Annotated in this window: 59 protein-coding genes, 1 tRNA gene and 2 pseudogenes (1 of these 62 only partly in view); 37 read left to right on the top strand and 25 right to left on the bottom strand. The window is 61.2% G+C overall.

Annotated features, from left to right (window positions below; genetic code table 11):
* From H8A92_RS09610 to grpE, 4 genes are all read left to right on the top strand, one after another.
* Positions 1–951, top strand: the 3' portion of a protein-coding gene (locus H8A92_RS09610; RefSeq protein WP_229195579.1) for a mechanosensitive ion channel family protein. The gene continues 285 nt to the left of window position 1, outside the view; the window shows 951 of its 1,236 coding nt (coding positions 286–1,236); the start codon falls outside the window, past its left edge; it ends in the stop codon at positions 949–951.
* A gap of 186 nt (positions 952–1,137) precedes the next feature.
* On the top strand, positions 1,138–1,737 hold the full coding sequence (locus H8A92_RS09605; RefSeq protein ID WP_229195578.1) for a Maf family protein: 600 nt from the start codon (positions 1,138–1,140) through the stop codon (positions 1,735–1,737).
* 372 nt (positions 1,738–2,109) lie between these two features.
* A complete protein-coding gene (locus H8A92_RS09600) occupies positions 2,110–2,637 on the top strand; it encodes an HdeD family acid-resistance protein (protein ID WP_229195577.1) in 528 nt (175 codons plus the stop codon).
* A gap of 83 nt (positions 2,638–2,720) precedes the next feature.
* Positions 2,721–3,371, top strand: a complete 651-nt coding sequence (gene grpE / locus H8A92_RS09595; protein WP_229195576.1) for a nucleotide exchange factor GrpE — start codon at positions 2,721–2,723, stop codon at positions 3,369–3,371.
* 69 nt (positions 3,372–3,440) lie between these two features.
* On the opposite strand, the gene H8A92_RS09590 is transcribed toward grpE, so the two are convergent.
* Positions 3,441–3,707 (bottom strand): Hsp20/alpha crystallin family protein, encoded by a 267-nt coding sequence (locus tag H8A92_RS09590; protein ID WP_229195575.1) that lies wholly within the window; start codon positions 3,705–3,707, stop codon positions 3,441–3,443.
* A gap of 552 nt (positions 3,708–4,259) precedes the next feature.
* On the opposite strand from H8A92_RS09590, the gene H8A92_RS09585 reads away from it, so the two are divergent.
* From H8A92_RS09585 to H8A92_RS09525, 13 genes are all read left to right on the top strand, one after another.
* Positions 4,260–5,189 carry a DUF5996 family protein gene (locus tag H8A92_RS09585; protein WP_274613310.1) on the top strand — a complete coding sequence of 310 codons (930 nt, stop codon included), beginning with the start codon at positions 4,260–4,262 and terminating at the stop codon, positions 5,187–5,189.
* A gap of 189 nt (positions 5,190–5,378) precedes the next feature.
* On the top strand, positions 5,379–7,382 hold the full coding sequence (gene dnaK, locus H8A92_RS09580; protein WP_274613309.1) for a molecular chaperone DnaK: 2,004 nt from the start codon (positions 5,379–5,381) through the stop codon (positions 7,380–7,382).
* A gap of 173 nt (positions 7,383–7,555) precedes the next feature.
* On the top strand, positions 7,556–8,044 hold the full coding sequence (locus H8A92_RS09575) for a DUF992 domain-containing protein (protein ID WP_163151992.1): 489 nt from the start codon (positions 7,556–7,558) through the stop codon (positions 8,042–8,044).
* Between the two features lie 84 nt (positions 8,045–8,128).
* The gene (locus tag H8A92_RS09570) at positions 8,129–9,355 is read left to right on the top strand and encodes a YXWGXW repeat-containing protein (RefSeq protein WP_229195573.1); all 1,227 of its coding nucleotides are present in this window, start codon (positions 8,129–8,131) and stop codon (positions 9,353–9,355) included.
* Between the two features lie 79 nt (positions 9,356–9,434).
* Positions 9,435–9,617 carry a hypothetical protein gene (locus tag H8A92_RS09565; protein WP_229195610.1) on the top strand — a complete coding sequence of 61 codons (183 nt, stop codon included), beginning with the start codon at positions 9,435–9,437 and terminating at the stop codon, positions 9,615–9,617.
* Positions 9,618–9,702: 85 nt separating this feature from the next.
* Positions 9,703–10,608 (top strand): DnaJ C-terminal domain-containing protein, encoded by a 906-nt coding sequence (locus H8A92_RS09560; protein ID WP_229195572.1) that lies wholly within the window; start codon positions 9,703–9,705, stop codon positions 10,606–10,608.
* Between the two features lie 5 nt (positions 10,609–10,613).
* On the top strand, positions 10,614–10,895 hold the full coding sequence (locus H8A92_RS09555) for a chaperone modulator CbpM (protein WP_229195609.1): 282 nt from the start codon (positions 10,614–10,616) through the stop codon (positions 10,893–10,895).
* A gap of 55 nt (positions 10,896–10,950) precedes the next feature.
* Positions 10,951–11,232 (top strand): hypothetical protein, encoded by a 282-nt coding sequence (locus tag H8A92_RS09550; protein ID WP_229195571.1) that lies wholly within the window; start codon positions 10,951–10,953, stop codon positions 11,230–11,232.
* A gap of 302 nt (positions 11,233–11,534) precedes the next feature.
* Positions 11,535–12,911: a sigma-54-dependent transcriptional regulator gene (locus H8A92_RS09545; RefSeq protein ID WP_229195570.1), complete on the top strand. Its 1,377-nt coding sequence runs from the start codon at positions 11,535–11,537 to the stop codon at positions 12,909–12,911.
* Positions 12,890–14,917, top strand: a complete 2,028-nt coding sequence (locus tag H8A92_RS09540) for a sensor histidine kinase (protein ID WP_229195569.1) — start codon at positions 12,890–12,892, stop codon at positions 14,915–14,917. The genes H8A92_RS09545 and H8A92_RS09540 overlap by 22 nt, the downstream gene beginning before the upstream one ends.
* 195 nt (positions 14,918–15,112) lie before the next feature.
* Complete coding sequence (locus H8A92_RS09535) at positions 15,113–15,310, top strand: hypothetical protein (RefSeq protein ID WP_163152004.1); 198 nt, start codon at positions 15,113–15,115, stop codon at positions 15,308–15,310.
* Positions 15,311–15,421: 111 nt separating this feature from the next.
* Complete coding sequence (locus H8A92_RS09530; protein ID WP_229195568.1) at positions 15,422–15,778, top strand: hypothetical protein; 357 nt, start codon at positions 15,422–15,424, stop codon at positions 15,776–15,778.
* Between the two features lie 59 nt (positions 15,779–15,837).
* A complete protein-coding gene (locus tag H8A92_RS09525; protein WP_229195567.1) occupies positions 15,838–16,029 on the top strand; it encodes a hypothetical protein in 192 nt (63 codons plus the stop codon).
* A gap of 106 nt (positions 16,030–16,135) precedes the next feature.
* On the opposite strand, the gene H8A92_RS09520 is transcribed toward H8A92_RS09525, so the two are convergent.
* A complete protein-coding gene (locus H8A92_RS09520) occupies positions 16,136–16,426 on the bottom strand; it encodes a hypothetical protein (protein ID WP_229195566.1) in 291 nt (96 codons plus the stop codon).
* On the opposite strand from H8A92_RS09520, the gene H8A92_RS09515 reads away from it, so the two are divergent.
* The 8 genes from H8A92_RS09515 to H8A92_RS09480 all read left to right on the top strand — a co-directional run bounded on the left by H8A92_RS09515 (position 16,425) and on the right by H8A92_RS09480 (position 23,361).
* On the top strand, positions 16,425–17,021 hold the full coding sequence (locus tag H8A92_RS09515) for a superoxide dismutase (protein WP_229195565.1): 597 nt from the start codon (positions 16,425–16,427) through the stop codon (positions 17,019–17,021). The two genes, H8A92_RS09520 and H8A92_RS09515, sit on opposite strands and share 2 nt — an antisense overlap.
* Before the next feature lie 3 nt (positions 17,022–17,024).
* Positions 17,025–17,450 (top strand): thioesterase family protein, encoded by a 426-nt coding sequence (locus tag H8A92_RS09510; protein WP_229195564.1) that lies wholly within the window; start codon positions 17,025–17,027, stop codon positions 17,448–17,450.
* Positions 17,451–17,558: 108 nt separating this feature from the next.
* The gene (gene clpB / locus H8A92_RS09505; protein WP_229195563.1) at positions 17,559–20,165 is read left to right on the top strand and encodes an ATP-dependent chaperone ClpB; all 2,607 of its coding nucleotides are present in this window, start codon (positions 17,559–17,561) and stop codon (positions 20,163–20,165) included.
* A gap of 42 nt (positions 20,166–20,207) precedes the next feature.
* Positions 20,208–20,465 (top strand): DUF2171 domain-containing protein, encoded by a 258-nt coding sequence (locus H8A92_RS09500; RefSeq protein ID WP_229195562.1) that lies wholly within the window; start codon positions 20,208–20,210, stop codon positions 20,463–20,465.
* Positions 20,466–20,557: 92 nt separating this feature from the next.
* Positions 20,558–20,812 carry a DUF2171 domain-containing protein gene (locus H8A92_RS09495; RefSeq protein ID WP_229195561.1) on the top strand — a complete coding sequence of 85 codons (255 nt, stop codon included), beginning with the start codon at positions 20,558–20,560 and terminating at the stop codon, positions 20,810–20,812.
* A 185-nt stretch (positions 20,813–20,997) separates the two neighbouring features.
* Entirely contained in the window at positions 20,998–21,267 is a 270-nt protein-coding gene (locus H8A92_RS09490) for a hypothetical protein (RefSeq protein WP_229195560.1), read from the top strand.
* 203 nt (positions 21,268–21,470) lie between these two features.
* A complete protein-coding gene (locus H8A92_RS09485) occupies positions 21,471–22,550 on the top strand; it encodes a Dyp-type peroxidase (protein WP_229195559.1) in 1,080 nt (359 codons plus the stop codon).
* Entirely contained in the window at positions 22,543–23,361 is an 819-nt protein-coding gene (locus H8A92_RS09480; protein WP_229195558.1) for a family 1 encapsulin nanocompartment shell protein, read from the top strand. Before H8A92_RS09485 ends, H8A92_RS09480 begins: the two co-directional genes overlap by 8 nt.
* Positions 23,362–23,842: 481 nt before the next feature.
* Here the strand turns inward: H8A92_RS09480 and H8A92_RS09475 are convergent, their stop codons facing one another.
* The 6 genes from H8A92_RS09475 to H8A92_RS09450 all read right to left on the bottom strand — a co-directional run bounded on the left by H8A92_RS09475 (position 23,843) and on the right by H8A92_RS09450 (position 28,480).
* A complete protein-coding gene (locus H8A92_RS09475; protein ID WP_229195557.1) occupies positions 23,843–24,034 on the bottom strand; it encodes a hypothetical protein in 192 nt (63 codons plus the stop codon).
* Positions 24,035–24,623: 589 nt separating this feature from the next.
* Positions 24,624–25,832 (bottom strand): MFS transporter, encoded by a 1,209-nt coding sequence (locus H8A92_RS09470; RefSeq protein WP_229195556.1) that lies wholly within the window; start codon positions 25,830–25,832, stop codon positions 24,624–24,626.
* Positions 25,833–25,943: 111 nt separating this feature from the next.
* Positions 25,944–26,426 (bottom strand): cupin domain-containing protein, encoded by a 483-nt coding sequence (locus tag H8A92_RS09465; RefSeq protein WP_229195555.1) that lies wholly within the window; start codon positions 26,424–26,426, stop codon positions 25,944–25,946.
* A gap of 111 nt (positions 26,427–26,537) precedes the next feature.
* Positions 26,538–27,533: a dihydrolipoyl dehydrogenase family protein gene (locus tag H8A92_RS40965; protein WP_338026523.1), complete on the bottom strand. Its 996-nt coding sequence runs from the start codon at positions 27,531–27,533 to the stop codon at positions 26,538–26,540.
* The gene (locus tag H8A92_RS40765) at positions 27,491–27,898 is read right to left on the bottom strand and encodes an FAD-dependent oxidoreductase (protein WP_274613306.1); all 408 of its coding nucleotides are present in this window, start codon (positions 27,896–27,898) and stop codon (positions 27,491–27,493) included. Before H8A92_RS40765 ends, H8A92_RS40965 begins: the two co-directional genes overlap by 43 nt.
* 87 nt (positions 27,899–27,985) lie before the next feature.
* Positions 27,986–28,480: a DUF302 domain-containing protein gene (locus H8A92_RS09450; protein ID WP_229195554.1), complete on the bottom strand. Its 495-nt coding sequence runs from the start codon at positions 28,478–28,480 to the stop codon at positions 27,986–27,988.
* 242 nt (positions 28,481–28,722) lie between these two features.
* Here H8A92_RS09450 and H8A92_RS09445 point away from each other — a divergent pair.
* Positions 28,723–29,438: pseudogene (locus H8A92_RS09445) on the top strand (peroxiredoxin-like family protein).
* Positions 29,439–29,677: 239 nt separating this feature from the next.
* Here H8A92_RS09445 and H8A92_RS09440 read toward each other — a convergent pair.
* The 9 genes from H8A92_RS09440 to H8A92_RS09400 all read right to left on the bottom strand — a co-directional run bounded on the left by H8A92_RS09440 (position 29,678) and on the right by H8A92_RS09400 (position 40,545).
* A complete protein-coding gene (locus H8A92_RS09440; protein WP_229195553.1) occupies positions 29,678–32,770 on the bottom strand; it encodes an efflux RND transporter permease subunit in 3,093 nt (1,030 codons plus the stop codon).
* Positions 32,767–33,843, bottom strand: a complete 1,077-nt coding sequence (locus H8A92_RS09435; protein ID WP_229195552.1) for an efflux RND transporter periplasmic adaptor subunit — start codon at positions 33,841–33,843, stop codon at positions 32,767–32,769. The genes H8A92_RS09440 and H8A92_RS09435 overlap by 4 nt, the downstream gene beginning before the upstream one ends.
* Positions 33,840–34,889, bottom strand: a complete 1,050-nt coding sequence (locus H8A92_RS09430) for an efflux RND transporter periplasmic adaptor subunit (RefSeq protein WP_229195551.1) — start codon at positions 34,887–34,889, stop codon at positions 33,840–33,842. The genes H8A92_RS09435 and H8A92_RS09430 overlap by 4 nt, the downstream gene beginning before the upstream one ends.
* A 544-nt stretch (positions 34,890–35,433) precedes the next feature.
* Positions 35,434–35,601, bottom strand: a complete 168-nt coding sequence (locus tag H8A92_RS09425; RefSeq protein ID WP_229195550.1) for a hypothetical protein — start codon at positions 35,599–35,601, stop codon at positions 35,434–35,436.
* 222 nt (positions 35,602–35,823) lie between these two features.
* On the bottom strand, positions 35,824–36,201 hold the full coding sequence (locus H8A92_RS09420; RefSeq protein ID WP_229195549.1) for a response regulator transcription factor: 378 nt from the start codon (positions 36,199–36,201) through the stop codon (positions 35,824–35,826).
* A gap of 116 nt (positions 36,202–36,317) precedes the next feature.
* Positions 36,318–36,956 carry a response regulator transcription factor gene (locus H8A92_RS09415; RefSeq protein WP_229195548.1) on the bottom strand — a complete coding sequence of 213 codons (639 nt, stop codon included), beginning with the start codon at positions 36,954–36,956 and terminating at the stop codon, positions 36,318–36,320.
* Positions 36,953–38,290 carry a sensor histidine kinase gene (locus tag H8A92_RS40960; RefSeq protein ID WP_229195547.1) on the bottom strand — a complete coding sequence of 446 codons (1,338 nt, stop codon included), beginning with the start codon at positions 38,288–38,290 and terminating at the stop codon, positions 36,953–36,955. The genes H8A92_RS09415 and H8A92_RS40960 overlap by 4 nt, the downstream gene beginning before the upstream one ends.
* Positions 38,291–38,662: 372 nt before the next feature.
* Entirely contained in the window at positions 38,663–39,049 is a 387-nt protein-coding gene (locus tag H8A92_RS09405; protein ID WP_229195546.1) for a hypothetical protein, read from the bottom strand.
* 608 nt (positions 39,050–39,657) lie between these two features.
* Complete coding sequence (locus H8A92_RS09400) at positions 39,658–40,545, bottom strand: LysR family transcriptional regulator (RefSeq protein WP_229195607.1); 888 nt, start codon at positions 40,543–40,545, stop codon at positions 39,658–39,660.
* A 183-nt stretch (positions 40,546–40,728) separates the two neighbouring features.
* On the opposite strand from H8A92_RS09400, the gene H8A92_RS09395 reads away from it, so the two are divergent.
* From H8A92_RS09395 to H8A92_RS09380, 4 genes are all read left to right on the top strand, one after another.
* The gene (locus H8A92_RS09395) at positions 40,729–41,553 is read left to right on the top strand and encodes a 3-hydroxybutyrate dehydrogenase (RefSeq protein WP_229195545.1); all 825 of its coding nucleotides are present in this window, start codon (positions 40,729–40,731) and stop codon (positions 41,551–41,553) included.
* 79 nt (positions 41,554–41,632) lie between these two features.
* Positions 41,633–42,778, top strand: a complete 1,146-nt coding sequence (locus H8A92_RS09390) for a DUF3734 domain-containing protein (RefSeq protein ID WP_229195606.1) — start codon at positions 41,633–41,635, stop codon at positions 42,776–42,778.
* A 97-nt stretch (positions 42,779–42,875) separates the two neighbouring features.
* Positions 42,876–43,109: a DUF2798 domain-containing protein gene (locus H8A92_RS09385; RefSeq protein WP_338026522.1), complete on the top strand. Its 234-nt coding sequence runs from the start codon at positions 42,876–42,878 to the stop codon at positions 43,107–43,109.
* A gap of 290 nt (positions 43,110–43,399) precedes the next feature.
* Positions 43,400–45,070 carry an adenylate/guanylate cyclase domain-containing protein gene (locus H8A92_RS09380; protein ID WP_338026520.1) on the top strand — a complete coding sequence of 557 codons (1,671 nt, stop codon included), beginning with the start codon at positions 43,400–43,402 and terminating at the stop codon, positions 45,068–45,070.
* A gap of 219 nt (positions 45,071–45,289) precedes the next feature.
* Here the strand turns inward: H8A92_RS09380 and H8A92_RS09370 are convergent, their stop codons facing one another.
* From H8A92_RS09370 to H8A92_RS09355, 4 genes are read right to left on the bottom strand one after another with little or no spacing between them, the layout of a single operon-like run.
* A complete protein-coding gene (locus H8A92_RS09370; RefSeq protein WP_229195542.1) occupies positions 45,290–45,802 on the bottom strand; it encodes a DoxX family protein in 513 nt (170 codons plus the stop codon).
* On the bottom strand, positions 45,799–46,584 hold the full coding sequence (locus H8A92_RS09365) for an HvfC/BufC N-terminal domain-containing protein (RefSeq protein WP_229195541.1): 786 nt from the start codon (positions 46,582–46,584) through the stop codon (positions 45,799–45,801). Before H8A92_RS09365 ends, H8A92_RS09370 begins: the two co-directional genes overlap by 4 nt.
* Positions 46,574–47,482, bottom strand: coding sequence for an MNIO family bufferin maturase (gene bufB / locus H8A92_RS09360; RefSeq protein WP_229195540.1), 909 nt, complete (start codon positions 47,480–47,482; stop codon positions 46,574–46,576). The genes H8A92_RS09365 and bufB overlap by 11 nt, the downstream gene beginning before the upstream one ends.
* Positions 47,483–47,521: 39 nt before the next feature.
* Positions 47,522–47,827 (bottom strand): BufA1 family periplasmic bufferin-type metallophore, encoded by a 306-nt coding sequence (locus tag H8A92_RS09355; RefSeq protein ID WP_188100808.1) that lies wholly within the window; start codon positions 47,825–47,827, stop codon positions 47,522–47,524.
* A 298-nt stretch (positions 47,828–48,125) separates the two neighbouring features.
* On the opposite strand from H8A92_RS09355, the gene H8A92_RS09350 reads away from it, so the two are divergent.
* Positions 48,126–50,219, top strand: coding sequence for an adenylate/guanylate cyclase domain-containing protein (locus H8A92_RS09350; protein ID WP_229195539.1), 2,094 nt, complete (start codon positions 48,126–48,128; stop codon positions 50,217–50,219).
* A 559-nt stretch (positions 50,220–50,778) separates the two neighbouring features.
* Complete coding sequence (locus H8A92_RS09345; protein ID WP_229195538.1) at positions 50,779–51,189, top strand: MFS transporter; 411 nt, start codon at positions 50,779–50,781, stop codon at positions 51,187–51,189.
* A 369-nt stretch (positions 51,190–51,558) separates the two neighbouring features.
* On the opposite strand, the gene H8A92_RS09340 is transcribed toward H8A92_RS09345, so the two are convergent.
* A tRNA-Leu gene (locus H8A92_RS09340) sits at positions 51,559–51,643 on the bottom strand.
* Positions 51,644–51,801: 158 nt separating this feature from the next.
* On the opposite strand from H8A92_RS09340, the gene H8A92_RS09335 reads away from it, so the two are divergent.
* A complete protein-coding gene (locus H8A92_RS09335) occupies positions 51,802–52,374 on the top strand; it encodes a disulfide bond formation protein B (RefSeq protein ID WP_229195537.1) in 573 nt (190 codons plus the stop codon).
* Positions 52,375–52,424: 50 nt separating this feature from the next.
* Here the strand turns inward: H8A92_RS09335 and H8A92_RS40760 are convergent, their stop codons facing one another.
* Entirely contained in the window at positions 52,425–52,553 is a 129-nt protein-coding gene (locus tag H8A92_RS40760) for a hypothetical protein (RefSeq protein WP_274613304.1), read from the bottom strand.
* A gap of 415 nt (positions 52,554–52,968) precedes the next feature.
* Here H8A92_RS40760 and H8A92_RS09330 point away from each other — a divergent pair, with 415 nt between their 5' ends.
* From H8A92_RS09330 to H8A92_RS09320, 3 genes are all read left to right on the top strand, one after another.
* Entirely contained in the window at positions 52,969–53,265 is a 297-nt protein-coding gene (locus tag H8A92_RS09330; RefSeq protein WP_229185250.1) for a hypothetical protein, read from the top strand.
* 37 nt (positions 53,266–53,302) lie between these two features.
* Complete coding sequence (locus tag H8A92_RS09325) at positions 53,303–53,587, top strand: DUF1488 family protein (RefSeq protein WP_229195536.1); 285 nt, start codon at positions 53,303–53,305, stop codon at positions 53,585–53,587.
* A gap of 98 nt (positions 53,588–53,685) precedes the next feature.
* Positions 53,686–54,075: a hypothetical protein gene (locus tag H8A92_RS09320; RefSeq protein WP_229195535.1), complete on the top strand. Its 390-nt coding sequence runs from the start codon at positions 53,686–53,688 to the stop codon at positions 54,073–54,075.
* 12 nt (positions 54,076–54,087) lie between these two features.
* Here the strand turns inward: H8A92_RS09320 and H8A92_RS09315 are convergent, their stop codons facing one another.
* Positions 54,088–55,173 (bottom strand): AbrB family transcriptional regulator, encoded by a 1,086-nt coding sequence (locus H8A92_RS09315; RefSeq protein ID WP_420831303.1) that lies wholly within the window; start codon positions 55,171–55,173, stop codon positions 54,088–54,090.
* A 133-nt stretch (positions 55,174–55,306) separates the two neighbouring features.
* Positions 55,307–55,576: a PsiF family protein gene (locus tag H8A92_RS09310; RefSeq protein WP_420831304.1), complete on the bottom strand. Its 270-nt coding sequence runs from the start codon at positions 55,574–55,576 to the stop codon at positions 55,307–55,309.
* 209 nt (positions 55,577–55,785) lie between these two features.
* Here H8A92_RS09310 and H8A92_RS09305 point away from each other — a divergent pair.
* Positions 55,786–56,013: pseudogene (locus H8A92_RS09305) on the top strand (hypothetical protein); the annotation flags it as partial.

Genomic DNA, 56,013 nt, shown 5'->3' with positions numbered 1-56,013 from the left:
ATTCTCACCAATCAGAGGCTCAAGGACGGGCTCCTCCAGGTCGATCAATCGTTGATCGCGTTCACGATCTTCTGGGCATTGTTCGAGGTGATCGGGCCGCTATGCGCGGTTCTGGATGGCCGAACGCCGATCTTCAGCAAGGCCATGATCGGCTGGACGGTCAGGGTCGGACGCGCCATCATCGTGGCGCTGGGCGCGACCGCTATCTTGGAGGTCTGGGGCATTCACGTCGGACCGGTGCTGGCGAGCTTCGGGCTCGTCGGTGTTGCGGTGGCGCTGGGCGCCCAGAATCTGTTCAAGAACCTGATCTCCGGGATCTTCATCATTGGAGAGCAGCGCTTCAGAAACGGTGACTGGATCCTCGCCGAGGGAATTGTCGAAGGCACGGTCGAAACCATTGGTCTGCGAACGACAAAAGTCCGTCGGTTCGATCAAGCGCCTGTATTTGTCCCGAACTCGTATCTGGCGGACAATGCCGTCACCAACTTCTCGCAGATGACGTTCCGCCGCATTTCCTGGATCATCGGGCTCGACTACAGCACGACCACCAGTCAACTCCGCGACATCCGCAACGCGATCGAGGCGTACATCCTCGGTAGTTCGGATTTCGTTCATCCCCCTGAAGCCGTCGCGTTCGTACGCGTCGACAAGTTCAATGACTCGTCGATCGATCTCATGGTCTACTGTTTTACCCGCACGACGGTCTGGGGGGACTGGCTGAAGATCAAGGAGGAGTTGGCGTATGCCATCAAGGCGATCGTGAAAAAGGCCGGCTCTGATTTCGCCTTCCCAAGCCAGTCGCTCTACGTGGAGACCCTCCCAACGGGGATCGAGCTTTTCCCTCACGACAAATCGTCGACCCCGGACAAGACAGCCGCTCCGGCCGACGCGGGCGCAGACCGTGAGCCGGGTCTTTCTCAGGTCGCGCCGGGTCCAGTCGATGCGGGCTAAGATGTCAAAACGAAAGGACGGTGTGGCGGTCTATTGAACGAACCGCTGATGCACGTTGTCCAACGCCGCAGTCACGTATCGGATTGCCGGCTTGAACGGCGGCACGCTTGTGGTGCGATTCGAAATCGCGACGCGCTGCCGCGGGCTTCAAGCTGTTATCGAACTCGAACGGAGGAGGACTGCGACATGACCGCGAATATCATTCTTGCCTCGGAATCCCCGCTCGCCGAGCTTCTGCTGAAGAATGCGGGGATAATTGCTGAGCTTCAGGCCATTGATCTTGATGATGAGGCGCTCGAAGCGCCTCTTGTCGAAACTGGCAGCTCCCCAGAGGACATTGCCCTCGTTGTCGCGGAAGCCAAGGCGACTGCAATCAGCGAACGAAACCCGGGAGCCGTCGTTCTCGGCTGTAAGCAGATCCTGTCGCTCGACGATGACATTCTGCGCGCCCCTGCCGACATGGATGAAGGCCGCAGGCGCTTGCTGCTGCTGTCCAATCGCACCCATCAGGTGAATAGCGCTGCCGCAGTCGCCCGTGATGGAAATGCGCTCTGGCGCCATGTCGGCGTCGCTCGCTTGACGATGTGCAGGCTCGATCCACCGTACATCAGCCGTTACCTGGCGCGGGTAGGGCCGTCAGCCCTGCAAAGCGCTGGTGTCTATCGAATTGACGGTGAGGGTGTGCAGCTGTTCACCGAGATCGACGGCGACTACTTCACGATCGTGGGTCTCCCGTTGCTGGCTGTGCTCGCGGAGTTGCGCCGTTTGCAGGTGATCGCTTGCTAATGGCTCCCTGAGCGTCTTGCCCTTCTGCGTTTGTCCACGCCGACCGCGGCAATCCGGACTCAGGTCATCGAAAGCGCTCTTGCCCGGTCTGTTGATCCTCGACCCCGGTCATTTTGTCCGAAGGATCCCGGACAAAATGACCGCCCCACCAAGTCGATCTCCATAACGCATTGAAATCGCGATGTTTGCGACCTGGCACGGCGATTGCGTTGCTGTGCTTGCGAGAATGGCGTCGTTCGCATCGCGGGGGATCGATCTGCGCGCAACGGCATCGGGACCCGCGATCTACCAAGAGCAACTCGATCTTTGGACAAATCATCCATGGCGCAGACAACTGGAATGTCGCAACCGAGGCGAGCGTTCACGGGACTGATGACCGAAGCGCAAGGGAAGTGGGGTTGGTTCGTCGCCCTGGGTGTGCTTTTTGTTGTGCTGGGCTTCGGCGCTCTCAGCAATCTCCTCTTGGCGACCATCGCAACGATCTTCTACATCGGTGTGTTGATGATCGTCGCGGGCGCTTTCCAGATCGTCCATGCGTTCAGGGTTAAGAGCTGGCGCGGCTTCTTTCTTTGGGGCCTGGGCGGTTTTTTCTATGCCGCGGCCGGTGCGACAATCGTTCTGGATCCGGCAATCGCTTCGCTGGTTCTGACTCTCATATTGGCCGTTTTCACGATCGCGTCCGGCCTCATGCGCCTGCTGCTCAGCTTTAGAGCAAGGGGAGATCGTGGCTGGGGCTGGCTGTTTGCCTCCGGATTGCTCACCGCGATCGCAGGATTGGCGTTCCTCCTGGGGTGGCCACTCAACAGTCTCTGGCTGCTTGGTCTGCTGTTGTCGGTCGACCTGGTCTTCCAGGGCTGCACGCTGATTGGCCTGGGGCTGCAGCTTCGCGATGCGAGGTAGATGGCGGGCTCGGGCGCGCGAAGAACGGCGCTCTTTCGACCGGCCCTCAAACGACATATCAACGGCGAGATAAGAGAGCTGCCATGACCAATAACGGCCCGCCAAAGAATCCTTATCACAACAGACAGATTCACCCACGCCCCTCTCAGGGAGGGACTCATCAGGCGGGGGAAGATGTCGAGAAGGCGACGACTGAGGATTCCGCAAGGGAAGCCGCTTCTGGATCGCCAGATGCTGCGAGCGCCGCAGCGGGCGCAGCAGAAGGCGCACATGATGCTATTGCGCGGCTCGTGGCGGAAAATGTCGATCTCAAAGACCGCCTGCTTCGGGCGCTCGCGGACGCCGAGAATGTACGCCGGCGCGCTGAGCGCGAGTTGAACGACATGCGGCAATACGCCGTAACCAGGTTCGCGGGCGATATGGTCAACGTCGCAGACAATCTGGAACGTGCGATGTCGAGCCTTCCTATGGAGCTGCGCGGCAATGCTGGTCCCTTCAAGACGTTTGTCGAGGGTGTGGAGTTGACCGAAAAGGAGCTGCTGCGATCGTTGGAAGCGCACGGCGTCAAGAAGCTTGATCCGACCGGAAGCCGATTTGATCCTCACTTTCACGAAGCCATGTTCCAGGTGCAAGATCCGTCAGTGCCGAGCGGCACGGTCACGACCGTCGTGCAGCCTGGTTACGCGATCGGATCACGTTCGTTGCGGCCTGCGAAAGTCGGCGTGGCGGGCTGAAATGCCTGCTCGCTTCCAAGACGGCTGCTCGATAGCTCCGATGATTTTTCCGTCGCTGGCTTGGATCGGCTATCTGTGCTTGGGAAACGTCACAGTTACTACGCCATCCTCGAAGTACGCGTTTATCTCATGAGCATCGACCGAACGAGGCAGCAGCATCGAGCTCAAGACTCTGATTGTCCGCTCGGCACCGCGGCCATCGTTGACCTGCCGCTCAGCGATAATGGTGAGGACGCCATTCTCAACGGACACATCGATGTCGTTTGCCGTTAGACCATGCAGCTCTGCAACGATTTGCAGTTCGTCATCTGTCTCGTTCACGTCGACATTGAGCATCGTGAACCATCCCGGTCGTACATGCGACGGTAGAGACCGTCGACCTGATCGACTGGCAGCAATACGCGTGCCATCCGCGTGGCAAGTCGTCTCAACAGCTTAAGGTGTTGGTCAGTTCGTCCGCGGACACTTTGTCAAAATCGATTGGACAAGTTGTCTGACTCAGCTCTGGTGGCGGTCGCCATCTGTAGCTCTGGACGCTGCCGAAAATGACGCTAGCATTGATCACGCAGGCTGGGAGGCGTCGAGTGTCGAGCAAGATCGAATAGAACGCGTCCGAGATCGCTGACATCCGACTTCTTGTGCAGCGATTGCGTCGCGTTGAGTCGTGGCGACGGAAGCGCCTTGAACATGCTATACAGGAGTTCGATGGAGAGAAAACGGTCCTTGATCGATCGAAGGTGATCAGGATTGCGCAGCTCTACACCGCAGTGTCAGTTCGTCGAAAAGCTGTCGAAGCAGGGGTCGTGAAGCCTTGGTGTGGCTTGCGATAGATGAATGACGGCTTGAGGCGTGAATTCTTCCTACGCAACAACTGTGCGAGGACATGCCATGAGTGTCGGAAAATCAGCTTCCACTCTTGCGTCTGGCGATCTGTGGCCGGCTCTGTCCTGCGAGGCTTTCGAGCAGACGCGGTATCTTCTCCACATGGTGTTGCAGGCGGTTGGCAAGCTCAAGCTGGCCGGGCCGTTCCAGGCGCAATGGGCCGAGGTTCCGCTGTGGCTCGGCGCGAGAGGCCTGACCACTGGCCCGATCCCTTGCGCCGGCGGCGTCTACGAGGTCCGCGCCGACTTTATCTCGCACGAGCTGCAATGGTTCACGAGTTCGGGCGGATCGGGACAATTGCCGCTCGGTTCGACGCCGGTCGCAACGCTGGTCGACACGTTCCTCGACCGGCTTCGCTACGCCGGGATAGATGCGTCCATCACGCTGATGCCGCAGGAGGTGTCCAATCCGATCCCGTTCGACCAGGATAAGCAACAGCGCCCATACGACCGCGACATGGTCAACGCCTGGTGGCGCATTCTCCTCAGCACGCAACGTGTCATGCAGATCTTTCAGGGGCGGTTCACGGGCAAGACGCAACCCATCGGCCTGATGTGGGGGACGTTCGACATTCGCGTGCCGTTCTATAAGGGCAAGCCCGCATCACCGGCGCCGAACGCTGATTTTATCCGGCGCAATGCGATGAATGCGGAGTTGATGGAGATGGGATGGTGGTCGGGTGATCGCTCCTATCCCAGACCCGCATTCTACTCCTTCACCTACCCGCAGCCGCAAGGCATCGAAAACGCGAAGATCGGTCCAGGCGCCGCGCGATGGGACGCCGGCCTGGGCGAGTTTCTCCTCGACTACGACGACCTGCGCCAGTCGGATAATCCTGACGGCGATCTACTTGCCTTCCTGGAATCCACTTACGTCGCTGGCGCGAGCGCGGCGGGTTGGGATTCCGCGCTGCTGGGCAGCGGACGTCCGGAGTAATCTCCAGGCGCGTCGCTCTAACCTGGCCCGATCCGCGATGGACAGTCCAGCAACAATGGACAGGCCTTCCGCGGTCATCGGCAATGGCCGGACAGCCTGACGCATCATGCGCGCTTAGGCCAATAGACAGTTTGTCCGGCGCGCGTCGGACAAAATGTCCGACCCGTTCCGATTACGCAGCTCAAGTCGTTGAAATCATGCGGGTCGCGATGTGGCACACGTGTTGCTCAACGGGAGTGGAGCAGGGCGCAAGCCGCACATAGTCGATCAACGAAAAAGTCAGAGGAGCGCGACGTGGCAAAAGTGATCGGAATCGACCTCGGGACGACCAATTCATGCGTCGCGGTCATGGACGGCAAGAACACGCGCATCATCGAGAACGCCGAGGGCGCGCGCACGACACCCTCCGTGGTGGCGTTCACGTCCGATGGCGAGCGTCTGGTCGGGCAGCCGGCCCGGCGGCAGGCCGTGACCAACCCGACCAATACCATCTTCGCGGTGAAGCGCCTGATCGGCCGCCGCTACGACGATCCGACGGTCGAGAAGGACAAGACACTTGTTCCTTACAAGATCATCAAGGCGTCCAACGGCGACGCCTGGGTCGAGGCTGAGGGCAAGCCGTATTCGCCTTCGCAGATCTCGGCCTTCATCCTGCAGAAGATGAAGGAGACGGCCGAGGCCAATCTCGGCGAGAAGATCACGCAGGCCGTCATCACCGTTCCCGCCTATTTCAACGACGCGCAGCGCCAGGCCACCAAGGACGCCGGCAAGATCGCCGGCCTCGAGGTTTTGCGCATTATCAACGAACCGACCGCGGCGGCGCTTGCCTACGGTCTCGACAAGAAGAAGCAGGCCAAGATCGCCGTCTACGATCTCGGCGGCGGCACCTTTGACATCTCCGTTCTCGATATCGGCGATGGGGTGTTTGAGGTGAAGGCGACCAACGGCGACACCTTCCTGGGCGGCGAAGACTTCGACATGCGGTTGGTCAACTACCTCGCCGACGAGTTCCAGAAGCAGCAAGGTATTGATCTGCGCAAGGACAAGCTCGCGCTTCAGCGCCTGAAGGAAGCGGCCGAGAAGGCCAAGATCGAGCTCTCCACCGCCGCCCAGACCGAGGTCAACCTGCCGTTCATCACGGCGGACGCCTCCGGCCCAAAGCATCTCCAGGTCAAGATTACGCGCGCGAAATTCGAGTCCCTGGTCGAGGACCTCGTTCAGCGGACGATCGAGCCCTGCCTCAATGCCCTCAAGGACGCCGGGCTCACGGCCAAGGACATCGACGAAGTCGTGCTGGTCGGCGGCCAGACCCGCATGCCGAAGATCCAGGAGGTCGTGCAGAAGATCTTCGGCAAGGAGCCGCACAAGGGAGTCAATCCTGACGAGGTCGTCGCGGTCGGTGCGGCAATCCAGGCCGGCGTTCTGCAGGGCGACGTCAAGGATGTGCTGCTGCTCGACGTGACGCCGCTGTCGCTCGGCCTCGAGACGCTGGGCGGCGTGTTCACCCGGCTGATCGAGCGCAACACGACGGTTCCGGCGAAGAAGAGCCAGGTCTTCTCCACCGCCGAGGACAACCAGAGCGCGGTGACGATCCGCGTCTTCCAGGGCGAGCGCGAGATGGCTTCCGACAACAAGTTCCTCGGCCAGTTCGACCTCGTCGGCATCGCTCCGGCGCCGCGCGGCGTGCCGCAAATCGAAGTGACGTTCGACATCGATGCCAACGGCATCGTCAACGTCTCGGCCAAGGACAAGGGCACCGGCAAGGAACAGAATATCCAGATCCAGGCATCGGGCGGTCTGTCCGAGAGCGACATCGAAAAGATGGTCAAGGACGCCGAGGCGCATGCTGCGGAGGACAAGAAGCGAAAGGAAGCGGTCGAGGCGAAGAACGCCGCCGAAGCACTGCTGCATGCAACGGAGAAGACCGTTAGCGAGCATGGCTCGAAGCTCGGGGCGTCGGACCGCAGCGCGATCGAAAGCGCGATGTCCGACTTGCGCGAAGCGTTGAAGGGTGACGATGCCGCGACGATCAATGCCAAGGTGAGCGCCTTGCAGCAGCACACGATGAAGCTTGCGGAAGCCATGCAGAGTGCCGCGCAGGCGGCTCCCGGTGCTGCGCCGGGTTCGGGCGGAGACAATGTCGTCGACGCCGAATTCACCGAAATCGACGACGACAAGAAGAATTCGAAATAACGCGCTTCTGTAAGCGCGGGCGCGAGCCCGCGGCGACCAATCGCGCTTTACACCGCTGTCGGGACGAAACGCCAGCCCTCAGGTGCCGGACTGCAATCCCGGTTGCATCGTTTTACTTAAACTTCAGCAGACGTCTTGAAGGCATTCCGCCTTCATTTTGTAGGAGCTTTCTTATGCGACGACGTTCGACGGTCCTCACTGCCTTTGCCGGAGCAATGCTGGCCGCCCTGGTATCAACCGCGCAAGCCCAGCAGCCCGTTCAAAAAGTGCAAGTCGGCGTGCTTGAGTGCAAGGGTGGCCCGAGCATCGGCTTTATCGTCGGCGCGGTCACCAATCTGGCGTGTGTCTTGCGCATCAACGGACTGCCCGAAGATTACTATGTCGCGACGATTCAGAAGGTCGGTCTCGACATCGGCATTACCGAGAGCACTGCCCTTGCCTGGTCGGTGTTCGCGCCCATTGCCCAGCCCGGCCGCGGCGATATCGCCGGGACTTATGTCGGCGTCGATGCAATGGCCGCGGCAGTCGTCGGCGTGGGCGGCAATGTGCTGCTGGGTGGTTCGAACAACAGCATCGCGCTGCAACCCCTCAGCGTGCAAGCGGAAACCGGCCTGATCGTCGCGGCGGGATTGGAGAGCATGACGCTGCAGCCGGGTCGCTAGCCGCGCGCCGAACCTGACACCGTTCGCCGGCGCGAACGGTGTCGTGCATCACGCGAATGACAACGCTTTCTCGCCAAGGTTCTCATGTTGAAGCGACTGTTGACGACGACATCTCCTTTAGTTTTCGCTGTCTTGCTGCTTGGAAGCGAATGCGTCGTGCCGACGGCGGCGTTGTCCCAGGAGGCAGCCTGCTCCCAAGTCACGGCCGTGGAAACGCCACCGCCGCCGTTGCCTCGTTACGAACAGCCCCCCGTGCCCGCGCCGGGCTATCTCTGGTCTCCGGGATACTGGTCGTGGGACGAGGATGCCGGCGACTACTATTGGGTGCCGGGAACCTGGGTGCAGCCACCGCGAGCGGGCCTGTTATGGACCCCGGGCTACTGGGGCTGGCTTGCGGGAGCCTACATTTTCCACCCAGGCTATTGGGGTGAACGCGTCGGCTTTTACGGCGGCGTCAACTATGGCTTCGGCTATTCGGGCATCGGCTACGAAGGCGGCCGCTGGGATCGTGGCCAATTCTACTACAACAGCACCGTCAACAACATCCGGAACGTGACGATCAGAAACGTCTATCAGAAAACCGTCGTCGTCAATGAGACGGTGAACAACGTCAGCTTCAATGGTGGACGAGGCGGCATCGAGGCTCGTCCGACAGCTGCGGACAGAACCATCGCCAAGGAACAACATTTCGCACCCACGCCGCTGCAACGTAAGCACGTCGAGGTCGCGAGCCACGACACCCGTCTGTTCAACAGGGCAAACGGCGGCGCACCGCCCGTGGTGGCCACGCCACGTCCAGCAGTGCTGAACGGGCGAGACATTGTTCGGCCCCGCCCACCCGCCGAGGTGATGCCGTCGAACACGGACAAGCCTCGGCCTGAAGATCTGAGGGGCGCGCGTCCCGAGGATCCCGGGCGGCAGCGTCTCGAAGATTCTCGACGTCCGGCGGAGGCGCCCGCGCCGGCCCGCAAGTCGCCAGCGGATGAAGCCGGAAAAGCTGCGCCTCGCGAATCCGAGCGTGAACGAACGCCGCTGACTGAGGCGGCCCCGAGAGCTCTTCCTCCGGAAGAGCGAAGGCGCGAGGACATCCGCGTGCCGGAGGCAAGGCCGGAGTCTGCGCCGAGGCCGGAGCCTCGCCCCCAACCCATGGCTCATCCGGCGGCCAGGCCGGAAATCGAGGCCAGACCTACTGCCCCAGCCGTGATGCCAGAGCCGCAGCGCCAGGAGATGGGTGCGCCTCCACGCCATGGGCCCGCGGGAGAGGAGCGTTCCGGTGAAAGACCCGAGGAGCGGCGGCCTGAGCAACGCTGAGCGTGACGCGGGCGGTTCTTGTCAGGCCAGCGACGACTGGAACATCGTTGAAGAAAAAGCGTGCAGAGGTTGGAAGGCGATGGCAGCGAGTCTCGGAGGCAATGGACAACTCGACGACGGCAAGCCGCGGTTGACGGAAGACGACATCGTGCGGGCTCAGCTGGGTCCGCGTGGTGTCCCTGGCGCGCCGGATCCCGCCCGAATGACGCCTCAACAACTGAAGAACTACCCCAAATACGTGGAGCCCGGCCATGTCGAATAATCTAGATTTGCAGCTTGGTCGTTGGCTGCCAGTAACAGGCGCGGTCTCCGCCATGTCGAAGCATCATCGTGGTCGGGAGCGGTGAGTGGCCAAGAACCCGTACGACGTGTTGGGAGTGTCCTCCTCAGCTTCGGCCGCCGAAATACAAAAGGCCTATCGCAAGCTTGCGAAGAAGCTGCATCCTGACCTCAACCCTGGCGACAAGGCCGCAGAGGAGAAGTTCAAGGAAGCGGCCGGCGCCTATGACCTGCTTGGCGATGCTGACAAGCGCAAGCGCTTCGATAATGGTGAGATCGACGCGACGGCAGCTGAACGGCCGCAGCATCACTTCTATCGCGACTACGCCGACGCCGGAGACCAGCATGCTTACACGAGCGGCGCCGGCTTTGCCGACTTCATGGATTCGGAGGGGGCATTCGCCGATCTGCTGCGGCGTGGACAACGCGCACGCGCAAATCGACGCGGCGAAGATCTGCACTATCGCCTGCCGATCGAGTTCGTCGAATCGATCAGCGGTGCAACCAAGCGAATCACGCTGCCCGACGGCGGGACGCTGGAAGTGAAAATTCCGCCGGGCCTGGTCGACGGGCAGGTCTTGCGCCTGAAGGGCAAGGGAGCTCCCGGCGCCGGCAAGGGCGGATCAGGCGATGCCCTCATCGAAGTCGAGGTGATGCCGGATCGGCGCTTCACGCGTGACGGCGACAACATTCTGCTCGAAGTGCCGATCTCGTTGACCGAGGCGGTTCTGGGCGGTCAAATCCGGGTGCCGACACCGACCGGCGATGTTACCATGGCGGTGCCGAAGGGATCGAACACAGGCACCACACTGCGCCTCAGAGGCAAGGGCGCCCCGCGCCGAGGCGGGAGTGCCGGCGACGAACTGGTGAAGCTGACGATCGTCCTGCCGAAGTCGCCGGATCCGGAATTGGAAGCGTTCGTCGAGAACTGGGCCAAGGGGAAAGAATTCGATCCGCGCGAAGGCACCTTGTAATGACCCTGAACAAGCAGGAATTTCTGATCTCCTCGGGGCTGCGGGTGCAGACACTCGAATTCTGGCTGGAGCAACGATGGCTGATTCCGACCGAGGCGGCTTCAGGCACGCAGTTCTCCGACGCGGATGTGGCCCGCGCGCACCTGATCCGCGATCTCAAGAGCGATCTGGGCGTCAACGATGAGGGCATCGACGTAATCCTCCATCTCATCGATCAGCTGCATGGTGTCCGACAGGCCTTCGCGTTGGTGCGTGCCGCATTTGACGGCGATTCACGAAAGGTCTGACAGACCGCGTGACCACGATCGATTGGGGGGATAGGCAGTAGGGAGCAGCTATTCAATGGAACGCACGCTCGGCAACGGACCGATTGTTGGCTTGGTGCTTGAGGCCCTGGTCCGCACGCTCCTCGTGAAGAATGTCTTGTCGTCCGATGACGTGAGGGCGTTGCTCTTTGAGGCGGCGACACGCCTTGACGTTGAAGGGAGCCCGCAAACGCCGCAGGCTGCGAAGATCATGGTCGATGAGGATCTGGCACCTGTCTTCCTCGGTGACGACCGGAAGGTGACGACCGAGCCCTTCGGGAAGTCCTCGTTCATCCCGACACCGACCGGAGAAGAGTAACCTGCGCGAGCGTTAACGCGAAAGCGTCGTCGCCTTGGAGAACAACCCAGAGATGGGCGGGAACAGGATGCCAACGTCAGGACGTTTTCTCTATCGCGAATTGACGATCGCGGACGACGGCGTCAATCGCCGGCTAGTGCCTGCTGCGATGCTCGCGATCCAGCCGAGGAGCGGAATGACTTATGGCTCGGCGCGGCTTGTGGTAGGCATACTGTTTTGCCTTCGCTTTTCATTGCGCTGGAGACAGCCTTCGCCCTGCGTTGAGATGGTGGTCGTCAAGGGCGGAGTCGGGAGGGATATGGATGTCTGAGGAAGCCCCGCGTGACGTTGCCGAACCGGAATTCGGACCTTGGCTTGCGCAAGCCTCAATCCTGATCGTGGACGACGAACCGGGCATGCGCAATTTCCTCGTCAAACTCCTGCGACCGCGCTGCAGGCTGATCGAGGAGTCCGCGGACGCCAAGGATGCATCGCGGAAGCTCGATGGGCAGCATTTCGACGTCGTCATCCTCGACAACGTCATGCCCGGAAAGACTGGCCTGGATTGGCTTGCGGAGCAGCGGGCGATCGGGTTCTTCACCGATGTCATCCTTATGACCGCCTATGCCGATCTCGACACGGCAATTGGCGCACTGCGCATCGGCGTCATTGATTTTGTCATCAAGCCATTTCGATCCAATCAATTGCTCAATGCCGTTGCACGTTGCCTCGACCGGGCGAGACTGCAGCGGGAGAATTTCGTGCTGCGCCATGAACTGAAGTCGTCCTCGCAGCAGCTGTATCTGCGAAACAAACTTCTCGGAGCATCCGCAGCAATTCAAAAGGCGCGGGAGACTATCGCTCGGGTGGCGCCGTTGCCGACGCCGGTTCTGTTTACCGGCGAGTCCGGGACAGGCAAGGAGGTTGCCGCTCGATCGCTCCATTCCCTGTCCAACCGGGCGGACAAGCTGTTCGTGCCGGTCAACTGCGGGGCGATCCCCTCAGAAATGATTGAAAGCGAACTCTTTGGCCATGTGAGGGGGGCGTTCACAGGCGCAGGGAAGGCCCGAGAGGGGCTGTTCATGTTCGCGCAAGGAGGCACTCTTTTCCTGGACGAGATCGGCGAGCTCCCATACCAGCTGCAAAGCAAGCTGTTGCGCGTGCTTGAGGATCGTCGGGTGCGTCCCGTCGGCTCGGAGCGAGAGGTCCCGATCGACGCCCGCTATGTCTTCGCGACCAACGCCGATCTGCAGAAGCGGGTTGCCGCAGGCACCTTTCGTGCGGATCTCTATTTTCGTATCAACATCATGCAGATTGATCTTCCGTCCCTTCGGGACCGCGATCAGGATGTGCTCGAGCTTGCCGAGATCTTTATGCGTGAGATTTCCGAGCAGCTTGGCATGCCGCGCGTTCCAATTGACGCCGGAATGCGGACGTTTCTCTCGCAGTACGATTGGCCAGGCAACATACGGGAGCTGCGCAATCTGATCGAGCGGACGGTGATCCTCGGTGAGTTCCGGGAGGATTATCTAAAGTCGCGGGGCGAAAGATCCACAAGCGATATCACGCTCGCCGATGTGGAGCGGCGCCATATCCTCTTTGTGCTTCGCGAGTCGGACGGCGACCGTGAGGAAGCGGCCCGCCGTCTCGGGATCTCGCGCAAAACGATCGACCGCAAATGCGCAAGCTGGCAACTCTGATAACGAGCTTTTCCCCGAAGGCCTCCGTGCGGTATCGCCTGCTGGCGATGGCACTCCTGCCGATGCTCGTCATTCTTCCGCTGCTGCTTGGAATCAGTATTTATCGCTGGAACGTGAGGCTCGACGCGGTATTGACGTCCAAGGTCCATGACGACCTGACGATCGCCAGGCAATATCTCGGACGAATTTTCGAGAACACCGAGGACTATCTGGTATCGTCAGTGAACTCCGCGCGCTTTCAGTCGATTGTGCAAACGCCGGGCTATGAGCGTGGCGCTCTGAGCGATTATCTCAAGGACATCGCACAGGCTCGCGGCTTTGATTTTCTTTACGTTGTCGCTGACGATGGCGCGGTCGTCGCGAGTGAATATCAGATGGCGGCCGTGCCGCGATGGAATTGGCCTGTCATCAGCGCGGCGCTCGAGGGACGAGCGCGAACCGCGATTGATGTGTTTCAATCGATGGAGCTCGCGGCGATCTCCACCGATCTTCCGAAGCGCGCCCAGATCGACATCGTGGCGACACCTGGAAGTGCGCCGACCACGCGGACGCAAGAGAGCCGCGGGCTGGTATTGCAATCGGCGACGCCGGTTTCGCTGCCGAATGGACGGAAGGCCGCGCTGGTTGGTGGAATGCTTCTCAATCAGAACCTTGCGTTCGTCGACACGATCAACGACCTGATCTATTCCGGGGCGGGTTTGCCGGAAGGCAGTCGCGGGACCGTTACGCTTTTTCTCGATGACATACGTATCAGCACCAATGTGAGGATGTTCGAAGGGCAGCGGGCAATTGGCACGCGTGTCTCTGCGGAGGTTCGAGATGCGGTTCTCGATCGCGGCCAGACGTGGCTCGATGGCGCATTCGTCGTCAACGACTGGTACATCTCCGCCTACGAGCCGATTCTTGACAGCTATAATCGCCGCGTCGGAATGCTCTACGCCGGCTATCTCCGGCAACCGTTCGCCGCGGCAAAGCGCGGGACGGTTCTGGAAATCGCCCTGGCATTTGTCGTTGCGGTTGCATTGACTGTCCCGCTGTTTTTGACATGGGCGGCGAGCATCTTCCGGCCGCTCGAGCGGATGACGACGACGATTTCGAAAGTGGAAGGCGGTGAATTAGGCGCACGAACCGGACCCGTCGATGGGCGCGACGAGATCGAGCAGGTTGCGGTTCATCTGGATCGACTGCTCGATCAGATCCACGAGCGCGATGCCCAGCTGCGGCAATGGAACCAGGAGCTCAACCAGCGCGTCGAGGAACGCACAAACAAGCTCGTGCATGCGAACCAGCAACTGGAAGCGACCACTAAGCAGCTGATCATGTCGGAAAAGCTCGCTGCAATTGGTGAAATCACTGCGGGTGTCGCCCATGAGATCAACAATCCCATTGCGGTGATGCAGGGCAATTTGGAGATCATCAGGGACATGATGGGGGCCAAGGCGGACGAAGCAAAAACCGAGTTTCGGCTCATCGACGAGCAGATGCATCGCGTCAGTGAAATTGTGACGAGGCTCCTGCAATTCGCCAAGCCGCAGGAGTATGCCGGCTTTACCGATCAATACGATCCTGCCGTCGTCGTCACCGACACGCTGCCGCTCGTCAAACATCTGCTGAACAAGACGACGATCAGCGTCGAAACGGACTATCACGCCTCACGCCTGATCTCGATGAACCGCACCGAATTGCAGCAGGTGCTCGTCAATCTCCTCGTCAACGCAATTCATGCAACGTCCGGAGGCGGGCGTTTGACGATTCGAACCTTCGACCGGAATGAGGGAAGGCGCCGTGGCGTCGTGATCGATGTGACGGACACCGGTGGCGGCATGACGCCGGACGTGATGCAGCGGATCTTCGATCCATTCTTCACCACCAAGAGGCGGGAGGGAACCGGGTTAGGGCTGTCCATTAGCCAGATGCTCGTAACGCGCCAAGGTGGTAAGATCTCCGTCGAGAGCGAACCCGGCAAGGGTACGACCTTTGCGGTCTGGCTGCCCGCCGAGGATTGATGGTGACCGAAGAGTCGGTGACATTTCGTCCCGCTGCAAAGACAAATTGTCCGTCGGCTCCTCGTTGCAGTGACTAAGCGATTGATATCGCATGACGCCTCGCCTGGCATGGCGGTTGCTGGAATCGCGAGGGGCAGTGGGAGCCTCAATTGAGTGCAACAATGAGTCTGAGGTCAAGGAGAAGGAGACGGAGCAATGCCACGTCATCACGGAAAAATGCCCCCTGTTCCGCCGGCCAGCCGCAGCCCGAAGGGCACCGGCAGCGACCCCGAGGTCAAGAAGGATACGTCGTCGAAGCAGCGTGAAGACAATTACGCGGAACAAGGTGACACAGCAAACATTCGCGAGAACACCACCAACAAGGGTTACTTCCAGGGGCGCCGCGTCAAATGATGCCAGGCTGAGCGATGTTGTTCTGTCGGAAGTGACGGCTCTCGGCCGCTACGTGAAGAGCGAGGAGCTTCAGAAATGACCGTTGTGTCCAATCAGCAGCTATCGAAGGATATGCAGGCCAAAGCGCATCTGCTCATCAATCAGGTCGGTCTCGTGCCGCAGGCGCAGGACCGGCCATTGCAAGCGGACGACCTGCTCTTTTACATCAGTGAGACGACGATGCCGATGGCGGCCTTTCTGCAGAGCCACGGGCTGTTCATGGACGACGAGGGGCTGCACTTCGACTTCTCGCAGTTCGATGCCATCCGCGAGGTCGCCGTCAAGGTCGTTGCCGAGCGTGACGCCGGAAAGCGGGACGGCGTGTGGAAGCAATTCGATCTCTCGACTGACGAGGACGCCGACTACAATGGCGAGTACATCCTGCTTGCCCTTGCGGCCCTCGCGATCATGTATGATCAGGGGGCGTAGGCGAGCCGGGTGCCTCGGTGCACCAGAGGCAGGCGAGACCGCGATCGAGGAGATGCGTGATGACGCTGATTGAACTGGCTGACGCGCTGGAGAAGGTTGACGAGGAGGCGTTTGCCTCAATGCTGTTGGAGTACGAGCTCAGTCACGATGAAGAGCCCAAGGTCGTGAAGACGATGATCGTCGAGGCGCTTCGTTTTGCGGACGCGCATGGATTTCGCGTGGCTCGACCGCCACTCGATGAGGCCGACTAACCGCGCCGTCGTTTCGGTGCTTTGCTCCGAAGGGCTTACGGAGCTTGCGCCGCACCTTTCGCACCGTTTTGGTCGATTCAGCGAAATAGCCGTCGCAGAGGGCCGGTCATTGCTGACCGATCGCCCTCATTCGATTTCGACCCATATCGAACGCCGCTTTTGACCAGCGATCCTCATCCTCAGTTTGGTGAGCCGTGCTCCAAAGCGATACGCAGGACATTTTGTCCGTCTTGCTTTCGACAAGTTGTCCGAAAGCACCGCCCTCCTGCGACGCAACTGATTGATATCGTAGAATTTCCGATGTGGCACATGAGTTGCTCAGGATCTCGGGGCAGCAGCGCGGTCGTGTGGCAATCACCATGTCGTCGCCGATATTCTCTCCAGAGGAGATGTCCATGTCCTTCACGCTTCCCGATCTGCCTTACGCACATGATGCGCTCGCTCCATACATGTCGACGGAAACGCTGGAGTATCACCACGACAAGCATCACGCTGCGTATGTGAATGCCCTCAATACCCTCATCAAGGGCACCGAATGGGAAGGAATGAGCCTGGAGGATGTCGTGATCGGCTCGTTCGGGCACAACGTTCCCGTATTCAACAATGCGAGCCAGGACCTGAACCACACCTACTTCTGGAAATGGATGAAGCCGCACGCTCGAGCAGCCTTGCCGGGGATGCTCGAAAGGAAAGTCAAGGCGGACTTCGGCTCGATCGAAAAAATGAAAGAAGAGTTCATCGCTGCCGGTGTCGGACAGTTCGGCTCCGGCTGGTGCTGGCTGGCGGTGAAGGACGGCAAGATCATCGTCGTGAAGACACCCAACGGCGAGAACCCGCTCGTCCATGGAGCAAAGCCCATATTGGGCTGTGACGTGTGGGAACACGCCTACTACATCGACTATCGCAATCGCAGGCCGGATTACATCAGGGTGTTTCTCGACCACCTCGTGAACTGGGAATATGTCCATGATCTCTTCAAGCAGGCGGCGTGATCAATGAAGGTCGTACCGATTGGCGCAACTGGACGCTTCGCGCTCGTCGTGAAGCCCGAACACCTCGCCAACCGCGTCAAGGATAGCATCCTGCCGCCGGTGCTGGCGACGCCGGTCATGATCATGGCGATGGAGAACGCGGCCTTGAATGCCGTTCGTGACTATCTCGAGCCGGGTGAGAGCGTGGTCGGCACCATGGTCAATGTGCAGCATCTTGCTGCGACTGCAGTCGGACAGACGGTGACCGCGATTGCCGAGGTCACGGCGGTCGAAGGGCGCCGGATCATGTTTGCCGTCAGCGCCGTCGATGAAATCGAGGGGGTGGGCAGAGGTACTCACGAGCGGATGGTTGTTGAAGTCGCCAGGCTGAGAAAACGCCTCGATGAAAAGATCGCGCGGTCAGCGGCCGTCCGAGCGGCGCCACGTTGAGACGGGGGCGAGTCATACTGATATGCAGCCCGTTGCGCCAACACGAGCCGGATCGCAACTTCGTTCCTGACCATTTGACGACAGGCCTCGGGTCTGAAAGGCGGCGCCATGAATGCTGAAAAATATACCGACCGCGCGCAGGGCTTTATCCAGTCGGCGCAGTCTCTGGCAACAAGGGAGGGCAACCAACAGTTCACGCCTCTCCATGTGCTGAAGGTGTTGCTCGACGACAATGAGGGCCTGGCCGCCGGTCTGATTGACCGGGCAGGTGGCAATTCGCGAGCGATCCTGCACGCGACGGAAGCGGCTTTGGCAAAGTTGCCGAAAGTGTCCGGCTCCGGTGCGGGACAAGTCTACATGGCGCCCGATACCGCGCGCCTGTTTACCGCCGCCGAGGATCTGGCAGGAAAGGCCGGCGACAGCTTCGTCACCGTTGAACGCCTGCTGCAGGCCTTGTCTACGGACAAGAACAGCGAAGCGGCGAAGATCCTGGCGCAGGGCGGTGTCAATGCCCAAGCGCTTGGCGCTGCGATCGATTTGCTCCGCAAGGGCCGTACCGCGGACAGCGCGTCAGCCGAGAATGCATATGACGCACTGAAGAAGTACGCCCGCGATCTGACGCAGGCCGCGCGTGAAGGCAAGCTCGACCCGGTGATCGGCCGCGACGAGGAGATCCGCCGCACAATCCAGGTTCTGTCACGCCGGACCAAGAACAATCCCGTCCTGATCGGCGAACCGGGTGTCGGCAAGACCGCCATCGTTGAAGGGCTCGCCTTGCGGATCGTCAACGGCGACGTGCCCGAAAGCCTGCAAGACAAGAAACTGCTTGCGCTCGATCTGGGCGCCCTGATTGCGGGCGCCAAGTACCGCGGCGAGTTCGAAGAACGGTTGAAGGCGGTGCTTTCCGAGGTGACGTCTGCGGATGGCGGGATCATCCTCTTCATCGACGAGATGCATACGCTCATCGGTGCGGGCAAGACCGATGGCGCGATGGACGCTTCCAATCTCCTGAAGCCGGCGCTGGCTCGCGGCGAGTTGCACTGCGTGGGTGCGACTACGCTCGACGAATATCGCAAGCACGTCGAGAAGGACGCCGCGCTCGCCCGCCGCTTCCAGCCGGTCTTCGTGTCGCAGCCCACGGTGGAGGACACGATATCGATCCTGCGCGGCCTCAAGGACAAGTACGAGCAGCATCATGGCGTGCGGATCTCGGACGCCGCGCTGGTCGCCGCCGCGACGCTATCTAACCGCTACATCACCGATCGGTTTCTTCCGGACAAGGCCATTGATCTTGTCGACGAGGCGGCGGCACGGCTCAAGATGCAGGTCGACTCCAAGCCGGAGGAACTGGATTCGCTTGACCGTGAAATCGTGCGTCTCAAGATTGAGCAGGAAGCGCTTAAGAAAGAGAGCGATGCCGGATCGAAGAGCCGTCTGAAAACGCTCGACGGGGAGCTGGTTGATCTCGAGAAGCGCTCTGCCGACATGACGACGAAATGGCAGGCCGAGAAGAGCAAGCTCTCGGACGCCCAGAAGATGAAAGCGCAGCTTGAGCAGCTGCGCACGGAGCTCGCGAACGCGCAACGCAAAGGTGAGTATCAGCGGGCAGGCGAGCTGTCCTACAGCACGATTCCCGAACTTGAGAAGAAGCTGGTTGCGGTTGAGGCCAGCGAGAACAGCTCGATCAGCGAGACGGTCACGGCCGACAACATAGCCCAGGTGGTCTCGCGCTGGACCGGCGTTCCCGTCGACAAGATGTTGGAGGGCGAGCGGGAAAAACTGCTCCAGATGGAGGAGATGATCGCCAAGCGCGTCGTCGGGCAGACGCAAGCCGTTCGCGCCGTGTCGACGGCTGTGCGGCGGGCTCGCGCAGGACTGCAGGACCCGAACCGGCCGATGGGCTCGTTCATGTTCCTTGGTCCCACCGGTGTTGGTAAAACGGAATTGGCGAAGGCGCTTGCGGAGTTCCTGTTCGACGATGAACACGCAATCCTTCGTATCGACATGTCGGAGTTCATGGAGAAGCACTCGGTCGCACGGCTCATCGGCGCGCCCCCGGGTTACGTCGGCTACGATGAGGGCGGTGTCCTCACGGAAGCCGTGCGGCGACGGCCATATCAGGTCGTGCTGTTCGATGAGATCGAGAAGGCGCATCCGGACGTCTTTAACGTGCTGTTGCAGGTGCTGGACGACGGCCGCCTGACCGACGGCCAGGGCCGTACCGTCGATTTCCGCAACACCCTCATCATCATGACGTCGAATCTGGGTGCCGAATATCTCGTCAACCAGGGGGAAGGCGAAAGGACCAGCGCCGTTCGCGACAAGGTCATGGAGATGGTTCGCGCGCATTTCCGGCCGGAATTCCTCAACCGCGTCGACGCGATCATCCTGTTCCAGCGGTTGCAGAAGAACGACATGGGGCGGATCGTCGATATTCAGTTTGCGCGCCTGCGCAAGCTCCTCGACGAACGCAAGATCGCGCTGTCGCTCGATGCCAAGGCCCAGACCTGGCTGGCTGAGAAAGGCTGGGATCCGGCCTATGGCGCCAGGCCGCTGAAGAGAGTGATCCAGCGCTACGTGCAGGATCCGCTGGCTGAGATGTTGCTTGCCGGCGATGTCCGCGACGGCTCCACAGTGCAGATTTCCTCCGGGAAGGACGGTTTGACGTTCAACGGCAAGGCCGTGAAGCCGCCGGACGATGACGAGGCGATCTAAGCGTCAGGCTTGGGAAAAGCATGGAGCGAGCAGGTGCAACCTATGAAGAAGCATCAGATCAAAGAGGGCATGGAGGTCGTCGGGTTTGACGGCGTGCAGATCGGCGTCGTCGACGGCGTCGAGGGTGATCGCATCAAGCTGAAGAAGAGCGAAAGCGGCAGCCATCAGCACAAACGACATCACCACTATATCGGTATGGATTTCGTGGACAGCATCACGGATCACAAGGTGCGACTCTGCTCCGATGCCAACATCGTCGAATTCTTTGAGGAGGAAAAGTCTGGACGCCCCGTCAAATAGCAGTAGGTGCGAACAGTCCGCGGCCACGCAGTCGGAACGCGGATGATCGCTCACACGACAATCGCAATCGACACCAAGGGAGAGGTACGGTCATGAACAAGATCAACGGCGGAATGGAAGTCATCGGCGCTGACGGCGTGCACGTCGGCACAGTCGATCGGGTCGAAGGCGATCGCATCAAGCTGAAGAAGAGTGACAGCTTCGGGCATCACAAAGGTCATCAGCATTATATCGAATTGGGCTTCGTCGCCGGCGTCGAGGGCGACAAGGTGCGTCTATCCGCCAATGCCGATGTTGCGCTGACACTGGAAGAAGAACCGTCGGGCCGTCCGGTCAATCTCGGATAGCCGGGAGATTGCAGCGGGATCGCCGCGACAGCCTTTGTCTGGCAGGGCCTTTCGACTTCACGTCAACGGCAGCTGACTCGAGGCCGCGTGAGCCGCTGCGCGCCTGGTTTGGACAATTTGTCCTTGCCGGGTGGACAGTTTGTCAGAACCGGTTGGTCAGATTGACATAAGCTATTGATATCGCGATGCACTCGGACTGGCATGGCGGTTGCTCCATAGCTGATGAAATGCCGACAGAGCAACAGGGAAGCATCGACACAATGGAAGAATACGATCTCTACATCAACGTGAAGAAGCCGGCGATCGGGATCTACGTCCGCAAGGGCGCGCAGCTCCCGGACCTCGCGGACAAGGGCGATTGGGTTTTTGACGGGACCTCCGCTCAGGATCTGTTGCCGCCGAGTGTGATCGAGGGTGTCAAGGCCGATGGCCATGCCTTTCGGGATATGGATTGACCGGGTCTCGGCCTGACCAGCCGGAGTGAATACACCTCAAGGGACGCCGCGGCCTGGTGTCTCCGCTATCTCGATCGCGTTGCCGGTTATTCCACGCCTCGTTCGGAAGGCCCGCGGCACCGACGCCGCGGCGCAATGTTCGGGCGGGCGGACGGACGCGCCGGCGCATTGAGGGGCTCCGGATCGGCCGCCAAGGAGTGATCGTGCCACCCGTCGTACCACAACCAGTCATCGCGAAATTGACGCGAGCCGCGATATTTCTCGTCGTCAGGATCAATCCTGGAAAGGAGAGTGAAGTTGCGGTTCGCGGTCTATGCGCCGATCTGTCGTCTCTGCTGCGGGCGGTTGGATTTCGCGATCTCGAAGCGCGGTTGTCATGTGTGATGGCTTTGGGCTCCGATGCCTGGGATCGACTGTTTGGTCATCCGCGGCCAAGGGATCTCCATCCCTTCAAGGAAATCCACGGGGTGCATCACGCTGTTTCCACGCCAGGCGACATGCTCTTTCATATTCGGTCCGTCCGCATGGACCTGTGTTTCGAGCTCGCCTCGCAGATCATGTCCCGAGTGGGCACGGCCGTCACGACGATCGACGAGGTTCATGGATTCAAATACTTCGACGATCGCGACTTGCTCGGATTCGTCGACGGAACCGAAAACCCGACCGATCAGGATGCGGTCAACGCGACGACGATTGGACAAGAGGATCCTGCATTCGCTGGCGGAAGCTACGTCATCACCCAGAAGTATCTGCACGACGTGAAGCGATGGAACGCCATATCCATCTCGGAGCAGGAGAATATCATCGGTCGCCACAAGCTGTCCGACATCGAGCAGCAGGATTCGGCCAAGGCGCCCTACGCCCATAATGTCCTGACGACGATCATCGAAGATGGCGAGCAGCTCGAGATCGTGCGCGACAACATGCCCTTCGGCGAGATCGGCAAGGGTGAATTTGGCACCTATTTCATAGGCTACGCTCGCTCGCCGCACCGGATCGAGCAGATGCTCGAGAACATGTTTGTCGGCCGACCGCCTGGCAACTACGATCGGCTGCTGGATTTCAGCCGCGCCGCTACGGGCTCGCTGTTCTACGTGCCGTCAGCAACATTTCTCGACGATGTTTCGCCGGAAGACAACGGGATCACGGCGTCCAGCGCGGAGGCGCCGGTCGAGGTTGAGCGGCGTGGGGCAGATTCGTTGGATACCGCGCGTAGACATCCGCCCGTCAGCGACGGGTCGCTTGGAATTGGCTCCTTAAAGAAGAAGGCGAACCATGAATAATCTCCACCGGCACCTCGCTCCAATATCCGACGCGGCATGGGCTCAAATCGAGGAGGAAGCTTCCCGTACCCTGAAGCGACACCTTGCGGGCCGGCGTGTGGTTGACGTCCCCGAAGCCAAAGGGAGCGGCTTATCTGCGGTAGGGATCGGCCATGTCAAACAACTCCAGGCTCCAGGCGAGGGGATTGCGGCTCAGCAGCGCGAGGTGAAGGCACTCGTCGAATTGCGCGTTCCATTCCAACTCTCGCGCCAACAGATTGATGACGTTGAGCGTGGCGCCCTGGACGCCGATTGGACGCCCGTCAAGGACGCTGCCCGCAAAATTGCATTGGCGGAGGACCGGGCAATTTTCGATGGATATGCGGCTGCCGGGATCGAGGGCATTCGCCAGGCCAGCAGCAACTCCGGGCTTGTGCTTCCGACAAATGCAGGAGCCTATCCAAGTGCCGTCGCGCAAGCGGTCAGTGAACTCAGGCTTGCCGGATGCAACGGGCCGTATGCCCTTGTCCTTGGGGCGGACGCGTACACGGCGGCCAGCGGCGGAAGCGACGAGGGATACCCGGTTTTTCACCATGTCGAACGGATCGTCGATGGCGGCGTTTTCTGGGCGCCTGCTATCCGTGGCGCTTTTGTTCTGACGACGCGAGGAGGCGATTTCGAGCTGGATATCGGCCAAGACCTCTCGATCGGCTATCTCAACCACACCGACACAACCGTCGATCTCTATTTCGAGGAGACGTTCACTTTCCGGGTGCTGACCACCGAGGCCTCGGTGGTGCTCGCTCCAGCCGAGAAGCAGAAGGTGAAATAGTGAGCCCGGCTGCTGTCCCAGGTAACGGCGGCTCTGCCGACGTCACCCGGTGGGGGCATTTCAGAGGCCTATTTCCGCTTACTCTGACCGATCATCCATGATCGATGGAAGCGATTGGCATCGTCGTCGGGGAGGTCCGGCGGCCGTCCTGTTGCCGCGCTGCTTACGCGAAGCGAAACTGCCGAGTCGGAAAACACCGCCAAGTGCCTGAAATGCTGGCGCGCCCGACACGATTCGAACGTGTGACCTTTGCCTTCGGAGGGCAGCGGTCAGGAGCGCAGACGATCTCTTGGTCACGGCGTATGTACGCGCGGCGGTTTATCTCAGGTGGCCAAGCGCAACGCGTTGCAAAAGCGCTGCGAAATCGATCCGCTCTCCGGCGCGTCATGCACGAGCGTTCGACGACTATCACCTGAGCTTGCCGCGGGTTGAATTGGACAAGCTCAACCAGCCTGATGTTAGGAGACTCAAGCCTGCGCGCCTACCTTGTCGGCATCGACTTCTTGGGATCGAAACAGTTCCGATCAGCCCAATGCTGCATCAGCTTCGTGCGCGAGTCGAAAAGCGCCGGCGGTCCGTCGCTCATGTCGAATTTCGGTCGCGCGGCGACAGTCGAGATTAGTGAGATCTGTTGTGGGTTGGCACCCACGGCGCCATCATTCTTGCGGGCCATCTACTCGATTCCGTCGTTCGGGATAGCGAAATTCGCCGCGGCGCGTTTGGCTTGGCGATACCAGCAAAAATACCAGCAAAGCGGACCGCTGCAGTGGGCTTATGCTTGGGTTTTCAATCCGTCGCGACAGCTTTCCGGGGAAATCCGGAATCGGACTAGCGCCTTATGTTATTGTTATTACTGCAGTTTTTTCCGTGATGCCCCTGGCCGACAATTGCCTAGTACCATAACCATTTGAATTTGAACCCACTTTTGTCGTCGATTGGTGCCGATACCAGCACAAATACCAGCAGGATGACGCACGTATTCGCCGACAAAAATAAAACAGGAGGGTTCTCGGCGCGGGCACGCCTATGTTCTTTCAAAAGAATTTTTGCCGGGCATCGAAGCTTGCGCAGCCCGCTTTTCAAATGCGGAGCTTCAAAGCGAAAGACTGTCGGGGGTTCGAGCCGCTCCCCGCTACCAATCATACGATTTTGCACGCCAAACTACGATTTTCGGATATGAGCTCGAGTGTCTGCGGGGGCGGAGCGCCGCATCGCCGAAATGAGCATAAGATGCAGGTACGAATGCTCGGCCGGCGATCTCATCACTGCGATGGCGTCAGCCTCGCCGTGAGCAGCGAGGCGAGGGCCAACGCGCCGGCCACGCCGAACACACAGGCCATCCACCCTAACGAGTCGAAAAGTCGCCCTAGAACGGCGGTGCCCACCACGCCTCCAAGGAAGTAGCAAGCGAGATAGGTGCCACTCGCAATCCCGCGGTTTCTAGCCGCAGCTTGACCGACAAAACCGGTCGCAGCGGCCTGCGCAAAGAACGTCCCGACGCCGACCAGGACCATTCCAGTTAGAACCTGAGGCAGATGAGACGTCAGCATCAAAGGAAGGCCTACAGCGGCAACGCCGAGGCCGATCCAGACAGTCATGCGACTGCCGAGCCAAACGGCAACCTTTCCGGCGAGCAGTGTCGTGAGTATTGACGGCAGAAAGACGAAGTAAACGAAGCCAAGGTCCATCATGCCGAGCGACAGTGGCGGTCGCACCAGAATGAAATTGACGAACGTGAAGGTGCCGATAAAGGCGAACAGAATACAGAAACCGATGCCGAACGCAGCGCGCAGCCGTGGCGTTCGCCAATGCTCAAGCATGGCGCGAACCGGTGAGTCGTTCGCGGTAACCGATTGCATCGGTTCCACGCGGTCTATGGAGAAGTAGACCAGCGCAGCGCCGGCGAGGTTTAGGGCCGCGAAGAAATAGAAGTTCCAGGCAAGGCCAAGACTGTCGGCAAGCGCGGCGGAGATCAGTCGGCCAATCAGATTGCTGGCCACGTTACCCGTGATGTAGGCGGCAAATGCTCCGCCGGTGTCCATAGCGCTGCACTGCTCACCGAGGTAGGCAAGCGTCAGTGTGAAGGCCGAAGCCATGAATAGACCCTGCGCGACGCGCAAGATCGTGAAAACGGCAATACCAGGTGCTATCGCAAGCAGACTTGTGGGTATCGCCAGAAGCGAGAGGCTGAGAAGGATGCCGAGTCGTCGATCGATGTGCGGGCTGAAGAACCCTACGACGAGACTTGAGATTGCCATTCCAAACGTGCTGGCGTTGACCGCAAATCCCATCGCGGCCGGGGTTACGCCGTAGTGGCGCGTAAGAGACGGGAGAATCGCCTGGGTTGCGAACAGGTCGACGACGGTCAGGAATGCGGTCAGTCCGATCACAAGTGATCGAAGCGCAACGCCTGGCGAATGCTCGCGCATCTCGGCCGTAACCGGCTCCATGCTCGTGGATAGATCGGTCATTGCGCGACATCTCCTCATTTCGAAAGACGATGTGACGCCCGGGCGCGCGGGGGAGCACGGGGGATTCCGAGTCGTCACATCTGGTAACGAGGCCGGGGCTGGGGGCGCTCGTTACATGTTGTGGTCGGCCGGATCCTTGCGGACGTCGCCGACATACAGAATGACCGTTTCCTTGCCGAGATTCTTCCACCAGTGTGTGGTCCCGAACACTTCGGGGCGGAGGTCGCCAGCCTTGTGCACGATCGGGTCGATGCAGTTGGAAGCGTATTCGACGATCTCGCCCTGCTGCACAAAGATAAGTGCCGGCCGGTCGTCATGGCTGTGCCAGGGGACAATGCCGCCAGGCTCAATCGTCAGCTTGCGGAAGCGCAACTCGCGGCCCTCGATATGCGCCGGCTGTTTGCCGAGATCGATGGACCCGAGCGTGACGTCGGTTACGCCAACGGGCTTGTAGTCGACCATCGGTTGAGCATTCGGCTTGATCTTGCTGGCCGGACATTCGCCGGCGAACACCGATTGCGTGGCGAGCGTAAGCGCGCCGACAAGAGCAGCTCCGGTCCACATCGCATGGGATAGCTTAAAGGTCTTGAGCATTGGGAGTTCTCCTTGTTCGCCGTAACCTCGTTGGTGCGGCTATGGGTGCAGCTTCGACGAAGTTGACCGCGCCTTGAAATGCCGTCTGTCTCTCGAAACGATAGCGGATCGCTATGCGTGCCCGAGCATGTGCTTGATGTCGGCCGAAAAGGTCGGATAGGCGTAGACGTTGTCGCGTAGTTGCTTCGCAGTGATGCCGAACTTGATTGCGAGGCCGAAAACGTTGATGAGCTCCTGGCCGGCATGGCCAACGAAGTGCGCGCCGAGGATCAGGTCGCTGGCTCGGTCGACGATTATTTTCGACCAGGCGACGGTCTCGGCATATGATTGAGCCGAGAACCAGTCGCGCATGTCGTTGACGTGCACATCGATGGCCGAACCGGTCTGCCGTGCAGCGTTTTCGGTCAAGCCGACAGCAGCCAGCGACGGCACGGTGTAGACCGAGGTCGCGATGCCCGCGTAATCGGGCGCGTGACGCGGTCCATTGACGATATTGCGACCTACTATCTCACCTTCGTAGGTCGCGAGCGGGGACAGTTGGGGCGAGACAGGAACGGCATCGCCGCATACGTGGACCTGAGGGTTTGAAGCAGACCTCAAGTAGCGATCTATGACGATGCAACCGTTCACTTGCTCCACCCGGCCTGCCGCCAAATCGAGCGCATCCACATTGGCTATCCGGCCGACGCCGTTGACGACGCGATCCGCTTCGAGCGCCTGTTCGATGTCGCCATCCGTAAAGACCACCCGGAGCCGGTGGCCGACCTGCTCGATCCGCCGGACCTTGACGTCGGTCCTGATCTGGATGCCGATGCGTTCGCTTTCGGCGTGAAGTTGCGCGACGGCATCGGAGTCCATGGCGGGGAGGAGCTGCGGCAGGGCCTCCAGAACCGACACCGCGGTGCCAGCCCGCGCGTAAACATGCCCGAATTCCAGCGAGATTACGCCGCCGCCGACGAATATCACCGAACTCGGCAGTTCACGTTCGCTCAGTAACTCGTCTGAGGTGATCATGTGCTCGGCACCAGGAATCGGCAGCAGCCGCACCTTGGACCCCGTGGCAACTACGATGTGCTTGGCCTGGAGCACGCGATCGCCGGCCTCGATGGTGTCGGGGGCAACGAAGACACCCTTACCCCTGATAACCTCGACTTCTCGGCGCGCATGGCGCGGGCGAGGTTGGACGGAATGTCCGTGATCATCGCCTTCTCACGATCGATCAGTGCCCCCCAATTCAGCCGGGGCTTGCCAACTGCAATGTGATGAACGGACGCGCGATCAATATCGTGCAGGGCCTGGCCCGCAGCGACCAGGATCTTCTTCGGCGTGCAGCCGCGGTTTGGACAGGTACCGCCAAGTTCACGCGGCTCGATCATCGCGACCGAGAAGCCGGCGCGCCGGACCGGACCGGTCACGCCGATACCGGCGTTACCGCCACCCAGGATCACCACGTCGAATCTCTCGCTGGTCATGGAAGGTTCTCCGCGGTCTCATCAGAGCTTCGCTTGGGCATCCGGACGGCGCATTCCAAGCCGCGCCGGCGCCGGTGCGATCGGTGGCTACTTCGTTGTGATCGTCGAGGTAATCGACTTCACGACCACGGTGGCCATTTTGAACTGCGCTTCGCGATTGTGGATGTTGTGCCGCTTGGCGATCCAGTCGAAGTCGGTCCACACAGCCCAGACGTCGCCGTTCTCGTCCTGCGTGAGGAGCAGGCGAACAGGCCAATCGAGGCCGGCATTGGGATTGGCGGTAATGAACTGGGTGCCAAGCGGAGGATTGCCGAAGATGAGCAATGTCGAAGGTCGAAGCTTGATGCCGGCATCCGCGGCAAGTTTCGACTGATCGACCTCAAGAAAGAATTTGATGCCCTTGGTGGAAATGTCCGCCTTGATGCGGCTGATCGCTTCGGGCATCGACACCGCGCTCTTCACCCGGACGATGCCATCGTCGCTGTCGGCCCGCGCGAGCGATGTCGCGGCGGCAAGGACGAGGCAGCACAGCAGAAGGGGGCTGACAAAATTCGCAATGCGCAGGATGATCTGACGTTTCATGAGGTTTTCCTCCGGGGTAAACTTTGGACCACACGAGGATGGACGGCCTCCTCAAGGAGGTGAAATACCGTCTGACTCTGGAGCCGATAGCTGCGCGCTATCGCGGTGCGATAGGCGGCGGCTATTGAACCTATTGAGGATCGGCATTTCCGTTTGACGGGGATCGGCCATTCGATGACGGGCGCCCCTTGCGAGGCGAACGAAATGCCGAATAATAGACCTCACTCTTGCCGGAGCGGAAAATGACATCCCTTTCCCCAGCCGACGCAGAACGGCTCAAGCTCGCCTTCCAGCGCTGTCGTGACATGGAAGGGACGCTGAATGAGCAGCTTCGGGCTTATGCGAAAGCCGGCCGCGAGATCTTTCCCGCCTATGGCGAGGCGGTCGACCGTCTCGTCGCGCGACTAGCCGAGAATGGTGGCGGAGAGAACGCGCCTCGCCCGGCGAGGTGATGCCGGCCTTCGTGTTGCCCGACGAGAAAGGACGCCTGGTTACGCTGGATTCGCTGATCGCGCACGGCCCCGTAGCGATCATGTTCTTTCGAGGTCATTGGTGCCCCTATTGCCGGCTGAACGTCCGAGCAGTGATCCAGGCGCAGGATCGTATCGAGGCGCTGGGCGCGCAGATCGTTGCCATCATGCCGGAGACGCAGGAATATACTGAGCAGTTCAAGGCCGAGTCCGCGGCGCCCTTCCCAGTATTAACCGATCTCGACAACGGTTATGCGCTTTCCCTCAATCTGGCGATCTGGCTGGATACGGAGATCCAGGGACTGCTGTCCTATCAGGATATGGCGCGGTTTCACGGCAACGACGGCTGGATGCTGCCGATCCCAGCGGTCTTCGTCATCGGGCGCGATGGGCTGGTGAAGGCTCGCTTCGTCGATCCCGATTTCCGCAAGCGCATGGAAATCGACGACCTGCTCAAGGCGCTGGAAAGCGCGAGCCGTGAGCATTGACCTTCGGCTAGGCGCGTGCCCACAACTGGATTGCCGCACGGATCAGTACGTCCATATCTGCTCGACTCCAGACAGCAGGGCAATGACGAGCATGTCCCAACCGCTGCTTGGGGCCAATACCTGACATGTGCTCGTCTGGACCCAATTTCAAATAGCTGATCTTATTCAGCCTCAAATAACAGTGTTGCGGCGTGGATGCGTTTGTTCAGGCGCCGCCCTTGAAGTACCGGCGTTGGATATCATGCAACTTCTCGTTCAGCCTTCGGTTCTGCAGATTGCGTGCGCGGATCGGCGGGCGCCTTGATGCGGAACCAGGCGACGTACAGCGCCGGCAGGAACAAAAGTGTCAGCACCGTGCCGACGATGATGCCGCCCATCATCGCATACGCCATCGGCCCCCAGAAGATCTCGCTCGCAATCGGGATCAGCGCGAGGCTGGCCGCCAAGGCCGTCAGCATGATCGGCCGCATCCGGTGCTCGGTCGCTTCCACGACGGCGTCCCATGCGTGCCGCCCTTCGTCGCGCAACTGCTCGATCTGCACGATCAGGATCACGGAGTTGCGGATCAGGATGCCGATCAGCGCCAGCACGCCGAGAATGGCGACGAAGCCGAGCGGCGCCCGGCTCGGCAGCAGCGCAGCCACGACGCCGATCAAGGCCAGCGGCGCAACCGCAGACACTAGGAACAGCTGCTGGAAGCTCTGCAGCTGCAGCATCAAAATCGTCGCCATGATGAACAGCATCAGCGGCACCACGGCGACGATCGGCGCCTGACTCTTGATGCTCTCCTCAACGCTGCCACCGGTTGCCATCGAATAGCCGGCTGGCAATTTTGCGGTGAATGCCGCCAGTTGCGGTTTGAGCTGATCGACGATGGTGGCCGCCTGCACTGAATCCAGAATGCCAGCCTTCAGCGTGATGGTCGGCAGGCGTGAGCGCCGCCAGATCGTCGGCTGCTCAATTTCGTAGCGCAGCGTGGCCACGGCGGCGAGTGGCACGGCCTGACCACTGGTGCCGGTTAGTTGCAGATCCCGTAGCGTTTCAATCGAACGGCGTTCGGCGGCTTTGGCTCTCCCGAGCACCTTGATCAGGTAGATATCGTCGCGCACCTGGGTCACTGTGGTGCCGTCCAGAACGCCGTTCAGCGCCGTCGCGATGTCCTCGGAGGTCACGCCGAGCTGCCGCGCCTTGTCCTGCAGAACATCGACCTTGACGACGCGCGAAGGCTCTGCCCAGTCGAACACCACGTCGCCGAGATGCGGATTGCTGCGCAGGATGCCTGCCAGTTGCCGGGAATACTCCCGCACCCCGGCGATGTCGGGGCCGCTCATACGGAACTGCACCGGCCGACCGACAGGCGGCCCGATCTCGAGCAGCTTCACGAAGGCGTCCGTACCCGGAAACGTCTTCTTCAGATAGGTCTGCAGCTCAGCCTTGACGCGATCCCGCGCCTCCAGACTCTTGGTGACGATGACGATCTCGCCAAATGACAGGTCGGCCGGCTGCACGTCGAAGGACAGCACGAAGCGCGGCGCGCCTCGCCCCACATAACTCGACCAATGATCGACTCCAGGATTGCCCTTGAGCGCCTCCTGCTCGAAGCGAGCTATCTGCGCATCGGTTTCGGCGATCGAACTGTTCTGCGGCAGGCTAAAATCGACAATCAGTTCGTCCCGATCGGACGCCGGAAAAAACTGCTGCTGCACGAAGCCCATGCCGGCGAGCGACAATCCGAACACCGCAAGCGTGACCGCGATGGTCGCCCAGCGCCAGCGCATGCAGAAGGCGAGGAGACGGGAGAAGCCAAGTTCCAACCGGCCCTTGTGCCCATGGTTGCTCGTCATCGTATCCGGCAGGATGGTGACGCCGAGCAACGGCGTGAACAGCACCGCGACGATCCACGACACGACGAGGGACACCGCGATGACGACGAACAGCGTGAAGGTGAACTCGCCTGCATTGCTGTTGTTCAGCCCGATCGGAATGAAGCCAGCGACCGTGACCAGCGTTCCGGTCAGCATCGGAAACGCGGTCGAGGTGTAGACATGGGTCGCCGCCTTCTTCAGCGTATCTCCAACCTCCAGACGCGCCACCATCATCTCGACCGCGATCATCGCGTCGTCCACCAGCAGGCCGAGCGCGATGATCAGCGCGCCGAGCGAGATGCGCTGCAGCGAGATGCCGGCGGACGCCATGACCAGGAAAGTAATGGCGAGCACCAGCGGAATCGAGATCGCAACCACCAGGCCCGCCCGCATCCCCAGGCTGAGGAAGCTGATGGCGAGCACGATGACGACGGCTTCAAATAGCGCCTTGGTGAAGCCGGACACCGCGTGATCCACGATCACCGGTTGATCCGACACCAGATGCACACCGACCCCGATCGGTAGATCGGCCACGACCCTGGTCATTTCCTTTTTCAACGCGACGCCGAATTCCAACAGGTTGGCGCCGGCCTTCATGCCGATCGCGAGCCCGATCGCCGGCTCTCCGTTGAAGCGAAACAGGTTGGACGGGGGGTCGGCATAGCCGCGCGTGATCGTGGCCACATCGGTGAGCGGAAAATACCGGTCATTGACCCGCAGATTGACCGCCTTCAGGCTGGCCTCGGACGTGAAGTGTCCACTGACGCGCGCGCTGATCCGCTCCGGCCCCGCCTGCAGAACGCCCGAGGGCGCGATTGCATTTTGCTCTTGCAACGAGGTCAGGATCGCGCGCTCATCGAGCCCCAGTGCAGCGATCTTGCGAGTGGAGAATTCGAGATAGATGACTTCATCCTGCGCGCCGATGATATCTACCCGGCCGACATTCGGCACGGTCAGAACCTTGGAGCGGACATACTCGACCCGGTCGCGTAGTTGGCGCTGGCTCAGCCCGTCGCTTGTGAACGCGTAAATGTTACCGAATACGTCGCCGAACCTGTCGTTGAACGTTGGCCCAATGACGCCTTCTGGAAAGTCGCCTTTGATATCGTTGATCATGTTGCGCACACGCACCCAGGTCGGAACCACGTCCCGCGCCTTGGTGTCGTTGCGAAGATTGACGTAAACGGTTGTTTGTCCAGCGACGGTCAGACTCTTTGTATAGTCGAGCGATTCCAGCTCCTCGAGCTTCTTCTCGATCCGCTCGGTGACCTGACGCGTCATCTCATCGGCGGACGCGCCGGGCCATTGCGCCTGAACCAACATGGTCTTGATGGTGAACGCGGGATCTTCCTCGCGCCCCAATTGCATGTAGGAAAACAGTCCGGCAGCCATGAACGCGATCATGAAATACCAGACCAGCGAACGGTGCTCGAGCGCCCAATCGGACAGGTTGAATGACTTCTTCACGGCTTGGCTTCCTGATCGATGCGGACCTTCTGGCCATCTACAAGGCTATGCACGCCCGCAGTCACCACGCGCGAACCTTCCTCGATGCCGGCGACGATGCGTGCGCCGCTGCCGTCGTCAGCCGAACTGGTGACCTCGCGCAATGCCACCGTGTATTTGGACGGATCGACCAGCCAGACCAGCGTTTTGCCGTCTTTGACGAGAATGGCTGACACCGGCAGTCGGAGCGTCGGATGGCTGCTGGTAACGGGTGTCATCACCGTCGTCCCCAGCCGGAATGTCGTGGGAGGATTGTCGAGCGTAATGCGGACGCGGCGCGTGCGCGTCACGGCGTCGGCCTGTGGTGCGATCTCGCGGATCCGGCCTTCGGCCTGGATCGCGGGGTCGAGCTGGAGGCTGACCGTGAAAGGCTGGCCGATCCGCAACGTGCTGGCCACGTCGTCGGCGACATCGATGACGGCTTCACGGATCTCGGGGCGCGCGACCGTCACGACGGTTTGACCGGATGACACGACCTGGCCGACCTCGGCACCAACCGCGGTGACGACGCCGGCGAATTCTGCCTTCAATTGGGCGTAGCCGAGCTGCTCGCGCGCCTTGGTTAGATCGGCTTGAGCGCGAACCAAGGTCGCCTGCGCCGAGGCGGTGGATTGCTCAGCGCTTTCCATATCTGCCTGGCTGATGACCTCAGTCTTGAGCAGAGTACGTTGGCGTTCCTCGAAGCCGCTGGCGTTGGTCAATTTGGCCTGACTGCTCGACACGTCCGCAATCGCCGAGCGCACCGCGAGTTCAAGCGAGGTCGGGTCGATCGCTGCTACGGTCTGTGCCTTCTCGATCGTGTCGCCGATGTAGACCGGGCGCGCAATCAGCCGTCCCTGCACGCGGAAGCTCAGATCGGTTTTGAACTGCGGCTCCACGGTACCGACGACGACACTGCTTTCCGTCAGGCCCGGCTTTAGGACTGTCGACAATACCGGCCGCACCGGTAGAGGTGCGACCGCCTGGTCCTCACATCCGGCCGCCGCAAAGCAGATGCAGAGCATCGCACTGATACGAATTCCGTGTTTCATCATGAGCTCTCCCCGTCGAACGTGACGGTTTGTCCCGGGCTGAGCAATTTGCTGCCATCGGTGACGACGCGATCACCCGGCTGCAGCCCGCTCCTGATGACAATGGTTCCGGTTTCGTAGTTATCGACGACAATCGGCTTCAGGAACACCGTCTTGTTGGCCGGGTCGACGACCCAGACCGCAGGTGCAGTGCCGTCGGCCGTCAGCGCGCTCCAGGGCAGAACGATCCGATTCTTTGGCTTCCAACGCACCGTCCCGGTGACCGCGCTTCCCAGCGTCATCGCTGCTGGCGGATTGTCGATCGCGATCTTGACTCGCACCGTCGCCGTCTTCGGATCGATGGTCGGGGAGACCTCGCGGGCATGCCCCTGCGCCTTGACGGCCGGATTCGACACCAGCGTCAAAGTGATGGCACTGCTCTCCGGTTGCTCGAAGAAAATCGACTCATACACATCGAACACGGCGTCCCGGGGGCCGTCCTCCGCCAGCGTGAATGCCGATTGCGCCGCCTGCGCGACCTGACCGACCTCGATATTGCGTGCCGTGATCACGCCATTGGCCTTGGCGCGTAGCTCGGTAAAGCTCAGATTGTCTTTCGCAGTGCCAACCTCGGCCTTAGCGGCATCGAGCGATGCCTCCGCCGTGCGCAACGCCTCCTGCGCCTGCTCATACGACGATCGCGTGGTGAAGCCCTGCGCGATAAGGGTTTTTTGTCGAGTGAAGGTAGCGGCCGTGACGCGGACCTCGGTCTCGGCGCCGGTCACCTTGGCGATCGCGGCATCGAGATCGGCCTGCTGCTCTGTCGGATCGAGGCGCGCCAATACATCGCCGGCGTTCACGTGCGCTCCAACATCCACCAGCCGCTCGATCACCCGGCCGCTGACTCGGAAGGAAAGTTCAGCGCGGATTCGGGCCTGAACATCGCCCGTCAGCGTGGTCGACCCCTGGCGATCCTGAAGGCTTACCGTTTCCGTGCGGACCAGCGTCCGAGGCTTAACCCAACCATCGCTCTGATCGTTGCAGCCGGCCAGCCAGGCGGCGAGGGTCAACAAACAAGCAGTTCGGAAGCCGAAGGAGAGGCCAGAACCTGAGTCACATCGAACGCGATGAATCATGGCAATTCACTCAGTTGCCGGGATCGCGCCACCAAGGGCAGACAGACTATTCTGGCGGCGAGAGCGACGATTGATCTAAATCAAGACCCACCAACGGCTGATCTGAATGAAAGGACATCACACTGACGAAAGCGTTCAGGTCCTTCGATCGGACGCAGCTCGCAAACTTCGATTCGAGCTAGTAGCACGGTGGATAAGGGTAATATCCACATCTGGGTCTGGCGTAATATGCGCCGGCAGCGGCAGCTCCGACGCCGACGACCGCGGCACCACGAGCTACCGGATAACGATAGCCAACGCCGGGACGACCGACTCCAACGCCAGGACGACCGACTCCCACTCCGGGGCCGCCGACCCCGCCAAACCCACGTCCGGGACGCGCAAATGCGTCGGATGAAACAGTCACGATAGATGCAACGCCGATTATAACGGCCGCAAGTAGGATGCTTCGATGAGACATGATAGTGCCCTTCCCGAGCTAAACGTCTTCGAACAATCGCTGCATCGCGAGCCTCTGGGCATCCGCAACGCGGTCGAACAATGCCCACTCTGAAATTTGCCGAGCCCGGCGCAAAAGCTTCGCCGCGCTGCTAGCCAACTCGTTCCGAGAGGTCGCGGTGTTCGTGGCCATGTCGTTCGTGGCCATGTCGCGCTCTCCGTCGAGTTGTCACTTTTCTTGACGAGGAGGCTAGAATTGTCGCGCCATGCGATCCAGTGTACGTGGGTAATGATCGGCGTTGAAAACGTAAAGAAGCCTATACGTCGGTATAGCGTCGATATTTTCGCGGGCGAACATACGGCCTGAGGAGCGGTGACGTGACATGGCTTGTTTTGAGAAGATGCCGCAGAAGCAGTGCTGGGCTGGTGTTCAGCGAACCCCGGGGCTCTTCAGTGCCTTGTCCAGGCATAGAATCAGGCACTCGGCGCTGAACGGCTTGCTCAGGAATCCGAACGCTCCAGCTCCTAGCACACGCGCGCGAGTTGTGTCTTCGTAAAACGCGGTCACAAAAATGATCGGCGTATGGTGGCCGTCGGCAATCAACCGATCCTGCAGGTCGGCTCCGCTCATACCCGGCATGTGCAGATCGGTGATCAGGCACGATGAGCTCTCCGCGCAATCGGACTGCAGATACTCCTCGGCAGAAGCGAAGGTAGCGACGGTGTACCCAAGCGACAGAACAAGGGCCTCCGTTGCCTCTCGATTAGGTTCGTCATCGTCAACAATGGAAATCAACGGAACCTTCAACTTCCGGCGTCCTTGCTGGGGATGACAGGCATGGTGCTCCGAGGCCTATCGCGCCACTGTGCATTGGGAAGCGCGAGGAACCAAGGCTGATGGGATATACATAGGTATATTGGAGATTATTTCGGCTTGCGACGAACGCCCAATGCCTCTGCCATCAGCACTAACTCGGCGAGCGATCGTGCGCCCATCTTGCGCATAATGCTGCCGCGGCGGACTTTCACCGTGACTTCGCTGACTCCAATCTCGTCGGCGATCTGCTTGCTCATCAGACCGGAGGCCACGAAGCCCATGATCTGCTGCTCGCGCGGAGTCAGGGTATCGAAACTCAACTTCAATCTGGAGGCATCGCTCGCGTCCTTGCGTCGGCGTCGGTCCTGCTCAAGGCCGGCCCGGACCGCGTCCAGCATGTCCTGGTCGCGAAATGGTTTGGGCAAAAACTCGACCGCGCCGGCTTTCATGGCCTGCACAGTCATCGGTATGTCGCCGTGACCGGTCATGAAGACGATTGGAATGCGAATGTTCGCCTTGGCCAATTCCGCCTGAAAATCCAGGCCACTCGGGCCGGGCAGCCGGACATCAAGCACCAGGCAACTGGCGACGTCAGGACGTTCGCGTGCAAGGAACTCCGGGGCGGAAGCGAACAGTTCGACCTGTAATCCGACCGATTGAAACAGGCTGCTGAGCCCCTCGCGCATGGCGTTGTCGTCGTCGATGACAAAAACGACCGACCGGCTGTTGAGATCGTCTTGCTTCATGCGCCGTCCACCCTCCCGCTCGGCAGAACAACGCGAAAAACCGCACCGTGTGGATGTCCCGGCGACGCCGAGAGGCTTCCATGATGAGATTCGACGATCGACCGGCAGATCGCGAGCCCCATTCCCATGCCCTGGGGCTTCGTTGTAAAGAACGGGTGGAAGATACGGCCGAGGTTTTCTTGATCAATTCCTGGTCCGGAGTCCTCTACGCTGATCAAGATGCTATCAGGCTGGCCGATCGCCGATCCTACTCGCAGTGTCCGCGCACGACCGTTGACCGTGCTCATGGCCTCAATCGCATTTGCAATCAAATTGGCGACAACCTGCTGGAGTTGCACCCGATCCGCGAACACCGGTAACGGGTCCGGCATCAGCTCGGTCTGGACCAGAACCTGATCGCTACGCAACTCGGAATCCAGTATCGCAAGCACTTCGCGGATCAATTGGTTGACGTCCAGCGGTGCCTTTTCCCTGGTATCGCTCTGGAACATCGCCCGGATGCCGTTGATGATTTGACTCGCCCGATTGCCCTCCCTGACGACGCGCTCGAGCGCGGCGCGCACTTGTTCGAGATGATCCGCCCGTGGATTCGAGAGCCAGCGCAGGCCCGCATTGCCGTTAGTTACGATTGCCGCGAGCGGCTGATTGATTTCGTGCGCGATCGAGGCCGCCATCTGTCCCACTGCGGTGAGGCCTCTAACTCGTGCAAGCTCGGACTGCGTCGCCCGAAGCGCGGCCTCTGAGCGCCTACGAACCAGGGCTTGGGCCATCACCTCGCCAATGACTTTTATCCGCGCGACAAACTCGTCCGGCCATTCCCGACTGGATTGGAACGCAACAAAAGCGATCATCGCAACGATGTTGCCACCCACGGCCAGCGGAATCAGAAGCTGCGGGACGATGCCGCGTTGGCGGTAGTGTTCGTCAACGGCTGCACGTACCTCCGCAGGATAGTCCTCCCAAGAGCGGAATGTGATGGTATGTCCCGAGTATAGCTCCCTTTCAGCCCATTTTCTGAAACCCGTGACCGGGCCGCGCGGAACCGGTTCTAAACCCTCGGCTGCTGCCGAGCACAGAATAGAAAGATCGCCTCCGTCGCTGAACTCCCCAAAGGTACCGCGAGCAAAGCCCAGAAACTTGAAGAGTTGCCTCAGTGCGCTTTCGATTTCGGCGACAACCTGGTCAGCACTAACATTCGCGAAGCGGGCGGAGAGATCAGAAAGCAGCCGCTCAAACGCCAGGAGTTCGTCCAGCGAGGGATCGAGCGTGCAGCTCTTCAAGGCCACCTTCTTGCCGCGGGAAACGCGCTCCTTCCCGGCGCGCTTTACCCGCACTCTCCCCCTCATCGCAGGCCTCCGCCTGAAACCGCCCGCCTCTCTAGCGGCGAATTGGCATAAAGAGATTACCACCTACTGGCCTTTAAGCCTATGGCCGGAAGGTGCTCCCGACTGTGCTCAAGCGGCGGTCCGACCATTAGACCTGTCAGGCCCATTTTACCCCGAGAGCAACCTTTTGCGGTCGCGCTTGGGCATTCGCCTGGGGGCCTATAAACTTGGCGCCCCTGGCAGCAACTCGGTCACGCTTTGCATCGAGGTGATCGAAATGGGCTCGGTGGGGGTACTAGAGCAGAGCCCAGCCCGCGGGACAATATTGCGCCGGGGTTGACCGACATGGTCAAACGCAGCGGTGAGACTGCAGCGGTGAGACTATGGACACCGCTGATACGTCTTGAGACTGCTGAAATTGGGCCCGGCCGAAATTTTGTTCGTGTCGTCGGGCCGGATGACCAGATTGGATTCCGACCAGCCCTGCTGCTGCGTGCGCTTGTTCGGGCAGCGCAAATGGGCGGAGTAGATAGCACCTTGCGGGCCAGGGGTTTCGCTCACCCACATCACGGTGCAGCTCCCGGCGGGGCCGGCGTAAGTCTTGGCTGCTAGGGCGACGCCGGATTTGTCCGCGCCGTTGCAGACATCCGCGCTCGTCGCCCATGATCCGCGCAGTGCTTCCGGGACCGCCCCGTGCCGTTTTACGCCGGCTATTGCTGCCTGTGATGAGATTGCGATCAAGATGACGAGAGGAATAGCGGTACGCATGACACACCCTCTTGCTGGTCGGGACATGGACGGGCCCGGGCGCACAGTTGTCCCAAGGTGCGCCGACGCAGCAGTTCGGGCTTCCGGACTTGAACGCTGAACTTAACTTCCGTATTGGAATCAGACGCGGACCCTGATCTCCTCAATGTTGGCCGGATGCCGAAGCTCAAAGCCACCGACAATCCCGCGCCCACAATCAACCTCCGCAGCGTCTACGAACCAGGCACGAAGAATGCTTTCACCAAAGCATCATTCATTTATTGATTTGGATCAATGGAGCCAGGGGTGTTGCCGGCGTGGGCACGACGTCTGTTCAGGGTCAACGGACCAAACCGCTCGCGCGGTAGGACGCCGCGGCCATATACGTCCTATTGATCGCCTGAAGGTTGTTTGACGCGACTTAACTCGATCACGCGGCATCGTCCTACGTCCCCCCATCGCGGTTTCCTCCTTTGGAGGCTTTCGGACGCCGGCCGCCGAATATGCCGCGCCGTCCTTCATGCGGCCGGCATCCGAAACCCTTCTCTGCTTTGCCGCCAGCAGCGGAAATTGCCTCCATGAGGACACGGCCTAGCCTCGCTCGTGTCTCCGGAAAGAAGCTGGGCCAGCTACCCCGCGGTCTCTCGCCAATCAGAGCCTCTTAGCATCCGCATGACGGCAGAGGCTACCGCGGTACGCTGACGCCCCGCAACGCCATAGAGATTGACCGTGCGGCGGGCGTCCAATCCCACCACGCCCGCGCGTTTGAGATTCGCCGGTAGAAGCGACGTGTGCGGCACCATGGCGATGCCTATATCGGCTTCGACCAGCTCGATCAGATCGCGCTCACAGGAGATTTCGTGACCATGGTCGACGTCGATGCCGTGCTCGCGCAGTGAGGCCGCAATGCGTTTGGAATGCTCGCAATAGCTTCGGCTCAACAGCTGCTCCGTACGCAAATCATCGAACTCGATCTCAGCGCAATCAGCGAGCCGATGGTCCTTGCTGACGACGAGCTCGAAGCTCTCCGTGAACAGTGGCCAGGTGTCGAGCCGGTCCCAGGCTTCATCGATCTCGGCCGCGATGCCGAGCTCCGCTTCGCCCTTCTTCAGGAGCTCGCCGACTTCCCGACTGGTGCCGCGCAGAAAGCAGAATTCGAGGCGATTGAACTGACGCTTGATCTCGCTCAGGTGGGGAATGAGCAGTGCAAGATCGATGGAATGCGTCAGCGCGATGCGCAGCGCCCCGATCTCGCCACTCTTGAACGAAGAGGCGAGCGAGCGAGCGCCCGCCGCCGCCTCAAAGCATTGCTTGAGCAGTGGATGCATGCGCTGCCCTAGCTCCGTCAGTTGCGCCGCCGGCCGCTCACGGCGGAACAGGTCGCCGCCGAGCTCGGCTTCGAGCTGCTTGATCGCCCGGGTGAGCGATGGTTGCGTCACATTGCATTCCTCGGCAGCGCGCGTGAAATTGAGCTGCTGCGCCACCGCGAGGAAATAGCGGACCTGGTGCATTTCCATGGATCGGCTCCCCAGCAAAATTGGTGGGAATCTTAGCGGATCAAGGCCAGGAATGACATCCCGGACCCCGATAGCGAGCGTGCATGGTTTCGGAAGCCAAAGGGCATTTCCGGAGCGACGGAAAATCGCACAGGCTAGGTCGGGCCACCAGACCCGCCATCGCTCAAATGAGAGGCTTGGATTATGAACATTCCCATCAAGTTGCAGGATCAAACCGCCGCGCGGACGCTGGTCGGCAAGGTAGCGCTGGTCACCGGCTCGACCAGCGGCATTGGGCTCGGGATTGCGCGAGCTTTAGCGGCTGCCGGTGCCGATGTGGTGCTCAACGGTCTTGGGGCTCCGGGGGAGATTGGACGGACGCGCGAGCAGATCGTTGCGGATTTCGGGGTAGGGGCGAGCTATTCGCCCGCCGATATGAGCAAGCCGAAATCGATCGCTGAAATGATTGCGGCGACCGTGGCCCAGTCCGGCCGGCTGGATATCCTCGTCAACAATGCCGGCATCCAGCATGTCGCGCCGCTCGAGCAGTTTCCGGTCGAGAAGTGGGATCAGATCCTCGCGATCAACCTGTCGTCGGCCTTTCATACGACCCGTCTTGCACTGCCCGCGATGCGGCAGAATGGGTTCGGCAGGGTTATCAACATTGCGTCTGCCCACGCGCTGGTCGCATCTCCCTTCAAGGCGGCCTATGTCGCGGCCAAGCACGGCATCGTGGGCCTGACGAAAGTGACGGCCCTCGAGACTGCGGAAGAGGGCATCACCTGCAACGCGATCTGCCCAGGCTACGTCTATACGCCCCTTGTGGAAGCGCAGATCGACGGTCAAGCCCAGGCTCACGGCATTTCCCGCGATCAAGTCATCCGCGATGTACTTCTCGCCCAGCAGCCCAACAAGCGCTTCGCCACGGTGGAGGAAATCGGCTCGTTGGCGGTCTTTCTATCGACCGACGCGGCGGCTTCGATCACGGGCATAGCCCTCCCGGTCGATGGCGGTTGGACTGCTCACTGAGATGAGCAACCGTAACAAACTCCGCGGCTCTGCGAAGAATGACGAGAGCAAGCGTTCAGGAGAGCGAAAGATGAATGCGATGCACGGAAATGCGGTCGAGGCCGGCAAGGTCCGGGATTTGCCCGGCCAAGTCGTGCTTGTGCTGCAGGGCGGCGGAGCGCTCGGCTCGTATCAGGCCGGGGTCTACCAGGCAATCCACGAGGCCGGCATCGAGCCTGATTGGATCATCGGGACCTCGATCGGGGCGATCAACGCGAGCCTGATCGCGGGCAATGAGTCCCATAACAGATTGGCGAGGCTCAAGGCCTTCTGGAAGCGCATGGAGCAGAATCCGATCTGGAGCCTCCGCACGGCTTTCCCGGACTTCAACGACAAGCTCTCATACTGGTCGACAGTTACCAACGGAATTCCCGGCTTCTTTCGGCCGAATCCACTGGCTCATGCCGGGGATTCCTATCCGCTTGGCGCCGATCAAGCGGGCTTCTATTCGACGGCACCACTTGAGAAGACGCTGAGCGAGCTCGTGGACTTTGATTTGGTGAATCGTTGCAAGCCGCGGCTCACGGTAGGCGCGGCTCACGTCCGGACCAGCCAGATGCGCTACTTTGACACCCGCGACGGCGAACTGACGGTGAAGCACATCATGGCGTCTGGTGCGTTGCCGCCCGCATTTCCCGCGATACGAATTGATGGCGAATTGTATTGGGACGGGGGCATTTTATCGAATACGCCGACAGAAGCAGTGTTTGACGATAATCCGCGCAAGGATTCCCTGATCTTTGCAGTTCATCTGTGGAATCCGATGGGTCACGAGCCCACGACCATGGCAGAGGTCTTCAACCGGCATAAGGACGTGCAGTATTCGAGCCGAATTGCCAGCCAAATCGCACGACAGCAGCAGGCGCATCGGCTGCGTCACGTCATCAATCAGCTTGCCGCCCGGCTGCCTGAGAGCGAGCGCGCTGACCCTGCCGTTCGCGAGCTGACCGGTTATGGCTGCCGCACGCGCATGCATGTCGTTCGCCTTCTTGCGCCTCAGCTCGATCGCGAGACCCATACCAAGGACATCGATTTCAGCCCGAAAGGAATCATGCGACGCTGGGAGGCCGGTTACTCGCATACCAAGGGCGTCCTGGAACACAGGCCCTGGACCGGAGAGTTCGATCCTCTGACGGGTGTCATTTTGCACGAAACGCAGGACGTCATGCCTATGGCGGCGGAATGAGCAGCTAAGGCATCCTTTTTGAGCAGCCGCGTGCATTGAAAGGCCGACAGGCGCAAGTAGCATAGCCACCACCCAACGGATTTGGGGGACCTTGTTCGTGATTCCACGCCGCCACAGTCATTTTGTCTTCGGCGTCATACAGTCGGGAATGACCTCCCTCGTTGCGGCGGGCATCGCGAGCTTTCCCGCGATGGCGACAAGCCAATTCTTGTGGAATTGGCTTGCGTCATGGCTAGTTTCGTGGGCGGTTATGGCGCCGCTGGTCCTGGCCGCCGCGCCGACAATACGTTCGCTGTCGATGCTTCTTACACGAGACGATTCTCCGAAGTGAATCTGCCCAGCTGATCTAGCCAGCGTGGCTCATCAGCGTTGACCCAACTGCAGCCGGACCGGTGCGACTCGCACGAACGAAGGCATGCGCATCCGGCAAAGCGTTCGGTGCGGCGAGGCGGACCGCTTCGGAAGCAATGCTGAACCTCAACTAGAAGGCGTCTCCAATGGCCCCTTGTCGGTTGACTGAAGGCGGCGTGTTGCAGTGCGTTATGTTTGGATCGTGCGCGAATGACTCGTGCTCCTTCGAATGTGCTATTTTGCCAGGATTCACACCGTCAGGAGCTGTCGATGACGTCAATTGACGAACGGCTTCTCGAAAGCAAAATGATCCAGATCGAGCAGGCCAGGGCCTGGAGCCCTCGGGTCATTTCGAAGTTCGAAACCCTGATCCGCAGCGGCGACGAGGTCAGTATCTTCCGCGCCAATCCCTTGGCGTTCGCTCGAGATCGCGGCGTGGCCGAACCGGAAGCCATCGATTTGTTTCTCCACGCTGCCCGCGCCGGACTGGTCGACCTGCATTGGGACATTCTGTGCCCCCATTCCGGCCTGGTCCTGGAGAGCTTCGGAAAACTGCGCGCACTCCGGAGCCATTTCGTCTGCGGGCTATGCGATATCGACGGTCAGACGGATCTCGACAACTTTATCCAGGCTTCTTTCTCGGTCTCGCCGCAGATACGTCGCCTCGCATTGCACGACGTTGACAGCCTCTCGATCGAAGACCTGCATTGGAAGCTGAAGTTTGCGGACAGCGGGCGGCTGCCGGGCGGGACCCGGTTTGTCGATGTTCTGCGCACGCTGGTATGCGGCATGACATATCTACCGCCAGGCGTGACCACGACCCTGCAGGCCGACATCAAGCCCGGCGCGCTCTCGGGCGTCAACGTTCAGACGCAGGCTGGCTTCACGCTTCCCGTGGCGCACTCCTCAGGCCCCGCGCCCGGCACACCGGGAATTATTCGCATCACTTATGATGGGCAGCGATTTACATCCGCTATGTCGACCGTGCCGTCGGGGCCCAACGTCTTCGAGATCAGCAATACCGGCGCAAAGCGCGGCTCAGTGCTCTTGATCAACTGGCCGCCCGAGATCGTAGCGATGCCGGAGAAGCCGACGCTCGAGTTCGATCCCTACGTGTCCGGCGGCATGCTGCTGACGCGGCAGACTTTCCGAAAGCTCTTCCGTTCCGAGCGTGTCGACGAGGAGGAAGGACTCGGCGTCCGCCAGGTGACCCTCTTGTTCACCGACTTGAAGGGGTCGACCGCCCTTTACGAGCATCTCGGAGATCTCAGTGCCTATGCGCTGGTCAGAGAACATTTCGCTCTGCTGGACGCAGTCGCTCAACAGCATGCCGGTGCTATTGTGAAGACCATCGGTGATGCCGTCATGGCAGCGTTCTCTCGGCCCGTTGACGCAGTTGCGGCGGCGCTCGAAATGCTCCAGCGGATTGGCCATTTCAACTTCGAGCGAGATCAGCCTGCCATTTTCCTTAAGATGGGCGCTCACTGCGGGCCCTCCATCGCCGTGACCCTCAATGAGAATCTCGACTACTTCGGCCAAACTGTGAATATCGCCGCGCGGGTGCAGTCATTTGCGGATGCAGGGGAAATCTGTCTCACTGAAGCGCTCTACACCGCTCCCGGCGTTCGCGAACTGTTGACACGTCAGAATGTTCAAGAGTTCGACGTGGCGTTGAGGGCAGCGCACGAGTTTATCGGATCACTAGTCGATCGTAGCCAATCCGCTCGAGCAGCCTTATCACAGACGATCTGTCAGTGGGCTTCTTACCAATTTTGGCCAGGCTCCATACCATGTCTTGGCAAGGACTTCCGGCTCAACGAGGAGCGTCAATCAAACAGAGCGGCTTGCGCGATATTCTCCCCGGCGGGCTTCTGCCGGGAAACCGGCGGCGCGGAATGTGCGGGCGGTTGTTTCACGATGGCTCGCCGATCCTTCACATAGGCAATGGGGACGCCGAGCCTTTCCACACGAGCAACGATCAAGAGGCCGAGCTTGTCGCGGAGCAGCATCAGCGATGTACTCATCTTCGCGACCACATCGCCGATCACCTTTCGCGTGAACGAATTCAGGCGGTCTTCATTGACTTCCATGATGTTCCTCCATGGCCTTCGGGTCGGAACTTCTGGACTTCGCGCGCGGACGGCTCGGTTCGATCACGCGCTATCTATCCGGATGAATGACGAACCTGCAGAGCAAATGATCGATCGAAATCCGGCCCGGTCCATAGGCCATGATGGCGAGTGCCATCGCCGCCCAGGTGATGTGAATCGGCCAGCCGTCGGGGACGGTGAGCTCGACGATCACGGTCATGAACAAAAGTCCGAGCGCGGCGAAGCGCGTGCCGAGGCCTAGGGCCAAGAGGATCGGGAACATGATCTCGCCGCATCCTGACAGGAACGCCATGGCTGCCGGCACCGGGAAATGATAGGGGCCGCCGGGCAAGTGCAGCATGAACTCGTCACTGAACAGCGCCACGGCGGTGTCGTTCAGCTTCAGGAAGCCGGCCCATTTGAGGATGCCGGAACGCCAGAACGGCACCGCCAGCGCCAGGCGCAGCACGAGCTGAACCATTGACGGCGTCGCGATGGCGCGGACTAGATCATTGCCCTTGTCTGCGAGAGCCCCGAGCGAGGGCAGGGGCCCTGCGGCCGCGATGCGTTGTTCCGTGATCATTTTTTTTGGTCTCCGGGCCTCAACGAGGTGAAGGCGCCCGCCTCGATCAGGCCGGCGATGTTGGTGGCGAGTTCGAAGTCTCGCGAGTCTTCTAGGGCCGCGGCGGCGGCCTCGGCGAGCATGCATCCCGACATCAGGCAGGTCACGAAGACTGCGCCGCCGGGCGGCAGCTGCCGCACGACGACATCGAGCTCCGGCCGCGTGATCAGCGCGTCCTGGGGCGTCGATGCGTCGATGTGGTCAGCGGACTCGCCGGTGCGGTTGGCGGCAAAAATGGTCACCGCAGCGAATGACGATCGCACAACGCGCGTCGCTGGATGCACGGTGAGGACAAGGCTGGCCAGACGATCCGGCGCGATCGCTGCGAACTCAATCGCCGCGAGGGGCGCAGCGTCGGCGGCGTGATAGGCGTCGAGCCAGGCCCGCTCGATCCGAGCGACATCGGCGAGCCACGGCAATGCTTGCGCATGTTCGTAGCGAGCGATGAAGCCGGGAAAGTCGCGGCCATAGTCGAATAGCAGGGGCGAAGTCGGCGGCGTCTCGCGAATATGGAAGCGCGCCATGGCGCGGAAGAAGTCCGGCCCGGTGAGGCGCTGCACCGCCGGATAGATCGCCGCAAGCGCCTCGATCAGGCTGACCGTGACGTTGTTGCGGTAGACGTTGTAGCGCTTCATCGCCGATTTACCGTTCGGGCCGGTCACGACGGCAGGGACGTCACCGTCGGGATCGAGCAGCGGCGGCGCGAAAGCCGCGGCGTAGGAAGCCTGGGCGTTAGCCCGCATGGCGATCCTCCATCGCGCAACGACGATCGAGAATCGCCTGGGCAGCGGCGGCTTCTGTCTTCAGCACAGGCCAATCCGGAATGTTGCTGTCCCATTCGACCAGCGTCGGCACGGGCCCGCGCCGCGCGATTACGATCTCGAATAGCTTCCAAACCGCGTCCGCGACCGGACCGTCGTGACTGTCGAGCAGGAGCAGATCGCCCTCGTCGTCGCTCTGCTCGGCATGTCCCGCCAGATGGATCTCGCCGACTCGCGCCAGCGGGAAATCGGAAAGATATTGCAGCGCCGAGAAGCCGTGATTGGTCGCGGACACGAAGACGTTGTTGACGTCGAGCAACAGACCGCAGCCGGTACGCTCGGCAACGGCGCGGATGAAATCGGTCTCGCTCATCGTGGAGTTGCGGAAGGTCACATAGGTCGAGGGATTTTCCAGCAGAAGAGGGCACCTGATCGCCTCCTGCACCTCGTCGATATGGTCGCAGACGCGATCTAACGTCGCTTTCGTGTAGGGTAGTGGCAGAAGATCATTGAAGAAGCTGGTTTCGTGGGTCGACCATGCGAGGTGTTCGGAGACCAGCGCCGGCTGATAGCGCGCGATCAGGCCGCGGAAGCGAGCCAGATGCGCGCGGTCCAGTGGGCCCGGGCCGCCGATCGACATGCAGACCCCGTGCACCGAGAGCGGATGATCCCTGCGCAGCCTTTCCAGCATGCGATGAGGGGGGCCGCCCGCGCCCATGTAATTCTCGGCATGGACTTCGAAGAAGCCGCGCTGGGGGCCCTCGTCGAGGATCGCCGCGAGGTGCTCGGGCTTGAAGCTCGTCCCGGCGACGCCACCGATGGCCAAGGAAAAGCGGAGGGGAATGGCCGCAGACGTTCGCGGCCTGATCTCTGCGTCCATGTCGCTCCTCCGCGCTGCGCGTTTCGATTGCTGCTCGTGTCAGACCGGCTTGAGCGAACCATGCTTGCCGCCGGGCAGCTCGATATTGGCGCAGGTGCCGCCCTGGACGAACTTCCAGGCATTGCCCTGGAAATCGACGGTCGAGGTCCCCTGGCAGGTCGTGCCCGGGCCGGCGGCGCAATCATTCTGGCCCTTCAGCGCAACGCCGAAGCATTTCTCCTTCTTGGCGGCGATGGCCGCATCGGCCTCGGCCTTGGTCAGCGGACCGGCCATCGCCAGCGTGGCGAGCGCGGTGGACACGGCGCCGGCGAGGACGAGCGAACTGATAGCAGTCTTGGCAGACATTGAATCTTCTCCTGTTGGTTCGGGCGATGCCCGCTTCGTCTCATTCGCCCCGCCACGGCCGGCCGTTACCGGCTGAGCCGCTCACGAGTTGGTGAGACCGTTGGGTGACGCGCACGACGTGGTGCGCTTGGGGCCCGATTAGCGGCGCGCCGGGGTGACAACGCCAATGCCTTGTCCCTATGGACTCGTTAGCAGGCGGGCATTGGCCTGAGAGCTCGACATTTGCGAGACGTAACGAACGGCTGCGGGCCTGCGTACAAAGATACCAGGCAGCCTCGTCAACCCGTCGGACCCCGTCATGACCGCCAGCTCCGGACGCATTGCATCAGGCCAAGCGGTCAGGCGGCTGACGGTCAGCATCCGTCTCGCCGTCTCGGCGCTGGTCCTGACTGCGATCCTCCTGACGGCCGCCTTATCCAACCTGCTGTGGTGGCGCACGGCGGAAGCGACCAGCCGGCAATTGGCCGCGACCATCAACGAGCAGATCGTGGCCGCCGTCCGCAAGGAGGTCGCGGCGATCGTCGACGAAGCGCGCGCCGCCCACACTGCCCTCCGCACGCTCTTCCTGCAAAACGTGCTCGACACCCGCGAGGCCGACAAGCGCGAATTCGTCTTCCTGTCACAGCTGCAATCGCAGTCCACGATCTCCTGGGTCGCATTCGGCTGGCCCGACGGCGCGTTCTTCGCCGCCCACAAGCTCGGCGACGGAAGGCTGGAGATGATGGAGATCTCGCTCACCGATCATGCCGGGCAGCGGCGGGTCGACGAATATGACGTGGTGCCCGGCGACATCGAATTCGCCAACCGCCGCTTCGAGCCGACCGATTTTCGCGTCGCCGATCGCACCTGGTTCAAGACCGGCATCAAGGCCGAGGACCCCAGCTGGTTCAAGGTGACCGACCATCCGATCGGAGAGCGCCCCTCTATCGCCTTCGCTGGTCCGATCGACGTCTATCAGGAGCGGCAGGGCGTCCTCGCCATCATCATCGAATATACGCGCCTCGCGCGCTTCCTCGCCCAGCTCGAGGTCGGGCACACCGGGACGGCCTTCATTTTCGACGGCAGCGGCGAGCTCGTGGCCGCGCCCGACAGGGACGCCGACGAGCTGCATCCGGCGCGCGGCGGACAGGCACTCTTGCCGCTGGCGCAGATGGCGCTGACCAAAGCGGGGACCGACCAGGACAGTTGGCGCAGCCGGCTCACCTCCGACGGCGCAGCCTACGAGGTCGCGCTCACGCCTCTGCCGTTTCCCGGCTGGCGGCTAGCGACCGTCATTCCTGAAGCGGAGTTTCTCGGTCCAGTCGAGACAACGTTACGCCGCCTCATCGCCGGCCTCGGCGTCGGCGCGGTGCTTGCAGCGCTGGCCTCAGCCTTGCTGGCGCGCACCGTAATCGCAGCGCCTCTTTCCCGCGTCGTCGGAGAAATCCGCCACGTCGAGACCTTTGCGCTGGAACTGGTGCGCCGCCATCCGTCGCGTCTAAAGGAGATCGCGAGCCTGTCGGGCGCGATTGCCGAGATGGCCGCCGGCCTCTCGGCCTTTCGCAAATTCATACCGGCCGACCTCGTCCGTGCGCTGCTGCGCCAAGGTGTCGAGGCGAAGCCCGGCGGCGCCATTCAGGAGCTGACCGTGATGTTTATTGACATCGCGGGCTTCACTGGCCTCTCCGAACGCATGGGCGATCGCGTCGTACCCCTCCTGTCGCACTATCTCGACATTGCATCGGAAGTCATCGTCGCCAACGGCGGGACCATCGACAAATTTATCGGCGACGCGGTCATGGCGTTCTGGGGCGCGCCGCAGCCGCAAGGAGATCATGCCCTGCTATGCTGCCGCGCTGCGCTCGCTTGCCGCAGGGCCATCGAGGAGGCGGGCCTTTCCAACGATCTTGGCCGTCCGCTTCAGATCAGGATCGGTATCAATTCCGGCCATATGCTGGTGGGCAACATCGGCTCGGAACTGCGATTGAACTACACCGTAATCGGCGACGCAGTGAACGTTGCGAGCCGACTGGAAAGCGCCAATAAGCAGTACGGCACCCAAATCCTGATCGGCGAGACGACAGCTGCGCTTGTAGGCCGCTCAATGGTTACGCGCGAGGTGGACAGGATCGCCGTTTACGGTCGTGAAGGCGGTTTGTCCGTTCACGAGCTGATTGGTGCACAGGATCAGCTCAGGGATCATGCTGCATGCCGCTGGATCGGCGCATACGAGGACGCGCTGAGGAAATACCGGGAGCGAGACTTCCCAGGTGCCCTTCGGCAGTTCGAAGACATTTTGCGGGAACGCCCGGACGATGGCCCTTCTCAGGTGATGCGAAATCGATGCGTCGAGCTGTCCCGAACAGGATGCGCCGACGCTTGGGAGCCGGTCTCGGCGCTGACGCGGAAGTAGACCGTGCGTGCTGTCAAGGGAGAATTCCCACCGTCATAGACGATTGGTATCGTGATGAGAGAGGAACGGCATTTCCGAAAAGGGTGTGGCTCCCTCAAGTTCGGGTTCTGCCATCAGGCAGACCATCACCCTTTGAGGAGAGATCAATGAAGACCTTTGCTTTCCCTTTACTGGTTGCAACGGCGGCCATCAGCTTGCATTCGCAGGCGCACGCAGACGGTTTCACGCACGCCGGGTCTCCCAAGTTTGGCGAATCTTACGTGAGGACCGACGCTCGTCGCTCTTGGGCTGATGCGAGAGCTGAACTGCCTCGATCGGGTCCCGCCGTGCAGGTCCGCGGCGGAATCGCCAGGAGAATGCCCTAGGGGGGCTTCAGGCCGGATTTGCAAACTCCGGGTTCAGTCTCGCCGAGTTCCCGAGAGAATCAGGCAGCACCTCCCGCTCACGCCCCACGACAGGGCCACGTTCTTCACGTTCGACGCGAAGGGCTACACCGACTATCCTGTTCACGACCGCGTCGCCGCGGCGGCCTGACGGCGACGGAGGGTGGAATGTCGCAATGACGGACGAAAGCCCGTTGCCACGCTTGTCGGCGAGAGCGGGCATCTTCTACGGATGGGCCGTCGTCGCGATAATCTTTCTCACTATGCTGTCGACGTCGGCCGCGATGGGCATGGTCGGCGTGCTTCTTCTTCCTCTCCGGCCGGAGTTCGGATGGGACGTCGGTGCGATCTCGGGTGCGCTCGCGCTACGCGTTCTTCTGTACGGAATGGTCGGGCCATTCGCCGCAGCGCTCATGTTGCGCTTCGGCGTCCGCCCCGTCGTCGGGACGGCTCTCGCGTTCATCGTGCTCGGCCTTGCGCTCGCATCGCGCATGACAGCCGTCTGGCAGATGTGGGTCACCTGCGGAGTGATGATCGGCCTTTCGACGGGGGTGACGGCCAACCGCCAAAGCTTGGAGGCAGCGTAGCGGGCCTGCTCACGTCCGGCGTTGCGAGGAGATCGAGCCAGCCACCGGTCACGTCGGAAATCTTGGCGGGACTCCACGCGCCCTTGTCGAATTTCGGTCGGGCGGCGCGGCAGTCGAGATTAGTGGGATCTCCTGTGGGTTGGCACCCACGGCGCCATCATTCTTGCGGGCCATCTGCTCGATTCCGTCGTTCGGAATAGCGAAATTCGCCGCGGCGCGTTTGGCTTGGCGATACCAGCAAAAATACCAGCAAAGTGGACCGCTGGAGTGGGCCTTTGCTTGGATTTTCAATCCGTCGCGACAGTTTTCCGGGGAAATCCGGAATCGAACTATCGTCTTAAGTTATTGTTATTATCGTAATATTTTCCATGGTGCCCCTGGCCGGAATCGAACCAGCACTCCTTGCGGAACTCGATTTTGAGTCGAGCGCGTCTACCAGTTCCGCCACAGGGGCATTCGCGATGGTCCTGGCCGGGAAAGGCCGGGGTCGCGAAGCGCGGCGGACTATAGCGGGCAGCCCGTCACGGTCAACCCGCGCGGATGTGATTGTCCCGCGCCTCGACAGCGATATTTTGGCGCGATACGACCCGGATTGAGCAAGGAGGACAGCCAATGCCCCTCCCGAACGATGCTCGCAGGAGGACCGACGTGACGCTCGCCACCGCCCATCCGTCGGATGCTTCCACCACCGGCAATCCTGCGTTGACCTCGGCCCTGGCGATTGCCGTGATCGCGGCGGCGACGCTGGCCGGCGCCTGGTTCTTCCAGCTCGTGCTGGAGATCATGCCCTGTCCGCTCTGCCTCGAGCAGCGCTATGCCTATTACCTCGCGGTCCCGCTCGGCGCCGTGGTGGCGCTGGCGGCGGCCCGCGGCGCGCCGCGAGCGGTGCTGCTCGCAGGGCTTGCGATCCTCGGCCTCGCCGCGCTCGCCAATGCCGGACTCGGCACCTACCACGCCGGCGTCGAATGGGGGTTCTGGCAGGGGCCGACCGATTGCACCGGCCCGATGGTGGATTTCGGCAAGGCCGGCTCGCTGCTGGATCAGCTCGACAAGGTCAAGGTGGTCCGCTGCGACGAGGTGCAGTGGCGCTTCCTCGGCATTTCGCTCGCCGGCTACAACGTGCTGATCTCGCTGCTGATGGCCGCGATTGCCGGTTGGGGCGTGGCGAAGGCGGCCAAGGTTTGACTGGTAGGCCTGATTTACAGGCCCTGACTCAATCGACCTTTTCTTCCGATCTACTTCTTCTTCCCCGGCGTGAAGGCCGGCTGTCCGCCCTTCTGGCTGGGAGCCGCGGCGATCACCTTGATCTTCTCCTTCTTGGGCTTCTTGACCTCGCGGTTGCCGTGTCGCTCACCTTTGGACATGTCGGTCTCCCTCTGTTTCTCGAGATCATCGACTCGGTCAGAACCTGCCTGCAGAGCAGCCCCGAACGCCGACGTGGATTCGCTTGCCTGAAGTGATCGTGATCGATCGTAGGCCGATCGCCCTCGAATAGCGAGCGCCAATGCGGTCTGCGGCAACGACACGCACCGTGCAATAGCGAGCGGCCTTCGCTCCGGTCTCGGCAACAGGGCCGGGAAAGCCGAGAAAGCGGTGGCTATTGCGGCTGAAGGGGCGCATGGTGGCTTCGGGGCCGCATCGGCGCAAGGCGTTTCGCAAAAGGTTGGCCCATGACCATGCGCTCCCGACGTGACGTCGTCACCTTCCAGCATCCATTCCGGATCAGAGGCATCGATCGTGAATTGCCCGCAAGCCGGCGTATCGATTTGAGCGCATCCAATGGCTGACGAACCGCTCGACCTCGATCGCCACCGCGGTATGGCGGCGCAGAAAGCCACCGACATCCGCCGTGCGCTGGCGGAAATCGAGACCCATGCGAGGGAGCTGCGCGAGCGGCAGGTCACGCTCGAAACCGGACTGCTGGCGGCACCTGCGACGTCGTGGCCGGAGGTCGCCGCCAAGGCGCGCTACGTTCTGAATCTGTACGCCGCTAGCCTGCCGCCGGAGGATACAAGGCATCGCGATCTGGTCACGGCAATTCTCGAGGATTTTGTCCGGCTCACCGAGCCGCAATGAACCAGAACCATTTCGCGGCTTTGAAGGAGCTGGTCACATGACGCTTACTCAGGGTCGCTTCATCAGCTACGAATACGACCGGATGGTCGTGCTGTTTTCGATGCATGACGACGAGAAGGAGATCCATTGCGCGATCTCGACGTCCGCCATGGATGAATTGGAAGGCGGGGCGCTCGGGCGCGCGGGCCACCGCGAGACTCAGTTCATGCGGCTGCGCGAGCGCATCGAGGCCTGCGCCGAGGGCAAGTACCAAGCGAAGGAGTTCGAGGGGGCGCCGCCCCGGATCATCCTGCGCAGCATCGATTTCCGGAAGCCAAGGTAGAGAATTCCCTGTGCGAAGGCCCTGACGCGCGTGTCAGGTGTTACAAGGTGGAGGCTATCCCGCCGTCACCGTTCCGATCATGCGCGACAGACGAGCCCATGCTGATCACCGTGCACCGCGTCCCCGTCGAGTTGCTGCTGTTGGCCAATGAGACGTTGTTGCGCCTCAAGAGCCGACGCAATCTCGTCGCCACTCTGATGAGCGAGCAGCGCCCGAGATATACGATCTCCGAGATCCATGGTGCAAGCAGCCGGCTGACCGCGCTTTGGCGCGCAGTCGTCAGGGAGCGCCTCGAGGAGTGGAACGAAGGACAGCCCGGTTCGGTCTATGCCCGGATCACCGGGCCGTTGTGGCACGCCGCAGCCGTCGCGAAACTGCAATCGGACCGGGACGAGGAGCTATGGTTCGATCCCGGGGAACTGACAGCGTTGGCGCGATCGTTTCGCGATCGGCCGGATCAGTCAGCGTCCGAAGTGCGAGTCGGATAGTGATCTGATCGCCTAATCGTCGACGTCGTCCTGCGGCCGTCCGAACAGATGGATGATGCCCGGCGTCGAGATGGTGACGAACAAAAAGCGCGACAGATGGTGCGCGCCGACGAAGATCGGGTCGATGTGCAGCGTCAGCGCCAGCGCCAGCATCGCGTCCATCGCGCCGGGCGCGAAGGCGACCACGACGTCGGCAAGCCGCACATGGGTGGTGAAGCCGATCACCGCGACGAACACGGCGGAGATCAGGATCGCGATCGCAAACGAGCCGAGCCCGGCATTGACGTGGCTGAGCAGGGTCGAGGTCTTCATCCGCGCGAAGCGGGTGCCGATCAGCGCGCCGATGCCGACCAGCGCGACATTGCGGAGCCAGGGCGGCAGGCCACCATCGACCAGGCCTGAGCCATGCAGCAGGCTGGAGGCGAGCATCGCGCCGAACATCCAGCTTGCAGGGAATTTGATCCAGCGCAGCAGCAGCGAGACGCCGATCGACCCGGCGACCAGGGCCGTGAGGCCGACCGGCGAGGCGACCGTGGTCGGCAATGGCGGCGGCGCCGCATGCGTCACCCCGGTCAGTGCCAGCACCAGCGGCAGCGCCGCGGTCAGGATGATGACGCGCATGGTCTGCACCACGGCGATCGCGGCGACGTCGGCGCCCTTTTCCGCGGCCAGGATCGTGATCTGCGAGAGCGCGCCGGGGCTGCCGGCGAGGAAGGCCGAGGTCTGGTCCCAGCCATGGACGCGCTGCAGATAGAGGCTCGAGCCGAAGGTCGAACAGAACGTCGCCAGCGCCAGCAGGCCGATGGTGAGCGGATAGGAGCTCATATGCTGAAGCAATTGCTGCGACATCAGCGAGCCCAGCGAGATGCCGAGCAGCAGCAGCACCGATTGCGTCAGCACCGGCGGCACCGCGAGCGGCCGTCCGGCCAATGCTGCGATCGCGACCGCGCACATCGCGCCCGAGATCAGCCCGCCCGGCAATCCTGCCCATAAAAACAGCAAACCGCCGCCGGCGCCGATGACGAGGGTCTCGAGCCCGTTCAGAACTTTGCTGCGGTCGGGAATGGCTGATGCCATCGAAGCGCGGATCAGGGTCACGCCGCCTTATGGCAAATTCGCAATCTCGGGACAAATGCGTCCCGCGATTGCAGCATTGCGCCCCGGCTCGCCGGCGCACAGATTTTCACCCTCCCCGGTGGGGAGGGTGAAGGATGTCAAATTTGTCTACGCGTTACTTCGCGGCCGGCGCAGCGGCAGCGCCGCCCGCCTTCTTGCACTCGGAGCGGAATTTCTTGCGCTCCTTGCCATGCAGGCCCTTGGCATCGGCCTCCTTCGAGCACTCCAGCGACTCGGCGGTGCGCGGCTTGGCTTCCTTCGGTGCCTTGGTCTCGGCCTTCGGAGCGGCCTCCTTGGCGGCGGGCGCGGCGGTTTGTGCGAAGGCTCCGCCCACCAGCAGCAGGGAAGCAAGGGCGGTTGCGGTCGCGAGCTTGGAAATCGTCATCATGGGGCACCTCGTGAGGGAAGGAGCCGAAACGTCGCGCGGCGATGCTGAACCGTGGATGAACATGCGGTGGTCCTGCCGCCACAATATTTTAGCCCGCGGGCGCGCCGACGCGTTGTCGCAAGTCGGGGTTGCGCTAGGATAATGGTCTTACGCCAATGCCCCCCAAGGGAAACCGAAGGGAAACCAGGGATGACGGGAGACCAGGGATGACCATTCAGACCAGATTGTTGTGTGCGATTGCGGTGTCGGGCTTTGCAGTCTTTGCGGCGAGCGCGCCGGCGCAGGCCCTGACCGCGCAGGAGTGCAGCGCCAAGTACCAGGCGGCCAAGACGGCCGGCACCCTCAACGGCCAGAAGTGGAATGATTTCCGCAAGGCCCAGTGCGGCGCCGATGCGACGCCGGCTGCGGCACCCGCCGCTCCGCCGCCCGCTGCC

The sequence above is a fragment of the Bradyrhizobium acaciae genome (assembly GCF_020889785.1).
GTDB lineage: Bacteria > Pseudomonadota > Alphaproteobacteria > Rhizobiales > Xanthobacteraceae > Bradyrhizobium > Bradyrhizobium acaciae.
Note: the sequence above shows the minus strand (reverse complement) of the source record. Positions and strands in the feature narration are given on the sequence as shown.

Excerpts from the sequence above, each read along its gene's own strand:
- H8A92_RS09525 (WP_229195567.1), top strand. The coding sequence starts at position 15,838 with ATGACGCTGATTGAACTGGCTGACGCGCTGGAGAAGGTTGACGAGGAG.
- H8A92_RS09605 (WP_229195578.1), top strand. The coding sequence starts at position 1,138 with ATGACCGCGAATATCATTCTTGCCTCGGAATCCCCGCTCGCCGAGCTT.
- H8A92_RS09465 (WP_229195555.1), bottom strand. The coding sequence starts at position 26,426 with ATGCTCAAGACCTTTAAGCTATCCCATGCGATGTGGACCGGAGCTGCT.
- H8A92_RS09470 (WP_229195556.1), bottom strand. The coding sequence starts at position 25,832 with ATGACCGATCTATCCACGAGCATGGAGCCGGTTACGGCCGAGATGCGC.
- H8A92_RS09310 (WP_420831304.1), bottom strand. The coding sequence starts at position 55,576 with ATGACGATTTCCAAGCTCGCGACCGCAACCGCCCTTGCTTCCCTGCTG.
- H8A92_RS09500 (WP_229195562.1), top strand. The coding sequence starts at position 20,208 with ATGAAGAAGCATCAGATCAAAGAGGGCATGGAGGTCGTCGGGTTTGAC.
- H8A92_RS09495 (WP_229195561.1), top strand. The coding sequence starts at position 20,558 with ATGAACAAGATCAACGGCGGAATGGAAGTCATCGGCGCTGACGGCGTG.
- H8A92_RS09510 (WP_229195564.1), top strand. The coding sequence starts at position 17,025 with ATGAAGGTCGTACCGATTGGCGCAACTGGACGCTTCGCGCTCGTCGTG.
- H8A92_RS09425 (WP_229195550.1), bottom strand. The coding sequence starts at position 35,601 with ATGGCCACGAACGACATGGCCACGAACACCGCGACCTCTCGGAACGAG.
- H8A92_RS09575 (WP_163151992.1), top strand. The coding sequence starts at position 7,556 with ATGCGACGACGTTCGACGGTCCTCACTGCCTTTGCCGGAGCAATGCTG.
- H8A92_RS09490 (WP_229195560.1), top strand. The coding sequence starts at position 20,998 with ATGCACTCGGACTGGCATGGCGGTTGCTCCATAGCTGATGAAATGCCG.
- H8A92_RS09550 (WP_229195571.1), top strand. The coding sequence starts at position 10,951 with ATGGAACGCACGCTCGGCAACGGACCGATTGTTGGCTTGGTGCTTGAG.
- bufB (WP_229195540.1), bottom strand. The coding sequence starts at position 47,482 with ATGGACGCAGAGATCAGGCCGCGAACGTCTGCGGCCATTCCCCTCCGC.
- H8A92_RS09520 (WP_229195566.1), bottom strand. The coding sequence starts at position 16,426 with ATGGACATCTCCTCTGGAGAGAATATCGGCGACGACATGGTGATTGCC.
- H8A92_RS09600 (WP_229195577.1), top strand. The coding sequence starts at position 2,110 with ATGACCGAAGCGCAAGGGAAGTGGGGTTGGTTCGTCGCCCTGGGTGTG.
- H8A92_RS09380 (WP_338026520.1), top strand. The coding sequence starts at position 43,400 with ATGACGTCAATTGACGAACGGCTTCTCGAAAGCAAAATGATCCAGATC.
- H8A92_RS09390 (WP_229195606.1), top strand. The coding sequence starts at position 41,633 with ATGCACGGAAATGCGGTCGAGGCCGGCAAGGTCCGGGATTTGCCCGGC.
- H8A92_RS09355 (WP_188100808.1), bottom strand. The coding sequence starts at position 47,827 with ATGTCTGCCAAGACTGCTATCAGTTCGCTCGTCCTCGCCGGCGCCGTG.
- H8A92_RS09570 (WP_229195573.1), top strand. The coding sequence starts at position 8,129 with ATGTTGAAGCGACTGTTGACGACGACATCTCCTTTAGTTTTCGCTGTC.
- H8A92_RS09415 (WP_229195548.1), bottom strand. The coding sequence starts at position 36,956 with ATGAAGCAAGACGATCTCAACAGCCGGTCGGTCGTTTTTGTCATCGAC.
- H8A92_RS09540 (WP_229195569.1), top strand. The coding sequence starts at position 12,890 with ATGCGCAAGCTGGCAACTCTGATAACGAGCTTTTCCCCGAAGGCCTCC.
- H8A92_RS09515 (WP_229195565.1), top strand. The coding sequence starts at position 16,425 with ATGTCCTTCACGCTTCCCGATCTGCCTTACGCACATGATGCGCTCGCT.
- H8A92_RS09335 (WP_229195537.1), top strand. The coding sequence starts at position 51,802 with ATGCCCCTCCCGAACGATGCTCGCAGGAGGACCGACGTGACGCTCGCC.
- H8A92_RS09590 (WP_229195575.1), bottom strand. The coding sequence starts at position 3,707 with ATGCTCAATGTCGACGTGAACGAGACAGATGACGAACTGCAAATCGTT.
- H8A92_RS09535 (WP_163152004.1), top strand. The coding sequence starts at position 15,113 with ATGCCACGTCATCACGGAAAAATGCCCCCTGTTCCGCCGGCCAGCCGC.
- H8A92_RS09435 (WP_229195552.1), bottom strand. The coding sequence starts at position 33,843 with ATGATGAAACACGGAATTCGTATCAGTGCGATGCTCTGCATCTGCTTT.
- grpE (WP_229195576.1), top strand. The coding sequence starts at position 2,721 with ATGACCAATAACGGCCCGCCAAAGAATCCTTATCACAACAGACAGATT.
- H8A92_RS09330 (WP_229185250.1), top strand. The coding sequence starts at position 52,969 with ATGGCTGACGAACCGCTCGACCTCGATCGCCACCGCGGTATGGCGGCG.
- H8A92_RS09395 (WP_229195545.1), top strand. The coding sequence starts at position 40,729 with ATGAACATTCCCATCAAGTTGCAGGATCAAACCGCCGCGCGGACGCTG.
- H8A92_RS09365 (WP_229195541.1), bottom strand. The coding sequence starts at position 46,584 with ATGCGGGCTAACGCCCAGGCTTCCTACGCCGCGGCTTTCGCGCCGCCG.
- H8A92_RS09545 (WP_229195570.1), top strand. The coding sequence starts at position 11,535 with ATGTCTGAGGAAGCCCCGCGTGACGTTGCCGAACCGGAATTCGGACCT.
- H8A92_RS09400 (WP_229195607.1), bottom strand. The coding sequence starts at position 40,545 with ATGGAAATGCACCAGGTCCGCTATTTCCTCGCGGTGGCGCAGCAGCTC.
- H8A92_RS09345 (WP_229195538.1), top strand. The coding sequence starts at position 50,779 with ATGACGGACGAAAGCCCGTTGCCACGCTTGTCGGCGAGAGCGGGCATC.
- H8A92_RS09585 (WP_274613310.1), top strand. The coding sequence starts at position 4,260 with ATGAGTGTCGGAAAATCAGCTTCCACTCTTGCGTCTGGCGATCTGTGG.
- H8A92_RS40760 (WP_274613304.1), bottom strand. The coding sequence starts at position 52,553 with ATGTCCAAAGGTGAGCGACACGGCAACCGCGAGGTCAAGAAGCCCAAG.
- H8A92_RS09350 (WP_229195539.1), top strand. The coding sequence starts at position 48,126 with ATGACCGCCAGCTCCGGACGCATTGCATCAGGCCAAGCGGTCAGGCGG.
- H8A92_RS09450 (WP_229195554.1), bottom strand. The coding sequence starts at position 28,480 with ATGAAACGTCAGATCATCCTGCGCATTGCGAATTTTGTCAGCCCCCTT.
- H8A92_RS09325 (WP_229195536.1), top strand. The coding sequence starts at position 53,303 with ATGACGCTTACTCAGGGTCGCTTCATCAGCTACGAATACGACCGGATG.
- clpB (WP_229195563.1), top strand. The coding sequence starts at position 17,559 with ATGAATGCTGAAAAATATACCGACCGCGCGCAGGGCTTTATCCAGTCG.
- H8A92_RS09480 (WP_229195558.1), top strand. The coding sequence starts at position 22,543 with ATGAATAATCTCCACCGGCACCTCGCTCCAATATCCGACGCGGCATGG.
- H8A92_RS09530 (WP_229195568.1), top strand. The coding sequence starts at position 15,422 with ATGCAGGCCAAAGCGCATCTGCTCATCAATCAGGTCGGTCTCGTGCCG.
- H8A92_RS09405 (WP_229195546.1), bottom strand. The coding sequence starts at position 39,049 with ATGCGTACCGCTATTCCTCTCGTCATCTTGATCGCAATCTCATCACAG.
- H8A92_RS09565 (WP_229195610.1), top strand. The coding sequence starts at position 9,435 with ATGGCAGCGAGTCTCGGAGGCAATGGACAACTCGACGACGGCAAGCCG.
- H8A92_RS40765 (WP_274613306.1), bottom strand. The coding sequence starts at position 27,898 with ATGACCAGCGAGAGATTCGACGTGGTGATCCTGGGTGGCGGTAACGCC.
- H8A92_RS09370 (WP_229195542.1), bottom strand. The coding sequence starts at position 45,802 with ATGATCACGGAACAACGCATCGCGGCCGCAGGGCCCCTGCCCTCGCTC.
- H8A92_RS09320 (WP_229195535.1), top strand. The coding sequence starts at position 53,686 with ATGCTGATCACCGTGCACCGCGTCCCCGTCGAGTTGCTGCTGTTGGCC.
- H8A92_RS09475 (WP_229195557.1), bottom strand. The coding sequence starts at position 24,034 with ATGGCCCGCAAGAATGATGGCGCCGTGGGTGCCAACCCACAACAGATC.